At 50.2% G+C, this 57,671-nt stretch carries 45 protein-coding genes, 1 tRNA gene and 2 pseudogenes (2 of these 48 cut by a window edge); 31 read left to right on the forward strand and 17 right to left on the reverse strand.

What is annotated here, in order from left to right; translation table 11 throughout:
* Nucleotides 1-1,921, forward strand: partial view of a T9SS type A sorting domain-containing protein gene (locus MMG03_RS06265; protein WP_249505894.1) — the 3' portion only. It extends 2,285 nt beyond the left edge of the window; 1,921 of the gene's 4,206 nt are visible here — the last part of the coding sequence; its start codon lies off the left edge, out of view; the stop codon is at nt 1,919-1,921.
* Nucleotides 1,922-2,141: 220 nt separating this feature from the next.
* Nucleotides 2,142-3,581, forward strand: a pseudogene (locus MMG03_RS06270) (SLC13 family permease); the annotation flags it as partial.
* A gap of 511 nt (nt 3,582-4,092) precedes the next feature.
* On the opposite strand, the gene MMG03_RS06275 reads toward MMG03_RS06270, so the two are convergent.
* A tRNA-Val gene (locus MMG03_RS06275) sits at nt 4,093-4,166 on the reverse strand.
* A gap of 114 nt (nt 4,167-4,280) precedes the next feature.
* Entirely contained in the window at nt 4,281-4,832 is a 552-nt protein-coding gene (locus MMG03_RS06280) for a hypothetical protein (RefSeq protein WP_073160302.1), read from the reverse strand.
* 31 nt (nt 4,833-4,863) lie between these two features.
* Here MMG03_RS06280 and MMG03_RS06285 point away from each other — a divergent pair, with 31 nt between their 5' ends.
* Complete coding sequence (locus MMG03_RS06285) at nt 4,864-5,502, forward strand: 4'-phosphopantetheinyl transferase superfamily protein (RefSeq protein WP_073286033.1); 639 nt, start codon at nt 4,864-4,866, stop codon at nt 5,500-5,502.
* On the opposite strand, the gene MMG03_RS06290 is transcribed toward MMG03_RS06285, so the two are convergent.
* On the reverse strand, nt 5,499-5,945 hold the full coding sequence (locus MMG03_RS06290) for a DUF6941 family protein (protein ID WP_073160306.1): 447 nt from the start codon (nt 5,943-5,945) through the stop codon (nt 5,499-5,501). The two genes, MMG03_RS06285 and MMG03_RS06290, sit on opposite strands and share 4 nt — an antisense overlap.
* Nucleotides 5,946-5,948: 3 nt before the next feature.
* Nucleotides 5,949-11,300 (reverse strand): hypothetical protein, encoded by a 5,352-nt coding sequence (locus MMG03_RS06295; protein WP_139259202.1) that lies wholly within the window; start codon nt 11,298-11,300, stop codon nt 5,949-5,951.
* 112 nt (nt 11,301-11,412) lie between these two features.
* Between MMG03_RS06295 and MMG03_RS06300 the strand changes: the two genes are divergently transcribed.
* Nucleotides 11,413-12,294: an A24 family peptidase gene (locus tag MMG03_RS06300; protein ID WP_073286027.1), complete on the forward strand. Its 882-nt coding sequence runs from the start codon at nt 11,413-11,415 to the stop codon at nt 12,292-12,294.
* An 81-nt stretch (nt 12,295-12,375) separates the two neighbouring features.
* On the opposite strand, the gene MMG03_RS06305 is transcribed toward MMG03_RS06300, so the two are convergent.
* Nucleotides 12,376-14,718, reverse strand: a complete 2,343-nt coding sequence (locus MMG03_RS06305) for an Ig-like domain-containing protein (protein WP_249505895.1) — start codon at nt 14,716-14,718, stop codon at nt 12,376-12,378.
* A gap of 216 nt (nt 14,719-14,934) precedes the next feature.
* Here MMG03_RS06305 and MMG03_RS06310 point away from each other — a divergent pair, with 216 nt between their 5' ends.
* Nucleotides 14,935-15,792: a TIGR02147 family protein gene (locus MMG03_RS06310; protein ID WP_249505896.1), complete on the forward strand. Its 858-nt coding sequence runs from the start codon at nt 14,935-14,937 to the stop codon at nt 15,790-15,792.
* Nucleotide 15,793: 1 nt separating this feature from the next.
* Here the strand turns inward: MMG03_RS06310 and MMG03_RS06315 are convergent, their stop codons facing one another.
* Nucleotides 15,794-17,710: a snapalysin family zinc-dependent metalloprotease gene (locus MMG03_RS06315; protein ID WP_249505897.1), complete on the reverse strand. Its 1,917-nt coding sequence runs from the start codon at nt 17,708-17,710 to the stop codon at nt 15,794-15,796.
* 196 nt (nt 17,711-17,906) lie between these two features.
* On the opposite strand from MMG03_RS06315, the gene MMG03_RS06320 reads away from it, so the two are divergent.
* From MMG03_RS06320 to MMG03_RS06330, 3 genes are all read left to right on the forward strand, one after another.
* The gene (locus MMG03_RS06320; protein ID WP_249505898.1) at nt 17,907-19,175 is read left to right on the forward strand and encodes a hypothetical protein; all 1,269 of its coding nucleotides are present in this window, start codon (nt 17,907-17,909) and stop codon (nt 19,173-19,175) included.
* Entirely contained in the window at nt 19,175-21,682 is a 2,508-nt protein-coding gene (locus MMG03_RS06325; RefSeq protein ID WP_073236873.1) for a hypothetical protein, read from the forward strand. Before MMG03_RS06320 ends, MMG03_RS06325 begins: the two co-directional genes overlap by 1 nt.
* A gap of 90 nt (nt 21,683-21,772) precedes the next feature.
* Nucleotides 21,773-22,576: a hypothetical protein gene (locus MMG03_RS06330; protein WP_073286015.1), complete on the forward strand. Its 804-nt coding sequence runs from the start codon at nt 21,773-21,775 to the stop codon at nt 22,574-22,576.
* A 135-nt stretch (nt 22,577-22,711) separates the two neighbouring features.
* Here the strand turns inward: MMG03_RS06330 and MMG03_RS06335 are convergent, their stop codons facing one another.
* The gene (locus MMG03_RS06335) at nt 22,712-24,280 is read right to left on the reverse strand and encodes a biotin attachment protein (RefSeq protein ID WP_073160320.1); all 1,569 of its coding nucleotides are present in this window, start codon (nt 24,278-24,280) and stop codon (nt 22,712-22,714) included.
* 167 nt (nt 24,281-24,447) lie between these two features.
* Here MMG03_RS06335 and MMG03_RS06340 point away from each other — a divergent pair, with 167 nt between their 5' ends.
* The 3 genes from MMG03_RS06340 to MMG03_RS06350 all read left to right on the forward strand — a co-directional run bounded on the left by MMG03_RS06340 (nt 24,448) and on the right by MMG03_RS06350 (nt 27,250).
* Nucleotides 24,448-25,347 (forward strand): aspartoacylase, encoded by a 900-nt coding sequence (locus MMG03_RS06340; RefSeq protein ID WP_249505899.1) that lies wholly within the window; start codon nt 24,448-24,450, stop codon nt 25,345-25,347.
* A 125-nt stretch (nt 25,348-25,472) separates the two neighbouring features.
* On the forward strand, nt 25,473-26,117 hold the full coding sequence (locus MMG03_RS06345) for a hypothetical protein (RefSeq protein WP_073160322.1): 645 nt from the start codon (nt 25,473-25,475) through the stop codon (nt 26,115-26,117).
* 113 nt (nt 26,118-26,230) lie between these two features.
* Nucleotides 26,231-27,250, forward strand: a complete 1,020-nt coding sequence (locus MMG03_RS06350) for an HAD-IIA family hydrolase (RefSeq protein ID WP_249505900.1) — start codon at nt 26,231-26,233, stop codon at nt 27,248-27,250.
* Between the two features lie 10 nt (nt 27,251-27,260).
* On the opposite strand, the gene MMG03_RS06355 is transcribed toward MMG03_RS06350, so the two are convergent.
* Nucleotides 27,261-28,280, reverse strand: coding sequence for an ROK family protein (locus tag MMG03_RS06355; RefSeq protein WP_158535522.1), 1,020 nt, complete (start codon nt 28,278-28,280; stop codon nt 27,261-27,263).
* A 264-nt stretch (nt 28,281-28,544) separates the two neighbouring features.
* Here MMG03_RS06355 and MMG03_RS06360 point away from each other — a divergent pair, with 264 nt between their 5' ends.
* The 8 genes and pseudogenes from MMG03_RS06360 to uca all read left to right on the forward strand — a co-directional run bounded on the left by MMG03_RS06360 (nt 28,545) and on the right by uca (nt 38,370).
* Nucleotides 28,545-29,522, forward strand: a complete 978-nt coding sequence (locus MMG03_RS06360) for an ABC transporter substrate-binding protein (RefSeq protein ID WP_073160328.1) — start codon at nt 28,545-28,547, stop codon at nt 29,520-29,522.
* A gap of 137 nt (nt 29,523-29,659) precedes the next feature.
* A pseudogene (locus tag MMG03_RS06365) lies at nt 29,660-30,604 on the forward strand (ABC transporter permease subunit); the annotation flags it as partial.
* Nucleotides 30,605-30,707: 103 nt separating this feature from the next.
* The gene (locus tag MMG03_RS06370) at nt 30,708-31,559 is read left to right on the forward strand and encodes an ABC transporter ATP-binding protein (protein ID WP_249505901.1); all 852 of its coding nucleotides are present in this window, start codon (nt 30,708-30,710) and stop codon (nt 31,557-31,559) included.
* Nucleotides 31,560-31,593: 34 nt separating this feature from the next.
* Nucleotides 31,594-32,310: an urea amidolyase associated protein UAAP1 gene (locus MMG03_RS06375; RefSeq protein ID WP_073236858.1), complete on the forward strand. Its 717-nt coding sequence runs from the start codon at nt 31,594-31,596 to the stop codon at nt 32,308-32,310.
* An 85-nt stretch (nt 32,311-32,395) separates the two neighbouring features.
* Nucleotides 32,396-33,037 (forward strand): urea amidolyase associated protein UAAP2, encoded by a 642-nt coding sequence (locus tag MMG03_RS06380; RefSeq protein ID WP_073160336.1) that lies wholly within the window; start codon nt 32,396-32,398, stop codon nt 33,035-33,037.
* An 85-nt stretch (nt 33,038-33,122) separates the two neighbouring features.
* Nucleotides 33,123-33,764: a DUF1989 domain-containing protein gene (locus tag MMG03_RS06385; RefSeq protein ID WP_249505902.1), complete on the forward strand. Its 642-nt coding sequence runs from the start codon at nt 33,123-33,125 to the stop codon at nt 33,762-33,764.
* 19 nt (nt 33,765-33,783) lie between these two features.
* Nucleotides 33,784-34,617, forward strand: coding sequence for an alpha/beta hydrolase (locus MMG03_RS06390; protein WP_249505903.1), 834 nt, complete (start codon nt 33,784-33,786; stop codon nt 34,615-34,617).
* Nucleotides 34,618-34,776: 159 nt separating this feature from the next.
* Nucleotides 34,777-38,370, forward strand: a complete 3,594-nt coding sequence (gene uca, locus MMG03_RS06395) for an urea carboxylase (protein WP_249505904.1) — start codon at nt 34,777-34,779, stop codon at nt 38,368-38,370.
* A gap of 92 nt (nt 38,371-38,462) precedes the next feature.
* On the opposite strand, the gene MMG03_RS06400 is transcribed toward uca, so the two are convergent.
* Both MMG03_RS06400 and MMG03_RS06405 read right to left on the reverse strand, forming a co-directional pair.
* A complete protein-coding gene (locus MMG03_RS06400; protein ID WP_073160344.1) occupies nt 38,463-38,882 on the reverse strand; it encodes an HI0074 family nucleotidyltransferase substrate-binding subunit in 420 nt (139 codons plus the stop codon).
* Nucleotides 38,869-39,156: a nucleotidyltransferase family protein gene (locus MMG03_RS06405; protein WP_073236847.1), complete on the reverse strand. Its 288-nt coding sequence runs from the start codon at nt 39,154-39,156 to the stop codon at nt 38,869-38,871. The genes MMG03_RS06400 and MMG03_RS06405 overlap by 14 nt, the downstream gene beginning before the upstream one ends.
* 341 nt (nt 39,157-39,497) lie before the next feature.
* Between MMG03_RS06405 and MMG03_RS06410 the strand changes: the two genes are divergently transcribed.
* On the forward strand, nt 39,498-40,490 hold the full coding sequence (locus MMG03_RS06410; RefSeq protein ID WP_249505905.1) for a PD-(D/E)XK nuclease family transposase: 993 nt from the start codon (nt 39,498-39,500) through the stop codon (nt 40,488-40,490).
* Nucleotides 40,491-40,565: 75 nt separating this feature from the next.
* Here the strand turns inward: MMG03_RS06410 and atzF are convergent, their stop codons facing one another.
* Entirely contained in the window at nt 40,566-42,371 is a 1,806-nt protein-coding gene (gene atzF / locus MMG03_RS06415; protein WP_249505906.1) for an allophanate hydrolase, read from the reverse strand.
* A 437-nt stretch (nt 42,372-42,808) separates the two neighbouring features.
* Between atzF and MMG03_RS06420 the strand changes: the two genes are divergently transcribed.
* Nucleotides 42,809-43,027 carry a hypothetical protein gene (locus tag MMG03_RS06420; RefSeq protein WP_073160350.1) on the forward strand — a complete coding sequence of 73 codons (219 nt, stop codon included), beginning with the start codon at nt 42,809-42,811 and terminating at the stop codon, nt 43,025-43,027.
* A 219-nt stretch (nt 43,028-43,246) separates the two neighbouring features.
* On the opposite strand, the gene MMG03_RS06425 is transcribed toward MMG03_RS06420, so the two are convergent.
* Entirely contained in the window at nt 43,247-43,666 is a 420-nt protein-coding gene (locus MMG03_RS06425) for a hypothetical protein (protein ID WP_249505907.1), read from the reverse strand.
* Nucleotides 43,667-44,123: 457 nt separating this feature from the next.
* On the opposite strand from MMG03_RS06425, the gene MMG03_RS06430 reads away from it, so the two are divergent.
* The 4 genes from MMG03_RS06430 (at nt 44,124) to MMG03_RS06445 (ending at nt 46,257) form a co-directional block, all read left to right on the forward strand.
* On the forward strand, nt 44,124-45,059 hold the full coding sequence (locus MMG03_RS06430) for an Rpn family recombination-promoting nuclease/putative transposase (RefSeq protein ID WP_249505908.1): 936 nt from the start codon (nt 44,124-44,126) through the stop codon (nt 45,057-45,059).
* A 99-nt stretch (nt 45,060-45,158) separates the two neighbouring features.
* Nucleotides 45,159-45,359, forward strand: coding sequence for a hypothetical protein (locus MMG03_RS06435; protein ID WP_249505909.1), 201 nt, complete (start codon nt 45,159-45,161; stop codon nt 45,357-45,359).
* 212 nt (nt 45,360-45,571) lie between these two features.
* Entirely contained in the window at nt 45,572-45,934 is a 363-nt protein-coding gene (locus tag MMG03_RS06440; RefSeq protein WP_073161606.1) for a four helix bundle protein, read from the forward strand.
* Between the two features lie 164 nt (nt 45,935-46,098).
* The gene (locus MMG03_RS06445; protein ID WP_249505910.1) at nt 46,099-46,257 is read left to right on the forward strand and encodes a hypothetical protein; all 159 of its coding nucleotides are present in this window, start codon (nt 46,099-46,101) and stop codon (nt 46,255-46,257) included.
* Between the two features lie 48 nt (nt 46,258-46,305).
* Here MMG03_RS06445 and MMG03_RS06450 read toward each other — a convergent pair whose 3' ends face one another.
* The 3 genes from MMG03_RS06450 to MMG03_RS06460 all read right to left on the reverse strand — a co-directional run bounded on the left by MMG03_RS06450 (nt 46,306) and on the right by MMG03_RS06460 (nt 48,265).
* Nucleotides 46,306-46,518: a hypothetical protein gene (locus tag MMG03_RS06450; protein WP_249505911.1), complete on the reverse strand. Its 213-nt coding sequence runs from the start codon at nt 46,516-46,518 to the stop codon at nt 46,306-46,308.
* Between the two features lie 445 nt (nt 46,519-46,963).
* Nucleotides 46,964-47,905, reverse strand: coding sequence for an Rpn family recombination-promoting nuclease/putative transposase (locus tag MMG03_RS06455; protein ID WP_249505912.1), 942 nt, complete (start codon nt 47,903-47,905; stop codon nt 46,964-46,966).
* Nucleotides 47,906-48,052: 147 nt separating this feature from the next.
* Nucleotides 48,053-48,265: a hypothetical protein gene (locus tag MMG03_RS06460; RefSeq protein WP_249505913.1), complete on the reverse strand. Its 213-nt coding sequence runs from the start codon at nt 48,263-48,265 to the stop codon at nt 48,053-48,055.
* Nucleotides 48,266-48,398: 133 nt separating this feature from the next.
* Here MMG03_RS06460 and MMG03_RS06465 point away from each other — a divergent pair, with 133 nt between their 5' ends.
* Both MMG03_RS06465 and MMG03_RS06470 read left to right on the forward strand, forming a co-directional pair.
* A complete protein-coding gene (locus MMG03_RS06465; RefSeq protein ID WP_249505914.1) occupies nt 48,399-49,958 on the forward strand; it encodes a hypothetical protein in 1,560 nt (519 codons plus the stop codon).
* A 110-nt stretch (nt 49,959-50,068) separates the two neighbouring features.
* Nucleotides 50,069-50,893 (forward strand): hypothetical protein, encoded by an 825-nt coding sequence (locus MMG03_RS06470; RefSeq protein ID WP_073285970.1) that lies wholly within the window; start codon nt 50,069-50,071, stop codon nt 50,891-50,893.
* 89 nt (nt 50,894-50,982) lie between these two features.
* Here the strand turns inward: MMG03_RS06470 and MMG03_RS06475 are convergent, their stop codons facing one another.
* Both MMG03_RS06475 and MMG03_RS06480 read right to left on the reverse strand, forming a co-directional pair.
* The gene (locus tag MMG03_RS06475) at nt 50,983-51,357 is read right to left on the reverse strand and encodes an ASCH domain-containing protein (protein WP_249505915.1); all 375 of its coding nucleotides are present in this window, start codon (nt 51,355-51,357) and stop codon (nt 50,983-50,985) included.
* Nucleotides 51,358-51,421: 64 nt separating this feature from the next.
* Entirely contained in the window at nt 51,422-52,060 is a 639-nt protein-coding gene (locus MMG03_RS06480) for a hypothetical protein (protein ID WP_249505916.1), read from the reverse strand.
* A gap of 266 nt (nt 52,061-52,326) precedes the next feature.
* On the opposite strand from MMG03_RS06480, the gene MMG03_RS06485 reads away from it, so the two are divergent.
* The 4 genes from MMG03_RS06485 to MMG03_RS06500 form a co-directional block, all read left to right on the forward strand.
* Complete coding sequence (locus tag MMG03_RS06485; RefSeq protein ID WP_249505917.1) at nt 52,327-53,520, forward strand: DNA cytosine methyltransferase; 1,194 nt, start codon at nt 52,327-52,329, stop codon at nt 53,518-53,520.
* Nucleotides 53,513-55,936 (forward strand): ATP-binding protein, encoded by a 2,424-nt coding sequence (locus MMG03_RS06490; RefSeq protein WP_249505918.1) that lies wholly within the window; start codon nt 53,513-53,515, stop codon nt 55,934-55,936. The genes MMG03_RS06485 and MMG03_RS06490 overlap by 8 nt, the downstream gene beginning before the upstream one ends.
* 5 nt (nt 55,937-55,941) lie before the next feature.
* Entirely contained in the window at nt 55,942-56,883 is a 942-nt protein-coding gene (locus tag MMG03_RS06495; protein ID WP_249505919.1) for a hypothetical protein, read from the forward strand.
* 111 nt (nt 56,884-56,994) lie between these two features.
* Nucleotides 56,995-57,671, forward strand: the 5' portion of a protein-coding gene (locus MMG03_RS06500) for a restriction endonuclease (RefSeq protein ID WP_249505920.1). Its footprint extends 196 nt past the window's final position; only the first 677 of its 873 coding nucleotides appear in the window; its start codon is at nt 56,995-56,997; the stop codon falls past the right edge of the window.

The raw sequence follows: 57,671 nt of genomic DNA on the forward strand, positions 1-57,671 counted from the left end.
CTGGGTGTATACGGCCTTTGACTTGCATCTGGCGGAACGTTTTGCCGAATCCGGCAAGAATAAGCTTTATGCCGTGTGGGCCGACGCACAGGAATGTGGCAACTACAACCACCTGAAGGTCTCCTCCGAACATGGTGTGCTGGTGCTGCAGAATGTGTCCCTGGAAAATGATTCCGTTGCCAGTGAGTATCGCTTTGCTGCAGACGGTTCCACTTTGCTTCCGAAGCGGATGGATGGATTCCGTCTTGTGGCGAATGGAACGCCGGATGCGGGCTATGAGCTGGATTCCCTGGTGCTGCATGGTTCCGATAGCATCACCTATTATTTTGCGGAAGGTGTCGCTTTGCCTCTGGCCCGCATGGATGGCGAACTGAAGGCATACTTCGGCAAGGCCAACAAGACGCCTGTTGAAATTGTGTACGATACCTTGATGGGTTCCGGCAATGCGGTTGCGATGAAGTTCAAGACGAGCGATTTCGATGTGGCTCGTGGCGTGAAGGCTTATGCCTTCCTGATCGATGCCATGGGCGTGGTGGATACGCTTTTGACAAAGTCCGTGGAGAAAACTTCTGACACTTTGAGCTTCCGCAAGTTCCCTCTTCGACCGGGAAGCTACAAGTTTAGCGTGCGCCTGTCCGAAGGTGGCAAGTTTGTGGATTCCAGGGAATATCCCTACGTGGTGGAAGATCGGATTGTGGCTACCGGCGAGGATACCTGGCAGATGATTTCCATGGCGCTGGTGGATACGTCTAAGCTTTCCCGTGATGACGACCAGATTTTCTACTGGTGGGACGACATGGGTACTCCCGGTTTGTACTGGCAGTACAAGGAACTGGGCCGTGGCGAAGAATTTGACGACCGCCGTGGCTTCTGGTATAACACTCTGACCGGTCAGGACTTGCTGCTGAATTCCAAGAGGGAACCTCTTTACAAGGACGTGAAGTGGAACCTGGACAGTTCCTACAGCGGTTGGAACCTGGTGGCAAATCCCTATGGTTGTTACGTCAGCCTTTATGCGGGGCACGAAAATGAACGCAAGTCGGTCAACGAAAAGTCCCGCGTAAACTTCGTGCGTTACGATGTAAAGTCGGGCGACTATGTGGCTGCCGATACGTTGATGCCCTACGAAGCGGTATGGGCTGAAGTGTCTGGACCTGTGGAATGGCGTCTAAAGGCGGAACCGGTATACATCTCCGATTCCAAGGTTAGCGGTAATTCGCCTGCGGTCCTCAAAAAATCCCTGGCCAAGGCCGAAAATAACTCCAATTGGTACATCCAGGCCGTTCTTTCCGATAAGAATGGTCGCGAAGATTCCTGGAACATCATGGGTGTGAGCCCGGAACCCTTTGTGGGTTCTGAACCGCCTGCCGCCATGGGTGACCGTGTTTCGCTGTCTATCGTCGAAGGCAAGCGCGCCCTGGCCAAGTCCTTTAAGTCTGAATCCCAGAGCTATAAGTGGGATTTGAGCCTGAGTGCAAGTTCTGACCGAATGGGTGAACTGACCCTGGTGGGCGTGGCCGCCCTGAATGATATGGGTTACCGCGTATTTGTAACCGTAAACGGTGAAACAACGGAGATGAAGGAAGGTGCCGCCCTGAAGGTCGCCCTGAAGACCTCCGGTTCCAATGCCACGGTCCATGTGACCAGGGCGAACGCCGTGGTGGCTTCGGCTGTGGGTGGGCTTCGCTTTGTCCAGGCTGCAGGTTCTTTGGATGTGGGCTTTATCGTGGAAGAATCCCTGGCTGGCGCCCGTATGGTCGTAAATGTGCTGGATCTGCACGGCAAGGTGAAGGCTTCTTACAAGGGCCGTGCCGCTGCCGGAACGAACCGCGTGGCCCTCGAGGCTCCCAGAACCGGCTTGTACCTGCTCCATGTCCAGGTGGCAGGGGAGAAGGCTTCCCGGAAGATTATTGTAAAATAGGCCAAATTCGACCGTTTTGCCGATTTATGGCGAAGAAGACGCCCGGGAAACCGGACGTCTTTTATAATAAATAATGATTAATTCGTAAAGGAAAGTTGTTAATTGATGGAATTTGATTGATTTTAAAGATTTATTGATAAAAGCTATTGATATTCCGATTCTCAATTATGAATTAAAGACATTGCCATAGGTATCCTTTTATTCTAAATTTGGGCGCACTATGACAAAGGCTAAATTCATCAAATTCGTTATCGCAACAATTCTCGCAATTGTTGCTCTCTACTTGCCGTACGAATCCCTGGGATTCGATGCAGCAAGCCCCATGGGCATCCTGAACCCGCTGGAAATCCGCGTCATTGGCGTATTCGTCATGGCAGCTCTCTTCTGGATTCTCCAACCGTTCCCGATCTGGTCCACCTCCATGCTGGTGATCGTCCTCATGATCATCACCATGTCTGATTCCTCCCTGTCCATGTTCCGTGTTGATGGCGTTACCATGATTAGCCACAAGTCTGTGATGGCTACCTTCGCTAACCCCATCATCATGCTGTTCCTGGGAGGTTTCTTCCTGGCAGCTGCCGCTACCAAGTACAAGCTGGACTTGAACCTGGCTCGCGTGCTCCTGAAGCCTTTCGGAAAGAACCCGAAGTTCGTGCTCCTGGGCCTCATGCTCATCACCGCCGTGTTCTCTATGTTCATGAGCAACACCGCTACCGCCGCTATGATGCTGGCTATCCTCGCTCCGGTGCTGAAGCTGTTTGATGAAAACGACCGCGGTAAGGCTGCTTTCGCTCTCGCCATTCCTCTCGGTGCAAACATCGGTGGTATGGGTACCCCGATCGGTACTCCTCCTAACGCTATCGCTCTTGGCGCCCTGAACGACGCTATCGCCCGCGGCGACCTGGCTGCAAACCCGGTTTCCTTCGGTCAGTGGATGGCTTTCGGCGTTCCCTACGTTATTATTCTGATGGTTATCGCATGGGTTCTCTTGATGAAGATTTACCCCATCAAGATGAAGGAAATGATCCTGAACATCGAAGGCGCTGGCAAGTTCGACACCAGCCCCAAGGCCATCATCGTCTACATTACTTTCGTTCTCTGCGTTCTCCTGTGGGTTACCGGTAAGGGTGTCCATGGCATTAACGACAACGCTATCGCTATGATTCCTATGGCAGTGTTCGCCCTGACTGGTGTTATCACCAAGAAGGACCTGAACGAAATGAGCTGGGACGTTCTCTGGCTGGTTGCTGGTGGTTTCGCACTGGGTGTTGGCCTCAACGCTACCGGTCTTGCCGCTCACTTGATCAAGACCATTCCGTTTGCAAGCTGGTCTCCGGTTGCTCTCATGGTCGGTTGCGGTATCATCTGCCTGTTCATGGCTAACTTCATGAGCCATACCTCTACTGCAACTCTTCTCGTTCCTATTCTTTGCGCAGTTGGCATTGCTTGCCAGGACAACCTCACCGGTCTCGGTGGCGTTACCGCTCTCCTGGTTTCTGTTGCCTTCGCTTCTTCTCTCGGTATGTCCATGCCGATCTCCACTCCGCCTAACGCTCTTGCCCACGCTACCGGCTACACCGATACCAAGGGTATGGCAATCACTGGCGTTGTGATGGGTCTCGTTGGTCTCGTACTCTCCTGGGGTATGATGATTATCCTGGCTAAGGCTCAGTTCTTTGGCGCTCCCGTTGTGAAGCCCACCGAAGCTGCTCCGGTTGCTGCACCTGTGGCTGCCGAAGCTCCGGCTCCTGCCGCTGTTGCTGACACCGCCGCTGCAGTTGCTGCCGATAGCACTGTCGCCCTGCCGGCTGACTCTGCCGCCAAGGTTGAAGTGGTTGACTCCGCTGCTGCCGCTCCTGCTGCAGAAGCTGCTAAGGTTGAAGAAGTTAAGGCTGAAGCTGCTCCCGCCGCTGAAGCCCCGGCTGCTGCCGAAGCTAAGTAATTAAGGTGGCGGGTTCTTCCCGCTGCTATATCGCGGGCCTGGTCCCGCAAACATTCGCAAGTTTAGCGGAATAGAGGCGCTCTGGAAACAGGGCGTCTCGTTTTTTTATGCGGTCTGGGAACTTGACTTTCTGAATTCTACGCCAGTCCTTCAAAAAGGGATGACGGACTTTGTTTGACGTATTTTATATATACGAAAAAACCTCGCTTTTCAGCGAGGTTTCTTTCAGTGGTCGATACAGAACTCGAATCTGTGACCTCTACCATGTCAAGGTAGCGCTCTAACCAACTGAGCTAATCGACCATTTGCGACCATTTGGTTCTAACTTCCGTTAGGGTAGCCCAAATATAGAAAGCTTCTGTAATTTGTCAAGGGGATTTGGGCAAAAAAATTGAGTTTGTTTCTTTGTGCCGGAAATTATCGCTCGTCTTCGGGGACCCAGTAACGCAGGCGGCCCTTCACGTGGAGTGGTGGCAGGGCGTCCTTGCAGGAGCCGGAACGGCAATCCTTGAAATACAGGTTCAGGTCGGCTGTCCACAGGGAATCTCCGATGATCTCGTCGAAATGGATCGAGCTGCTGTCGGGAATTATGGGGGACTGGGACGAACCTTCCGCTTTCATCCAGGTGACATTCTGCATTCTTCCGTTGATGCTTGCCCGTGCCACAGGGGTCAGGTCCTTGCCTGTAGAGGGGTTGTTTACCAGCAGGGCAAACTGGTCCTTTCGGCTGCTTGCGGAGAGCTGCGTCTGGAAGTAGAAATAATGGTGCTGGTTGTTGACGTAGTAAGGGGGCTCCACATCGTTTTTATCCAGGTCGATGGTGTAGGGGCCCTCTCCGTTGACAGTGTACTTGAAATAGCCGCCGCCCTTGACTTCCCAACTGCTGTTGATGTCGCTGCACCCCATCAAGGTGGTGGCGAAAGTGGCGCCTGTAATTATGGCTGTAAAAATGCGGGTTGGGAACTTCATGGCCCTAAACTAGAAATTATCTTTGGCATTGATGACTGAATTTCCGGAGTTGGATCGGCTTGACGTAGAAACGCCCCTGGGTGTAGTTCACCTGGCGGGCTTTGTCATGGACGGTCCCCATCGGGAGGTAATCTTCAGAATTCTAAGGGAGGCGTCGGGGGAGTCCATCGCCGCCTCTGATCTGCAGGAGTCCGAGGAAGATCCTAGGCCCCGGTTCCCGAAGCTGGACTTTGACGTGAACTGGACCCATTCCAAGGGCTATTGCGTCGTGGCCTATGGAGACCCTGCGACCGGCAAGGATTTGCTGGTGGGGGTGGACCTGGAACGCCATTCCCCCAAGCATTTGCGCCTGGCAGAACGTTTTTATAATGCCCAGGAGATTACCGCACTCCGTGAACTTGAAAATCGCGGGATAGAAGCGCAGACGGTTGAGTTTTACCGCCTGTGGTCTCGGAAAGAGGCCCTCTACAAGTGCGTAGGAGGATCATTCTTCGAAGGCGCCATCGGTCGCTCTGTACTGGAGGATTCGGTGTGGGCAGGGCCCGAAGGCGGTGAGCGTCAGGTTCATTTTGTTGACCTGGACGGGCAATGTTTTTCAGAAAATAAAAAAGGCGCCGGTTTCCCGGCGGCCCTTTGTGTTGCGGTTTCCCGCAAGTCTAACCTTGATTAGTTGAGGTTCTGTTCGCCCTGTGCAGCGGGTGCGCCCGGCGGCAGGGGAGCGGTCAGTGCATAGAGGGGCAGGCTGACCAGTTCTTCGTTGTCGACGGAGAGGCGTACGATGTACTTGTCGGCGCGCTTAATGGGAAGGCGCTGCAGGTTCAGGACCATGTTCACGGCGGCGGTGTCGAAACCCTGTGCTACCGGTGCCAGAGGAATCTTGGACTGCATGGGGTTAACCACCGGGTTGCCGCATACGTCTTCGAAGACCAGGGACAGCTCATGTTCGCCGGCTTCTGCACGCTGGTAGCGGATACGGAAGGCTACAGCGCACTGGGGAATCTGCATGGGGAACTGCTGGGCAAAAACGCGGTCAAATGCGCCAAGAATGTTCAGACGGCCACCCATGTCGCTGGCAGTAGCGGCGTCACAAATTGCTGCAACTTCAATATTCATTATTTACTCCCAATTTTCGGCCACATACTTCATGACGAGCGGGCCGTTGTATTTGTTAGGTTTGCTAGATCCATTTTCGCGGGCCAGCATCGACAGGAACAGCTTTCCTGCACCGTCAAATGCCAGCAGCGGGCTTGAACCACGAAGGTAGTAATTGTTTTTCTTCTGGAAGACCGCATTGAAGTACGGAAGCTGGTTTTCGCCGTAGAAGTGCCATACCTGCTTGCCGTTGACGGTCTTCAGCTTGAATACGTGGACCTGGGAGTAGTCGGCCTTATGGTCGTCCATGGCCAGGTAGACGTCGTTGTTTCGGGTAACTACGCTCAGATGGTAGGCGATGAAGCCTTCGAAAATCGGCTTGCCGAAGACGTCGGACTTGTTCCAGCTGATGCTATTGGTGTTCAGGGTTCCCTTGTACACGTAGGGACCGTAGTTGTTGTAGTCTCTGTTGGCGAATGCCATGTAGAAGGTGGAACCGCTGGCAGACAGCGACATCTTGCTGACGTTCTTGGCAACGGAAGAGGTTCCCTGCTTTTCGTTGTAGGACGCATCGTAGATGGCACTGTAGAGGGTGTAGTCCGAAGTGTTGTCGACTGCGGTAACGACCAGGCTGCCGTTCACGAATACGCCGTTGATTTCGCGGAACGTGACATTCTGGTTGTTCTGGGTCTTTCTGGCGATATCCTTTGTGCTCCACTTGCTGCTGCTGTAGTAGGCCAGCTTGTTCAGCTTGCTGGAGTTGATGTACAGAACGACCGGCTGTTGCTTGGAGGCGTTGTACAGCAACTGGGGGCTGGTGGTGCTGGCGATATTTCCCAGAGAAGTGAAGTTCTTTGCCGTCTTGTCGCTGGAGTAGATGAAGAAGGTTCCCTTTTCATCCAGGAGGCCCACATACAGGCTGGTACCGTCGGTAGTCACCTTGATATCGACGATGGAGTCGGTCAGGGTGATGGTGCCGCCGCTGGTCCAGCTGTTACCGCTGAGGACGGAGGCCTTGACGGATTTTCCACTGGTCGGGTATACTTCGATAGGTACATCGTCTACGATAACGAAGGCGGGGGCGACAATCAGGGAGGCGTTGTTGTTGAGGACGGTATCCTTGCCCTGGGTCTGCCATGCCTTTTCGAAGTAGATGGTGTGCTTGGCTTCTTCAGCGCGGTGACGGCTGTAGAAGGAAAGGGACGGTGTGGTCGTGGAACTGTCGCGGAAGTCCAGATAGATAGTCATGGAGCCCACGGCGGTTCTGCGCTTGAAGGCGGAGTTGAACTGGGAAATGTTGGTGTCCAGGGTGCCGTCGGGGTTACCCAGGTAGTAGCCGTTGTCGGAACCGCTAAAGCGCCAGTAGAAGACGTAATTGTCCTTGTCGCCCAGTTCACCCTGCTTGGAATTCTGTCCGCCCCAGGAAGGATCGAAGAAGTACATGGCGTCGTCATCCACGTTGGCGTCGCCACTCCACAGGTATGCGGTATCGGGAGCGGTAATGACACCCATGGGATGCTGCTTCAGGATGTGAACCACGGTGGTATCGCTGAAGGTTGCCTGGGTACTGGTTTCCTGGGCCTTAACGATACAGTACATGTCCTTGCCCTGTTCGGAGTAGCTGGAATCCTTGGAGATGGTCATCTTCTTGCCGTTGGCGTTGTAGTCGTACAGGGTGGCCTTTCCGCCCTTTTCTAGACTCTTGCCGGTTTCGATGACCTTACATTCCCATGAGAACCAGTCGATGCCCTGCCAGACGTCGTTCACGGTGGCAGAGAGGGTGAATGCGTCACCTACGTTGATGTAGATCTTTTCATCCTGGACCTGGATCAGGGGCTGTTCTGTGGTAAACTGGATCTTGACTGTGTCGGTGGCGGTGTTGCCGTCGTTGTCGGTTGCCCTTGCGACGCAGTAGTAGGAAACCTGAGGTGCGGGAGCCTTCCATACGGTGTCGTAGGCGCTAACAGTCTTCCAGTTGCGGTCGATTTCGCTGGGAGTTCCGCAACTCCATTCACGCTTGGAAATTTCGCCCGGGTCAGATGCGACGCCTTCGTTATCGTCGGTTGCCACGGCGCTAAGGGCCATGTTGAAGCCTTCGCGAACGATGATTTCCTTGCTCTTGACGGTAATGGTGGGCGGTGCGGTAATGACCTTGGTATGAATGGTATCGCGTGCGGTGTTTCCGTCATCGTCGGTGACCTGCACGATGCAGGAGTACTTGTCTTGCTTGGTGGAAGGCATGGTGGCTTCGGCGCTGCCGTTGCTGCCGGCGACGATGTTCAGGCCGATGTCGTTATCCTTGGAAAGGACGCCGCAACCCCATTCGATCTTTACGATGGTGCCCAGTTCGTCGCGGGCGATGGCGTTCAGGGGGAGCTTGTCGTTGATGGTCACCATGTCGTAGCCGCTAGCTAGAACGGCCTTCACGGTGGGCGGGTCCAGAAGCACGGTGTAGGTTGCCGTATCGCGGGCGGTAAGGCCGTCGTCATCCTTGACCTGGACGACGCAGTAGTACTTTCCTTCGCGGTTGGGCATCTTCACTTCGGCCTTGTTGCTGGACATGATTTCCCAGTCGTTGGATGTCACGGTCTTGAGGTTGTCGCTACAGGCGTAGGAGTATTCGGCGATGTAACCCAGTTCGTCGTTTGCGATGGCGTTGATCGTCTGCACGGAATTGATCTTGACCGTGGCCTGACGTGTGCTGAGCTTGACGGTGGGCGGATCCAGCAGGACCTTGAAGGTCAGAGAGTCGTATCCGACTTCATCATCATCATCGGTAACCTTGAACTTGCAACGGAACTTGTCTGTTTCGGAGCCCGGCATGTTCAAGGTAATCTTGACATCGCTGACGCTCTTGGGAGTGTTGTCGAATTCCTTCTTGTTGTCGAAGATGATTGTTCCGTTACTGCAACCCCATTCAATCTGCTTGACGTAGCCGTACTTGTCGCTTGCGTCTACGGTCACATTTACAGAGGAGTTGATCTTGAGCTTGTCGCTGCCGCTGTAGGTGGCCTTGACAGAAGGAGGATCTGCGATGACGATCACCTTGACGGTGTCGGAGACGCTTCTGTTCTTGACATCCTTGACGGTTACGACCACGTTGTAGGAGCCGGTCTTGTTAAAGGCCAGGGTGCCCTGGGTGTTGTAACTTTCCTGTCCGTCGGTGAAGGTAGACGCTGTGGGGCAGGGGTACTTGGTATCGAGATTCTTGCTGTCGCCGCAGTTCCAGGAAACGGTCAGGTCGGAACTTCCGTTGCCGGGGAAGGCGGTCACCTTGAAGTCTATGGTGTCGTGCATGGTCACCGAGGTGGTAAAGCCAGGCTCGGTAAAGATGATGGCCGGGTTTTCGCCACGGACGCCGAACTTGACCTGGGCGCTGAGATTTACGTTGTTCTCTGTGTAGCGGACGGTCATGATGTAGTCGACGCCTTCTTCGGCCTTGGTAATATCGCTGTATTTCAGAACGAACTTGGCCTCACCGTCGTCGTTGACTGCAGAAGTCTTGGTGACGGTGTCCTTACCGATGATGTAGGTCCAGCTGACGGACTTGGGGGCGGGGTAGGCTCCGGTAATCTTTGCGTTGAAGGTCAGTTCCTTGCCTTCGCTAATGAGCTGCTTCTGTGCGCCATCCACATCCAGGGTCAAGGTCGTTGCGTCGACCACGAAGCTGGGCTTGATGACTCGCTTGTTGCCGGCATTGTCGATAGCGGTGAATTCAAAGCTGTGGAGGCCGTCTTCCATGTTGGCCAAGTTGAATTCGCAGTTGTAGATTGCGCCCTGGTCTGTGTTGTTGCAGGTAAGGGTCTGTTCCTGCTTGTTGTGGGTTGCAGAAACGCTCTTGACTCGAGATCCCAGGTCGCGAACATAGACGGTCTGCCTTAAGTTGCGGACGGTCAGGGTGTCGTAGTTCTTTACCAGGATGATCGGGGCGACCGTATCCTTGAGGGACATGGAATCTACGGTGACCATGGCGCCGGATTCCACATAGATCTTGGTCAGGGAGTCGCTGGTGTATTCGCCGATGCCGGACTTTGCCAAAATGGTGTAGTTGCCCGGATCGACGTTGACTGTGTAGTTACCCTTGGTGTCGGTAACGCCGACAAAGGTGTTGATGCCGTTGTTCAGTTCCAGGTTGATTCCTTCGTGGGAGGTTCTGCCCTGGTAGTGTACCTGACCGGAGATGGAACCCTGGTTAGAGGAAATGTCGCCGATATAGAAGTTCCAGGGGCGGCTGGTGCCTTCGCCTGTAGAAATGCTTTCGATGTGGACGATGTCGTAGCCGTCGGTGACGTACATATCCCAGTAGATACGTCCTTTCAGTTCCTTGGCAGGATTGTTGATGAGCGTAATGGAGTTGCGTTCCTTTTCCTGGTCCCAGAAGTCGCACTTGGTGGACATGTAGTTTTCGGCAATCAGGTCTTCGGAGTCGAAAGCCTTAACAGGGGGAAGTCCGTTCTTGCCGTTCTGGGCGTAGATGAAGTACTTCAGGTCCTTGGGATTGTCTTCGTCGGTACCTTCGTAATAGAAGTAGAAGGGCTTGGTAATGTCGTGGCGTTCACCATCCTTGGGGTACAGGATTTCCAGCTTGGGGATCCTGTTGAAGTGGAGGTTTACGCTATCCTTGGTCTCGTTGTTATCGTCGTCGATGGCGATAACGTAAATCTTCTGGTTGCCCTTGGAGTCGATCTTCTTGGGATCGTTCTTGATGGTCAGGTACAGGGAGTCGTTATTCTTGCGGGTCTCGTACTTCCATTCCTTGGGGTCTTCCTTGCCGCTGGCGTCCAGGTCCACCATGATCTTCTTGATGGTGCCGAAGGAATCGCTAACGGTAATGGGGAAGACGATGTTGCCCTTGTTGCTGGTCCACAAGGTATCCTTGGGAACGTTCAGGACAGGCTTGGTGTCGATGACGTTGATATAGGTGCGCTTGGTGTCGGTACCGGCGGTGTCGGTGGAGTTGTTACCGTCGAAGGCGATGAACAGCGGGTAGTACACGCCGGGCTTGGAGTAGGCCCAGGCCATGGGCGTTGCGTTGTTGCCCAGGATAACGGTGTCCTTGCCGTCGGCCTTGGTCAGGTTCCACTGGAATCGGTAGATCTTGTCGACGTTACGGGGCAGGATGCCCATCAGGTAGACCGTATCGTTTACGGTAACCGTCAATGTGTCTGCCAGGGAGTCCGAGGTGTTGAAGTTAGTGTTGGCCATGGAGTCGGCGAATGCCTTGGCGTCTTCGAAGGACTCGCGCTGGGCGAAAATTCGGGAATGGTTATTCTGGAGGCTCACGTCTTCCTTGACGGAGGGTTCCCTAGAGCAGTCCGAAAGGCCTGCTATGGCTAAAATACCAAAGAGCAATGTTAAATATCGTGACTTACGCATGACTTACCTATGTTGCACCTTTTGGGGTTAAACCTTGTATTGTAAACTTTTATAAAATGTATCTTTTTTGAAAGCATTTGGGTGTGGAATTTGCACCGATGGAGTAAGATTTATGGAATTAATACCCCTTTGGTATTGGTTGGCTGTTTTTTTTGTTTTTGGCGCCTGTGTCGGTAGCTTCTATAACGTTATCGTGTACCGCATGCCCCGCGGGATTTCGCTGATAAACCCGCCCTCCCACTGCCCGCTGTGCAAGAAGCAGATCCCCATCTACCTGAACCTGCCTGTAATCGGCTGGTTCATTCTGCGTGGCAAGACCGCCTGCTGCCATAAGCCCCTCAATATTATATATCCCATTGGCGAAGCCCTCTGCGGTTTGCTGGGGGCACTGGCCCTGTTCGCTGCCGTGGCGGTCAATTACGGTGCCGTTGTGCCGGAACTTTTTGTATCGCCCGTGATGCAGCCCAGCGTGTGGGCCGATGCCCTGGCCATGTTCTGGCTCCTGCTGGGAGCTTACCCCGTCTGTGCGGTGGATTTTAAGTATAAATTAATTCCCGATTCCATGAGCGTTGGCGGCATTGTGGCTGGCCTCCTGATTTCGCTTATTCCCGGGGGCATTACCCCGCTGCAGAGCCTGGTCGGCGCGGTTGCCGCCGGTGGCGGCCTCTATTTGCTTGGACTTGTGGCAAGCAAGGTCTTCAAGAAAGAAGCCATGGGCTTTGGCGACGTGAAGCTTTTGGCCGGCTACGGAGCCCTCATGGGTTGGCAGTCTGCGGCCATGATCCTGGTGGTTGCCGCCGTGGTGGGCCTGCTGGTGATGATCCCCTACGCCCGTATCCAGCGCAAGATTGCAGAAAAGGCCGTGGTGGATGATTCCGAAGATGTTTCTGGCCAGATTCCCTTTGGTCCGTTTCTGGCCCTGGCGGCCCCTATCGTGTACCTTTGGGGCGAAACCTTCCTTGAACTTTATATAAGGTTTGTAGTCGGAGAATAGAACGTCTAACTTTTAATAGAAAAACTGGCTCCCGGGTGGGGGCCAGTTTTTTTTGTTGGTTGGTATTGGAGGAGGAATTTCTTATTTCGTCTGGATGTAGCGTCTGATGGCGGTACCGGACTTGCTGTACTCTACGACGATGGCGCGGGTGGCGACCATCTTGTTCGGCTTGGTGTTGCCGGTGTAGAGGGGGCGGCCCTGCATATCGAAAACGCGGTAGTAGCTGGCTTCGGCCTCGGTAGCCGCATCTGCGATGGTTCGGATGGCAGATTCTTCGGAATCGCTGGATTCAATTTCTTCGGAAGAATTGCTGGATTCAATTTCTTCTTCGGAACCGCTAGACGCGATTTCTTCAGAGGAACTGCTGGCCGGGTCTTCGATTTCTTCTGCAGCCACTTCGAAAGTCACGAATTCAGACATCTGGGTCAATCCGGAATTGTCGGTAGCTACGGCCACGGCGGAGTAGGTTCCTGCAGCCAGGTCGTTTACGGTGACGCTATAGGGGGCAGAAGTTGCGGTTCCCACCAGCTCTGTTCCGATGTAGAAGCTTACGCTCTTTACGGAACCGTCGGCATCGCTTGCGGAGGCGGAAAGTGTTACGCTGGAGCCTGCATCAAAGGCCTTGTTGGCGGCGGGTGCCGTCATGGCGACGGTGGCTGCCTTGTTGCTTACGCCAAAGGCCTGGTCGTAGGCGGGCATGGATCCGTAGCGGCCTCCCACGCCTGAGAGAGAGGGCAGGTCGGTGGGAAGGCTGTTTACGTCTCGCTTTTCCCAGCTGTAGCTGGGGTTGAAAGTTTCTGCCTGAGGGGCACCCATGGTTACAGTACCATTGTAGCGGTGCTGCTGGGTGGTGTTGCTATAGGTGATGCCGCTAAAGTAGACATAGCCGTTGTCGCCCCATTCTGCCAGGTAGCCCTTGCCGTTCTTGATGTAGCTATTTTCGTAGTGGACATAGGCCTTGGCTGTGGCACTGTGGCCGCTGGCGCCTGCAATGAAGAAGCGGTTGCCGTCTACCAGCTGGTTGTAAAGGTGAACCTTGGAACCGTCGTTTTCGCCCGTTACCTTGGGAACGCGGCCGTAGGTATTATGCCAATAGGAGTTGGCGTAAGTCAGCTGGGCGTCTTCTACCAGTGCCATGTAAGGGTCGGTTCCCCAGCAGTTGAAATCGTTGGCGCCGTCAAAATCCAGGTAGCTGATGGTAGCGTTGTCTACGAATTCCATGTCGAAACCGTCGCTAATCCACTTGTAGCTAATATGGTCGGCCCAGAACTTGTCCACATGCTTCGAAGAGGTTCCTACCGTTTCGAGGCCGTCGCCACCTTCGATCAGGTGGGGGTTCACGTCGTAGATGGCCAGGTTGCGATAAATGTGGTTGCCGCTGCCTTCGTTACTGCGGACTGCAATAGAGGCTCCACGCAGATTGGCGCCGCGGCCCATGCCCACCAGGCTCTTGTTGGCCTTGGTGGTAATCCAGTTGGACCATGCCATCAGATTTTCGCTTTCCTGGACAATCTGCACGCCGGCTTCGGTCAGGTCGCTGCAGCTATTGGCCTTGAAGGTGATGCGGTAGAAAGTATTGGTCTTTCCGGTGACCGCATTCTTTTCGGAGCAGGTAGTCTTGCACCAGGTGCGTCCCTTGGCCTTGGCTTCGGTTACCGCATTGCGGAACTGGCGGAAATCGTAGGTTCCTTCGGGAACGAGAATAGTCAAGGCGTCAGAAGACTGCAGGTACTTGCGGACTTCTGCGGAATCCTTTGCGATAACGATTTTGCCTGCGTCGCCGCCTGTTGTAGAGGCACCGAAACCTTCTGCCCTTACATTCAGGGTAAACAGGAGGACTGCGACGGAATCGCTTTCGCTGCTGGTCCAGATCCACTTGGACTGGGTATTTGCGGCAAAGCCCTTCAGGTCGCCGCCGCTAGGCATCTTTGTGTTGGAATAGCTCAGGGCTGTAGCTCCGCCCCACATGCTCAAGTCGCGGCCCTTTTCCTTCCAGGAGGCGTTTCCTACAGACGGCTTGGATTTCCAGTCGCTGCCGCTGTAATAGGAACGGTCAAGATCGTCAATCTGGACCAATACGCCGGGGGCTCCCGCGCCGTTGATACCCACCACGGAGAATGCGTTCTCGCCGGGGAGCAAAGTCATAGGAATGAAGCGGACGCGACCGGCCTGATTGTCTTCGGCCAGCAGGGCGCCATTGTGGTAAAGGCGGTAGCCGCCATCTGCCACAATCCACACTCCCGGACCCTTTCCTGCGTTGTAGGTGGCGGCGATGAGCTGAGAGCCCACCTTGTCTCCACCTCCATAGTTTTTGTCTGCAGGAAGCGTCACCACTTCATTTGCAGGCGTGGCGGCCAGCGATACACCACACGTACCAGCCATAACCATGCCTGCGATAATTTTACCCAAAACACCTTTTTTCATAAAGTTAAACCTTTCTTTTTATGAAATCCCAAATATCCCTGGTTCCTAGACAACGGGCATCCCAACCTCGTCGGCTCTGAACCATTGATAAATCTACCCAAAAAGCGGGAATATTCCTACTTGTTTTATGACTGAACCTCATTTAGCGTTGTTTCTGGACAACGGCAATGCGCTGGCCGATACCCCCATTTGCCCCCTTTTTCTTACATTTTGGGCATGGTTGAACCGCAAAAACAGAAAAAAGTCTTCGAATACCTGGATTACCGGGAATTTTTGAGGGACTATTACAGTCAGAAGAAGGCTGCAAACCCGGCCTTCTCCCTGCGTGTATTTTCTGACAGGATCGGTTTCAAGGCCAAGGACTTTATTAGCCGCGTCATGAACGGCGAAAAGAACCTGAGCCAGCAAAGCATTCCCAAGGTGGCGTCTGGGCTGCGGTTGGGCAAGCACGAGACGGAATTTTTCGTGGCCCTGGTGGAATTCAACCAGGCCGAAACCACTGACGACCGCAATGTGGCTTTCGAAAAGATGCAGGCCGCCATGAAGGTGGTCCGCTTTGCCGAAAAGCAGCACATGCTGGGGCATGCCCAGTATATGATCTATTCCCACCCCCGTCATCTGTTTATCCGTAGCCTGATCGGCATGTTCGGATTCGACGGGGATTATGCCGCCCTGGCAAAACAGGTGAATCCAAAAATTACCGCCGACGAGGCGAAGCAATCCGTAAAGCTGCTGGAAGAATGCCAACTCATAAAGAAGGATGAGAACGGCAAGTACGTGCTTACAGAAAGCGCCATTACCACAGGGGATCGTACGTCAAAGCTGGCCCTTCGCGGTTACCATCAGAATTGCCTCAAGATGGGGGCGGAATCCATCGACCGTGACCCGCCGGGCAAGCGCCACATTTCTGGCCTGACCCTGGGCATCAGCAAGGAAGGCTACGACCGCATCGTAGAACGTATCAATGCCTTCCGTAAAGAAATTGCCCTCATCGCCGAAGAGGATGAGGGCAGTGATAAGGTGTTCCAGATGGAATTTGCGTTGTTCCAGGTGGGCGGAAAATCAGAAAGCTAGCTTAAAAGGCGAATGTCTTTTGTGTGAGGGACTTTCCGTTTTCGGTAACCCTGACCATATAGACCTTGTGATCCAGATTTCCAAGGTTCAAACTATAATCCATTCCTGCGAAACGTTCCGCAAGAATCTTGTTCCCCAGCATATCGAAAATGGCAACTTCCTTCGGGGAGGCGCTTGCTGTATTGATGTGCAGGGTAGAACCTTCTACGTGGAGCTTAAGCCCAGAGGCGACGGTGGGAGCGAATCCTGTTGTAGATGAAGTAGGCTCGGCCTGCTGACTGCTAGAAGAAACTTCACTGTCAGAAGGATTCTCACTGCTAGAAGAAATCCCGCTGCTGCTGGAAAGGGGCTCCGGCGTGGGGCACTTGGAAAGAGGCATGGCGGAGTTGGTGGTAAAGCAGGCCAGGGTGTCTCCTTCTAGAACGAAGTTGTATACGCCCGGAATGCCTGCCCTGCCGCTCTTGTTGACGAAGGTGAAGTCGGCATAGTAACCGCCCTTTTGAACGACCTTGTTCATGGCCACACGCTGGTGGCTCTTGTTGCTGTTGACCGCTGCGTTTTCGAAAGCGTATGCATCGTAATCGATGTACCACACATATACGCCGTTGTTTTGGATGTAGGCGTCGTACTTTACGGCGGGGCGGTATTCAACAATGTAATATTCGTCGTTCTGGTTTGGGTTGCTGACAGAAAAGGCTTCCATCTTTGAAATGTCCCTCATGACGTACGAGGAATTGGGAGACATTTCCTTGATGGTCATCCAACCCATGGCTTCGCGTTCGAAGGCGGAGAACGAGGGCGGCGTTTCCCAGTTGCCGTTGTACATGCCCTGGGTCATGACATCGTAGGGAGTGGGGCCCGATACAAAGCTCGTTCCGGAGCCGGAGTACATGTCGGGGAGACCCAGAACATGGCTAAACTCGTGGGCGAAAATTCCCATGGCGTTCAATTTCGAATTGTTGGAATTGTCGCGGTACTGGGCGATGAACAGGTAGGCGTCGAATGTATATCCGCCGGCGGTATAACCCTTGCTCCACTGGCTGGCGGCGCCGTTGTAGATCATCTGGTATTTGTGCCCCCAGAAGTAGTCGCTTTGCTTAAGGGCGTTTTGTTCTTCGCCGGGGAACAGGAAGAGGAACCCGTCGACGGTGGTGCCTTCGGCGCAGTACTTGTTTGCGTTGGCCTTGAAGTTCGGGTGCTTGACCAAAGCGTCAATACCTGCCTTGGTGTAATTCCCTTCGTTGAAATTACTGCCGCTGCCGAAACTGGTCTGTGCCACGTTTAGCGGTAGGGGGTAGATGTCAAAATGAATGTCCAGCTTACCGTTGGATGAATGGAGGTAGTAATCGCGGAGGCTGCCGATGTTGCCGTTCTTGTTGTAGCCTTCCTTGTTGAGCAGGTCATAGACGGCGGCGGAGTCGGCGTGGGGAATGTCTGTGGTTCCGACCAGGAGGGTTGGGATGTAACGTTCCCCCGAGACCCACTTTTGCGGGGTAGGGCGGTTTAGGGGCTGGGGGCTAGAAGAGCTCCTTAGTATCAATGCGCCGGGCTGTTCACTTTCGTCGGGAAATCGGCCCCCGTAAATGGCCTCATGCTTTTTTAGGATATTCTGCTTCTGGGATTCGTCTAACTGTTCCAGAAATTCATTTTCGGAGGGCAGCCTCAAATCCTTGTCGTGGGCGATAACGTTAGACGGTTTGCCGTTGGTGTCGGCGTAAACGTAAGTCCCGGATTGGTCGGGGAGCACCAGGTAGCCATCCTGGGTGGTGGCATAATGATAATGCTCGTCACCATGGTTGACAAGGGTGAGCTTGGAATCTCCGTTGTCTACAGTGTTGTAGACGTTAGGGGCTGCAGGGCGAGCCCAAAGTGCAGAAACGATGCCGCTGAATAAAATTAACCCGAAAGCACTCTTCATGTTAAACTCCTGCAGAGAAAGATAAATTTTTTTGGGGAGAGCCGGTTGCTTTTTCTGTGAATACAATCTCATCCTCTTTACAATTCCATCTTGTTTGTTTAACTTTGCACACAAGTTCACTCCGGGTGACTTTTTTTGGGCCTCATTTACTGACCCTTTATATCTACTAGATAAAAACTTCTCTTTTGGAGAAATCATGAAAAATAGGGTATCAAGGTGCGCAGCCTTGATTGGGACCGTATTGTCTCTTTCGAGCTTTGCGCAGGTTTGTAACGAGGTCATCTTGTACAAGGGTGGCGAATCTGGTGTGATGGAGGCCGGAAATACATTTCCGGAATCTCCGGAGTGGAATGCTAACTGGGGAAACATGGGAACTTTGGTCCCGCCGTATATCCGTATTTCTGGAGCGAAGGCTTCTGCGGGCGACTGGAGCGGAACCATGGTCCTGGATCGCATGCCGGTAAACGTTCCTGGAGGCAACCTGTCTTTGGACCTGTCGGCTTCCCGGTCGGGGAAGGTGGGCGTCTGGCTGGAGGGTGATTTCGGCGTTAGCGCGGTACATTATGTGAATGTGTCTGCCGGTGTGCCGGACCACCTGGAAATTCCCGTCGCCTCGATTGTGGGTTCTGCCGGTGGACTTGTCCAGAGGATTGGCGTTGGACTTTATGACGTTCCCGCCAACAGCTATGAGACTCTCTTTCTGGATAACATCGCCTTTAGCTGTGCCGTGGGTGTTGATGGTATGGTCGATGGCGACTCCGACGATGAATCCCGGGAATTGGTGGTGGCCTATTCCTTTAGCGATGTGGTTCCTGCAAGTCCCCGTCGCGAAACCCGGTTCAGGAGCGTTGCGGCTACAGAAACTTCTGCCGCCTACGATTCTGTATCCCGCGTAAAGATCGCCGACTCCACCAACGCCGACTTTGTATTGGCTGAACAGGAACATCTGCAAATCCAGAACTTTATGGAATCTGCGGAACTTACTCCCGAGGAATCTCGCCGAGGTTGGTTTAACAGTATGTATCTGATTGAACGGAACCGTTTGCGGGATAGCGCCATGGCGAATCCGAAGGCGCTGTTCTACGAGGCGGCGGAATTTACGGCGGGGTATGATAATCGCGTCATGCCTGTCCTCGTCGGTAATGTGGACTATGCCTACCGCGTCTGTGCCGATACTTCCTGCGAAGTTTCTGATTTTGAGTCGGGCAGGGCGCTGCTGGCAGGGTTGCCTTCGTCAGAGGTTTCTGGGTCTGTACTTGAAATTTACTATGACCCCTATTTTATTGCCACTAACCGCAGTTCTATTCCGACTCTAGAAATCCACGATGGCAAAAGATGGGTGAATGTTCCCCTGAAATCAAAGGTCCGCGTAGAATTCGATTCTGCCGGTAAAAACAGCGTGAGTGTCCGCCTTGCAGATGGTGATATGACGGTTACTCAGAATATTGCAGTGGAGGTGAAATAATGCGTTTCTTCTTGTTGATGGCGACACTTCTGTTTGCCGCGGCCTCTTCTTTTGCCTCGGTAAAGGACCTGTTCTTCTATAAAGACGGCAGCCGTACTTGCGTAAAGGATTCCTATGGCATGGCGCCTGTGGATGCCGACGGAAAAAGCTGCAGTAGTTCCTCTAGGCACGATGTTCGCATCCGTGTGATCAATGCCGAACAGAATTCGGGGCAGAAGCTGGGCTTTAATCTGGTTCGCCCCTTCCTGATTATCGACGGAATCAATCTGGACCCCGGTAACCAAAGGACCCTCTCCAGTTTTCAGGATGATGCCAGTCAGATGGGGCTTTCTAGCCTACTTTCTGATCTGGGATATACCCCTGTGCTGGTGCAGTTCTCGGAAACGGTTCTGCAGTCCCTGCAGAAAAATGCCGAACATTTTACGGACCTCATGAAATTCATGAACAGGAACAAGTTGTTCGGCTTTGCCAACCGTTCTGTCGACGGCTTTGTAGTTATGGGCATTAGCCAAGGGGGAATTATCGGCCGCTATGGTGCCTACAAGTATGATTCTGCCCGCTCTTCGTCTGATGCTCCTGTGCGCCTGTTTGCCTCGCTGGATTCGCCCCATCAAGGGGCCGTGATTCCTAAAAGCCTGCTTTACACGATTGACTTCTGGGCCGAAAGGGGCGGAAGCAGTGAAGCTGAAGCCTTCAGGGATTTAATTCAGGGGGATGGTGCCCAGGACTTGCTGTTGGCCAGGCTAGAGAAGCGAAGTCAGCACCTCTTTTTTACGCCTACGGTGGTAAAGGAGGATTTCTCTTCGAACCGATTCCTTTTCGGGGATTACCGCAAGGCTGCGGAATACAAGGGCTTCCCTTCTGTTCTTGTGGCCCAGGGGCTGCTGAAGGGTAAGGAAATTTCCCACTCCAAGACTTACTTCAAGTTGAATCGCAGGGCTAAGAAGGCGGGTACCGTAATGGGCCGTGCCGAAAGTTACCTGTATGCGCCGGGGAGCGATTCTTCGAGTCTTTCCTACAATCGAATTTATCGTAAGATTAGCGAAGATTTCAAAAGAGATGAAGTCCGCTATTCCAAATATGATTTCGTACAGGGGAGTACTTACCCTTTTTCTAAGGTGATGTATAATAACCTGAGAAAGGGAATGCTGAATGCCATGCCCAGCGGTATGAAGATGAAAATCCTTGGGGCTCATTTCTCCTTGAGCACAGGGTGGGATGCTGATACCCTATATCAGACCCAGAGTACTTTCATTCCTACGGCTAGTGCCATGGATTTAAAGTGTAATGGCAAGATGGCCATGAACCAGGGGTGTGCCTTTAGCCAGTCGTCTAGCGGATTGAATTTTGAAAAGCCGGGTAGTCATAGCACCGCGACAGCCTTTTACGGCGTCGATCCGACACATCCCCGCTATAAGGATTCAAAGGGACCCCATCATATTGAACTTCCTGTAAGTAAGGGCGAGTTGGATACGACGGTTCTCCGGGGTATTCAGACGGACATTTGGAGGGTTCTGTGTGAATTGGCCAAGGCGGATTATGATACGGCCCGCAAGGAATATCGTAATGCCTATCTGGCGGAACATTTTACTCCGAAGGCCAGCTGCATGGATAATGCCAATATCCCTGCAATCGTGAAGAATGCCGGCCTTACCCAGACGAAGAAATTCCCTTATGCCAGGTATGACTACAAGACTTCTGCCACCGAAAAGAGCGGTACCGTCAAGTTTGACTTGGCTGCAGGCTGGCATCGTGTGGCCTGGTTTGACTACGGCGAAAACATTCCGGAAGGGAGTTCCTTTGAAGTTGATGTAAAGGTGGAGAACGCAAAGAATGACTGGATGCGTGCAGAACTCCTTCTGCATAAGGGCAAGAACAATTCCAACCAGCTTCAGCTGACCGAAGTGAAGGTCCCTGTCGATGGCAAGAAACATACCTTGCGCTGGAAAATGCCCTTTAGCAGGAATGCCCCCAGCACCTACAGGTGGATTCGCCTTGTGCTGAATTCCGATGGAGGCCGTGTGGCGTTGTCGAATCCAAGGCTTGTGGTGACCGGTGTAGAAATGCCTGAACCGGATCAGATCAAGTCCAACATAATTTACCCCAACTCGTCTTACAAGGTGACACCGTGGCTGTCTTCTACCCGGGTGCGCTATATGCCGACGGCTCAAGGTCAAAAGGCTTTGCAGATTGATTTCGATGCTGCGGAAAGGGGAGTCCATATCATCTTTGACAGTGCAAAGTCCTTGAGGGGATTTTCAAACTTGCGGGTGTCCTTTAAGCAGGGTACTTGTAGTGAAACGGCCGTGTATTTCGATTCCTATCGAGGGGGCGCTCGTCGCCTTAGGGACTTTGCCCCGGCGGGTACAAGTGCGGCCCTGATTCCCCTGGATTTGATTGTGGATACCCGCGTTACGCCTAATTTTGGATTGTCTGCAAGCCGATTGTCCATTTTAGGTATGAAAACTTCGGAATCTTGCGTTATCCAGGATATTTTGTTAGAATAACTTGTGTGTTGCATATAAAATTATGTAAAATTTATATGCTTTTTTACAGGCAAGATTTTGATTGCGTAGGGATGTAAAAAGGAGATAAAAATGAATAAGAGTACCATCGCCATGGTTACCATGGCTGCACTGTCGTTGAACTTGACCGGCTGCCTTCTTCCCAAGGCTCGCTCTATGGGGGCTTCCCTGATGCCAGTCCCCCTGGATCATCGAGTCGATGGAAATGACGACTCCCAGAAGGTGACTTTGTCTGCTAGCGGTTTCTGGAACCGTAATTCAGAAGACCGCAACTTGGATAAGGTGATGTCTGGTGGTGGCGACCTGGGCCTGACTTATCGCTTTGGCGGTTCTTTGTCTCCGCTGTTTGTGAATGCCGCGGCAGGGGCCTTTGGCGGTTCCCTTTCCATGTCCTGCACGGAGAGTGATTGCAAGAATCACGGCGAAAACGAAAAGTACAGGCAGTGGCTCTCTACTAAGGAAGGCCAGAAGGACTACAGCTTCTGGAATGTTCAGGAACGAGTTCTTGTAGGTGCTGACTTTAACCCCGGTTCCTTGATGATCATGGGGCTTGGTGCCGGAATGCAGTTCTACCAGGGTAGCTCTGACTACGACGATCTCCGCGATAAGCTCAGTGAGAAAAAGATCATGGATGACGTCGATCGGAATGTGGGCTTTGGAGTTGTCTCTGCGGTCTGGCTTGGCGCCCACCTGGGCAAGCAGGGGCAGTACGGCAACGTGGTGGCCGAAGTGGATACCTATTTCAAGGGCGACCCGGAAGACTGGCTTGGTAGCGTTAAGCTGACCTACAGCCACCCCACTGGATTCTTTGGCGGCGCCGCCTACGAAGACCTGCTGGGCCTTACCCTGTATGCGGGTAAAACCTTCACGTTCTAGAATAATTAACAAGAACAAAAACAAGAATAAAAAACAAGAAACCCCGCGAGTTGAATCGCGGGGCTTCTTGTTAGAACTGCCGTAGCCAACTTGCGTCGGCTTGGCGAGCTGCAGTCTGCGGCTTTCGCCTTACGACTACTTGAGGGTGCTTACCTGAACGTCCCAGCTCTGGTTGCCGAGGGCGATACGGTAAGTGGAAGCCTGACCAGCCTTCATGTTCTTGGTGTCCACAGCCGGGGCAGCGTTGGGGTCCTTCTTGGGAACGCCGATGTGACGGTTACCCTTGAGGAATTCGATACCCTTGTTGCCAGCCTTAGTCTGGAGACAGCCAACGATGAAGATGTTTTCGTCGGTAACGGGCAGACCGTTTTCTTCGAGCTGCTTCTTTGCAGCCGGAATACCCGGTTCGAGGATTTCTTCTGCGCACTGAACGCCCGGATGAGCTTCAGCGAACGGCTTCATGCCGAACTGATCTGCAGCGATCTTCACCAGTTCCGGATCCGGTTCGCAAGGAGTCTTACCCTGGTAGCCAAGGAGCATCTTGCCGTAGCCTTCAGTCATCTTGAACCAACGATCACGACCAGCGTTTTCGTTGATGGTGTTCATGTAGGCCTGCTGGAAGTAGAACTGAGAAACCGGGGTCACGGAAGAAGCAAAGCCACCGCGAGCCACGCATTCGCTCATGTTCTTGATCACCTTGTCGTACAGGTGGAAGGTCTTGGTTTCGCGCATCATGAGGGTGTTGGCGGTAAGTGCGCCACCCGGCATGGGGGAGAAGATCACGTCCGGAGAGATCTGGCGAGCTTCGGGCGGGAAGTTGTAGTCCTTGAGGCATTCAACGGCGACGTTGTTTGCGTCCATGAGTTCCTTGATGTGATCGTCAACGATACCGTCTTCGCCGAGAGCCAGCTTGTAGTCGGTGCCCTTGAGAGCGTGGAACATGGAGAACAGGTCGGGCTGGGAAGTACCACCGGAAAGGGGCTTGCGAGCCAGGTCAACGCCGTCTGCGCCACCTTCGATAGCTGCCTTGTACTGAGCAACACCAGTACCGCAGGTATCATGGCTGTGGATGCGGAGTTCGACATCGTCGCCCAGGAGCTTACGAGCGCGCTTGAAGGTTTCGTAAACCTTGGTGGGGTTGGCGGTACCGGAAGCGTCCTTGAAGCAAACGGAAGCAAACGGAACGCCTGCGTCCAGGATGTTCTTGAGGATGCGTTCGTAGAAAGCGGCATCGTGTGCGCCTTCGCATCCCGGAGGAAGTTCCATCATGGTAACCACGACTTCGTGTTCCAGACCGGCTTCGGTAATGCACTTACCGGAGTAGATCAGGTTGTTCACGTCGTTCAGGGCGTCGAAGTTACGGATACGGGTCATGCCGTGCTTCTTGAACATGTCGGCATGGAGCTTGATCATGTCGCGGGGCTGGGGTGCCAGAGCCACAACGTTAATACCGCGGGCCAGGGTCTGCAGACGAGCCTTGGGGCCAACGACGCGGCGGAATTCGTCCATCATGTCGAATGCGTCTTCGCCGCAGTTCTGGTAGAGGGCCTGGAAACGGGCGCCGCCACCTGCTTCAAAGTGGGTGATACCTGCGTGGCATGCAGCTTCAACAGCCGGCATGAAGTCCTTTGCGAACACGCGGGCACCGAAAATAGACTGGAAACCATCACGGAAGGAGGTATCCTGGAACTTGATCTTTTTCATGTGTCTTCCTATGGGGCTTATAACCCCGTGTGTATTAATTCAATAAAATACGCCGATGAATATAATAAATGTGGTAGGCCCGTGTTGAACCTAAATTAGGTCTAACGATACTTTTTACAATCATAAACCTCAAAACGGACTAGGTAGAGAATATTTATATTTGAAATATGAGCTTGATAAATACGATTGTTGTTTCGGGGGGCACCCACGGTAACGAACGTACTGGTGTGCGTCTGGTTCAGAAGTGGATGGATAATCCTGAATGTTATAACAATTTATGTAAAAGTGCAAAGGTCGAACTGGTACTTGCCAATCCCGAAGCCATAAGGTTGAACCGCCGCTATCGGGACCACGACCTGAACCGCGCCTTCTCCCAGACCTGCCTGGATATGAATGGGACTCCCCAGCAGTATGAGTTCCGCCGGTCTAAGGAGCTGAACGAAATTTACGGACCCAAGGGCCCCGATACCAAAACCGACCTGATCCTGGATGTCCACAACACCGGATCCAACATGGGCATGTGCCTGATCCTTTCTGACAGGGATCCCTTCTGCATGAGAGCCTCTGCGGTTTTGACTCAGGAATTTTCTGACGCCTGGATTTATTACCAGCCCGAGGAACGCAGCGCCTCGCCCTACTTCGGTACGGTGGCCAAGGCGGACATCTGCGTAGAGATTGGCCCCCAGCAGCACGGGACTCTGGACGCCGCCATTTTTGAGCGCTCCGAAAAGCTGGTCCAGCGCTACCTGGAACTGGCCGAAGAATGGAACCGCGGCGAACTGCAGAAACGCCCGCCCATCAAGGTGGATGTGTACACCCAGTTCAAGGATATCGGCTACCCCAAGCCCCAGGGCGGCGGAGCGATCCAGGCCATGATCCACCCCAATCTCATGGGACACGACTATTGTGAATTGAAGGATGGGGATAAGCTGTTCAGAACGTTTGACGGTAAGGATATACTGTACCATGGTGAAAGCCCGGTGTACCCCATCTTTATCAGCGAACCCGCCTATTACGAAAAAGACATCGCCATGAGCCTCACCACAAAGACCGTGGAAGAGTGGTAAAAATTTGGAACATCTTGAAAGCGATGTCATCCTGCCCCCCCCTTCCGTGTCATCCTGAACCCCTTCCGCGTCATCCTGAGCGGAACGAAGGAACTAGAATTTATTTAGAACAAGAGAACGATTGTATGGCTGAAGAAAACGAAGAACTGAAAGAAGTGAATGGCGAAGAACGCCTTAAGAATTTCATGGAACTGGTGCAGAAGCAGAAGGGCGAACAGTGGAGTTCCCGCTTGTCCGACATCCTGGATGCTTTTGAAGATTTCTTGACGACCCGCCCCGAACCTCCCAAGGAATGGTCCGATACCTATGCCGCCAAGGGCAAGGAATTTGACTACTATCAGGTGGTGCTGCCCCAAGATTTCCAGGACCCTTACGAAGATGACCTGGGCAATATTCACCGTCTGCGCAACGAGTTCGAACGTACCCCCAGCACCATGGCCCTGGAACATGAGCTGATCAGCCGCAACTACTTCATTTTCGAGAACGGCCATGCCGACGCCATTCCCGCTCCCCAGCCCATGCTGATGCTTGAAAGCAAGGACCGCGATGACGACGAAGAGGAACAGGAAGGCGACATTACCTGGGATTGCTGCATTTCCATTTTCCCCGATGGCAGCTACATCGCCTACAACTTGGCCCACGACGACGAAGAAGTTCTGGGCGAAGATTTCAAGGCGGAATTCGACAAGCATATCGACGTGCTTTCCCGCCTGCAGCTGGTGATTCCCGTAGAAGGCCGCGACTACGGCATTCTGAGAAGCGACGCTTAATTTTTTAGGCGGCAAACTGCTGGGGGCAAATTGCTTCGGCAAACTGCTGCGGAAAACTCGTTGTTGAACTGCGTCGGCTTTGAAAGAACCGGCGCATTTTTTTTGAGCTTTAAATGGAAATTTTTGAGACTGAGATTTACAAGCGCTATCTGGAAATATTGAATCGGGATGGCTGTCTGCCCCAAAACCGCGATGGCCTTGGCGCTCAGGGCCTCGGTGCGGCTGAACCGCAGGCGGTATCCTTTGGCGAACTGCTGGAAAAGTATGACGCATTCTGCTTTGATGGCTATGGGACCTTGTATAACCGCGGTGCCTTTGTTTACCCGGGGGCCCGGGACTGGTTTGCGGCCTTGCGTTCTGCGGGCAAGCAGGTGCGCCTGATTACCAATGCGGCCAGCGATGTAGACCGCGTGCTGGCGGCGGATGCCGCAAAGCGTGGGTTTGACTTTTCTGAAGCGGAGACGATTTCGTCGGGAAGTTTGCTGAAGGACCTGGTGAAGGAATTGCGGGCCGGAACCGCCGCCAATGCAAATCAGGCCTGCGGCCCTCTGAAATTGCGTGAGGTTTACTACATCGGGCGGGAAACCGGTAAGAACGTCTTGGCGGAATGTGGCATGACGGCGGTTGCGCCCGACGAATTCCCCGAAGAACCCGTGGTGGCCATTTCTTCGGCGAAGGATACCGATGAAACTTATGCCCGCGCTGTAGAAATTCTAAGACGTCCCGGTGCTATTTTGCTGGTGCTGAATTCCGATGCCTGGGCTCCGAAAATTGACGGTTCCCGTGAGCCTGTCTCTGGGGCCCTTTGTGAACGCCTTCGTCGCGAATCCGTAGACGAATCTAACGGCGGCAATGGCGGTAACGGCGACAATGGCGGCAAGGGCTGTACCACTTACTATTTGGGAAAGCCCTTCCCGGCGATCTGGAAAAAGGTTAGCGCTTCTTTGCCCGAGTCCCTTTTTAATGGGCGCAAGCCCCGGGTGATCATGATTGGCGATACCCTGGGAACGGATGTTCTTGGGGCCCGCGTGGCTGGCTTTGACAGTGCCCTGGTTGTGGGCCGAAATGAACCTGCCGCGGAATTGCTGGTAGATGAACTCGAACTGGGAATCTATCCGGATTTTTATTTGTAACCTGTAAAATTTAACCGTCGATTATGTAGTCCACGGCGATGCTGTGGAGGCCGGTAAAGTAGTCTCTCTCGATGACGGGGCGGGCCTCAATTCTTGGAATCTGGGGGCGCTTCAGGTTGTCTTGCAGATACTTGGTCATGGCGTCGCAATCCACTTCTCTAGAGAGACCGCCGGTAATGACGACTACGGCCGGGTCCAGGAACACGGTGGTGGCCAGGATCATGCGGTTGATGGTGGGCTGGGCCTTTTCGATGGAACTGAAGACGACTCGCTGGTCTTCCTTTTTGAAGTTGTAGGGGAAGAAGGAGAGTTCCCCTGCCAGGTTGGAGGCTCCTCGCAGAATGTTTCCGTCTACGATGAATCCTCCTGCGGGAGTTTGCCCCTTGGGGAAGAACAGGATGGCCACGTTCCTGCCGGATTTTGAATCCAGCTTCTTTTCGCAGTTCTTGCGGTAGCCCACGGCGATGGTGTTCATGTCGTTTTCGACGCGGACGGGGAAGCCGGTGGCGTTTTCCAGTTCGGCGGCCACGTTAAGTCCGCTGAGTTCTGTAAGGTCTGAATATTCCAGGATGTTGTTGTTGATGCAGCCCTGGATTCCAAGGACTACGATTTTGACATTCTGTTCGGGCTTGCAAATTCTCTTGATGGCTTCGCTGAGGGTGGTGACGTTGATGACGGGCTCCTGAGTGAAGCCGGCGTCTTTTACGTTGCCGATCAGGTCGCGAACCTGGTAGCGAATGAATGATCCAGTGCTTTCGGTAAAGGCATAAAGGCAGAGGGTGTTGCCCACGCCTTCGCTGATGCGATAGCTCATGGCCCGGCGGCCGCCGCTAGACGAGCGGAGCCGTTCTTCTACGATGGAGCCTTCTGCGGTCATCTCGTTGAGGATGCTTCCGCAGGTGACTACGCTGAGGCCTGTCTTTTCGGCCACCTCGGGTTTTGTGACGGAACCCATCTCTAGAATGACTCGCTTGATGCTAGCCACGTTCTGCTTCTTGATCTCTGCTGCGGAGCGAATTTCTTTTGCCATGTTCATTCTCTTTTTCCGTGAGTAAAACTAACAATGAATGCAGCAAAAAATATGCCGTTTATAAAAATTTGTTGTTTTTACAGAAATTGAAAATAAACTGCCGACTTTATAAAGTCGTTTTACAAATGATGTACCTACCAAAATGCTACCGTGCTGCTACGGTTATGTAAAACCGGTAAAATTTGTAAAAATCGTGGGTTTCTGAAAAGTTGGCACGGCCTTTGCGTAAAAAGGGGCGTAAAACAATTTACCCACGAGGTGTTTATGAATATTTCCAAGTTTTTAATTGCTGGTGTGATGGCCCTTGCCGCAACCGTTTACGCACAAAAGCCGGTACTGAAGATCGCCTATAGCGATTGGCCGGGTTGGACTGCCTGGGAAATTGCCGAAAAGAAGGGCTTCTTCAAGAAGCACGATGTGGATGTAAAGCTGGAATGGTTTGATTACGGCCCGTCTATGGATGCCTTTGCCGCCAAGAAGGTGGATGCCGTAGGTGTCGCCAACGGTGATGCCATGGTGCTGAACGCTACCGGCGCCCGCAACGTGACCATCTTGATTAACGACTACAGCAACGGTAACGACAAGATTATCGGCGCTCCGGGAATTAACTCCATCAAGGATCTGAAGGGCAAGAAGGTGGGTGTCGAAATTGGCTGCCTTTCTCATGCACTCCTGATTAACGCTCTTACCAAGAATGGCCTGAAGCCTTCTGATGTGACTCTGGTGAACATGCCCACCCATCAGGCTGTACAGACTCTGGAATCCGGCGAAGTTTCCGCCGTGGTGGCCTGGGTTCCCCATTCCGTGAACGCACTTGAAAAGGTGAAGGGTTCCAAGGAACTTTACACCAGTGCTAACGAACCGGGTATCATTTACGATTTGCTGGTGGTGTCTCAGGAATCCCTGATGAAGAACAAGGCTGAATGGGCCAAGGTTGTTGCAGCCTGGGATGATGTGGTGGCTTATCTGAATGACCCCGCAAACAAGGATGAGGCCGTCAAGATTCTTGCCGCTCGCGTAGGCATTTCTGAATCCCAGTATGCAAAGTTCATGAACGGTACCAAGTTCCTGCGCCTGAGCGAATCGGTGAAGTACTTCAAGAAGGGCGAAGGTTATAACTCCGTCTTTGGTTCCAGCAAGATCGTCGACAAGTTCTTTGTAGAGAACAAGGTGTACGACAAGAACGTGGACGTAAACCGCTTCATCATGCCCAAGTTCACCGAAGACGCCTTGAAGAAGTAATCAGGTACGCTTCGCTTGAGGTATGAGGTCGGTGGCGTTGCCGCCTAGAGGAAAAAACTAAAAGGCCGATGGCCGACCTTAAAACCTCAAAGCACTCAAAGAGTGCGCCCTAAAACCTTAATTGTTGTGTGGAAAAAATGACTAATCCTATTGGAATTCAAAAGACTGTTGGAAAGAAGTGGACTATGGTCCTGGCTATTCTTTCCTTCGTAATTCCCCTGGCGACCTGGAGCGTGATCAGCTATGTGCCTTTTGTCTATCATCCGCTGATGCGCGTGGTAGATGCTGGCGACAGCATGTTCTGTATGCCGGGAGACGAAATCGATCGCGCCAACTTTGCAGAAGAAAACAAGAACCTTCTGGAATCTGGCGCAAAGCCCATGACCGGTGTGCGCGCCAATCCCGCTTACTTGCCCGCACCCCACGAAGTGGCCAAGGCCCTGGTTACCGCATTCACTACGGAACCCAAGCGCGATGGCGATGTATGGTTCTACCAGAGCATCCTTCACTCTGTAAAGATCGTGTTCCTGGCCTTCCTGCTTTCTAGCCTTGTGGGTGTTCCCATGGGTATGCTGTCCGGTGCTATTCCTTTTTTTGAAAAGCTGACTGGACCGTTTATCGAATTCTTCCGCTATTTCCCGGCTCCTGTTTTTGGTGCCCTGGCGGTTGCTGTTCTTGGCATTAACGATGCTCCGAAAATCGCCATCATTATCATCGGTACTTTCTTCCAGCAGGTGCCCATGATTAACGCCACCACCCGCCGTGCCGACGGTGCCCTGATTGAAGCCGCCCGCACTCTGGGGGCATCTCCCAAGCGCATCCTTTTCAAGGTGATCCTCCCTGAAATCGCTCCCAAGATGTACAAGGATATGCGAATCCTTTTGGGCTGGGCCTGGACTTACCTGATTGTGGCCGAAGTGGTGGGCACAAGTTCCGGCATTACCTGGTTCATTAATCAGCAGGCCAAGTACCGTAACTTCGATAATGTTTATGCTGCCATCGTGATTCTTGGAATTATCGGTCTCGGCTGCGACTTGATTCTCGCCTGGCTGGGCAAGAAGATCTTTGCCTGGGAAGATGGCCGCGTCGGTGTGGCCGCCAAGTTCAAGCAGGTCGTTGGTTCTAAGGATGATGTGTTTAGCTTCCGCCTGACTGCAGAAGAAAAAACTATGAGGGATCGTTACAATGGCAGACTCTAAGATTATTTCACCCGCCGAAGATATTATCCTGGAAGCCCGCCACATTGTAAAGGACTTCGAAGAGACTAACGGTTCCGGCACCCATCGCGTATTGGATGATGTTTCCTTTGGCGTTCGCCGTCGCGAGTTCCTTTCGATTATCGGCCCCTCTGGTTGCGGTAAGTCTACCTTGATCCGCATTGCCGCAGGCCTCGAAACCGCAACCTCCGGCGAATTCTACCTAGATGGAAAGAAGGTGAAGGGTACAAGTGCTGAACGTGGCATGGTGTTCCAGAAGTACACTTTGTTCCCTTGGATGTCCGTGAAGAAGAACGTGATGTTCGGACTGGAATCCATTGGCCACGGAAGTGAGGCTGAAGAAATTGCGGAACAGTGGCTGCAGATTGTGGGCTTGGAAAAGTATGGAAACTATTTCCCAAAGCAGCTTTCTGGCGGTATGCAGCAGCGCGTGGCCATTGCCCGCGCCCTGGCCCCGCAGCCCCGCGTACTCTTGATGGATGAACCCTTCGGCGCTTTGGATGCCCAGACCCGTTCCCAGATGCAGAAGTACCTGCTGGAAGTCTGGAAGAACATCGATATCACCATCATCTTCGTGACCCACGACCTTGACGAAGCGGTATTCCTTTCGGATCGAATCCTTACGCTGCAGGCCAACCCCGGCAAGGTCAAGGAAATGGTGGATGTCCATTCTGTGCCGCGCCCCCGCAACAAGGATAGCTTCTTGCTTCCGGAATTCATCGAAAAGCGCAAGCATATCGAAGGCCTGATTCACCCGCCCAAGCTGGTGGAAGAACCCGAAGAAGAATTCAAGATTGTAAACATGATCGCCAAGAAGTAGCGGTCGCAAAAAATTCAAAAAATGGAGTCCAAAAATGTCTGAATCTAAAGTACTGTGTGAACAAGTAATTGCTGGCGGCTGGAACTATTCCCGCATCGTAAAGAAGGGCCAGAAGATCCGCCTTACCGATATTGAAGGTGGCGCAAACGCTAGCATCATGTGCTACAACGCCAAGAACTTCACTGAACGTTTCAATCTCGGTGATACCCTGAAAATCCAGCACATCTGCCGCATCGCCAAGAACTGCTGCCTTTATAGCGATATGGGCCGCATCCTCCTCAGTGTTGTCGAAGATACCGTTGGCTGGCACGATCCTCTGTGCGGCTGCACCCACGCAAGCCTCATCAAGGAACGTTTCGGCGAAAAGTCCTATCAGGCTGCCCACAACGACTTCTTCCGCAACGGTTACGATTCCCTGCTGGTTGAAATCGGCAAGCATGGCATGACCAAGCGCGACTTTACCGAACTGGTAAACTTCTTCAGCAAGGTTGTGGTTACTTCCGACGGCAAGATGACTTTCGTCGAAAACAACTCCAAGGCCGGCGACTACGTGGAACTTCGTGCCGAAATGGACACTCTCGTTGTAATCGATACCGGTATGCATCCCCTGAATCCCACCAAGGAATATCTGCGCAAGCCCGTGAAGGTTGAACTCCTCACTTGCGACGAAGCTCCCGCAGACGATCCTTGCTTTACCTGGTGCCCGGAAAATGGCCGCGGCTACATCAACACTGCAAACTACAACTTGTAGGGCGCACCTGCGGTGCTTTGAGCTATGAGGTCGCTTCGCTCTGAGGTATGAGCGGAAAGTAAAAAAAGAAAAAAGGATTTATAAGATGTATACAAAATATGTTGAAAGTTCGCTGAAAGAAGAAGATGCCGTTTACTCTGAAGATGTGCAGGCTGGTGCTGGCTGGCTCCATCTGATTAAAAAAGGTCAGACCTTCCGCATTCTGGACCTGAAGGGGAACCAGGCTGTAGATACTCTGTTCATTAACGCAAACGATCCTTCTGAACGTTATAGCGTTCAGCAGACCGTGCAGCGTCAGGCTAACTGTCTCGTAGGCGTTGGCACCAAGCTTTACTCCAACGATGACAATCCCATGCTCACTGTTGTTGCCGACACTTGCGGTGACCATGACACTTTGGGTTCCGCCTGCTCCTGCGAAAGCAACACTTGCCGCTACGCTCTGGACAAGCGTTATATGCACGCCTGCCGCGAATCTTTTTTGAAGGTTCTTCTGGAAACTGAAAATCTGGATAAGCGCGACCAGGTCAACAACCTGAACTTCTTCATGTACGTGCCCTTCGATGAACAGGGCAACCTGAACTTTGCCGACGGTATTTCTAGCCCGGGCAAGTATGTGGAAATGCGTGCCGAAATGGATGTGCTTGCAGTCGTTAGCAACTGCCCGCAGCTCAACAACCCCTGCAACGCCTACGACCCCACCCCCGTCCGCATGCTCATCTGGGACTAGTTTAGACGAGAGAACGCTCGCAAGCGAGCTACAGACGAAAGACGAGAGATTAATAATGGCGACTTCGTCGCAAAGAGATGAAAAAATGAATTCCAAACTTCTTGAAAGTTCCCGTAGGGTTGAAGACGCGGTCTTCGATGTGACGGTGAATGCGGGCGACGGCTACATGCTGCCTCTGAAGAAGGGACAGATTCTTCGCATGATTGACGTTTGCGGAAACCAGTCCGGCGACGTGCAGATTTATAATCAGCACGACAAGACTGAACGCTATAATGCCAACAACACCATTACCGCCCAGGCCAACACCATGATTGAATTGGGTACGGTGATTCGCAGCAACCGCAACAACCCCATGCTGACGGTGATTGCCGATACCTGCGGCGAACACGATACTCTTGGCAGCGGCTGTTCTGCCGAAGGCAACTGTGTGCGTTATACCGACAAGACTCGTTACATGCACAGCTGCCGCGACACCTTCGTTCGCACCTTGCAGGATTTCGGCATGAGCAAGCGCGATCAGACTTGCAACCTGAATTTCTTTACCAAGGTCATTTTAGACGATACCGGTCGTCTGGAATTTGCCGATGGTATTTCGGGCCCGGGCAAGTATATCGACATGCGCGCCGATATGGATGTGCTGTTCTTGCTGAGTGATTGCTCCCAGTTGAACAACCCCTGTAACGATTACAACCCCACTCCCATTCGCATGGTGGTGTGGGACGAATAGGCTGAAATAGAGAATCAAGATGAAAGAGGAACTTGTTTATCGCGGATTTACCCAGGCTGAACTGGATGCCGGTTACGACAACACCAATGCCGTTGCCGACAGTGCCGTTCAGCTGAAGGGTTTCGACCTGCGTAGCGATGCCTTGGCCAGAAGATTCGCTTCTTCCCTAGACATGACCTACGATGTTCACCCTCGGAACAAGTTCGACTTTTTTAGCTGTGGTAATCGAAAGGCCCCTCTGTTTGTCTTTATTCATGGTGGCTATTGGCAGATGCGTTGCAAGGAAACTTTCCGCTTTCTTGCACAGGGCCCTTTGGCCAACGGATTTAACGTAGCGAACATAGGCTACACTTTGGCTCCCGAAATGCCCTTGACGGGAATCGTCTACGAAATCCGTTTGGCCATAAAGGTTCTACGCAGCCGTGCCGACGAACTGGGCTTTGATGCTGATCGTATTTATGTGTCTGGCTGGTCTGCCGGCGGTCACCTTTGCACTTCTGTTCTCGACGAAACGGGTGTGCAGGGAGCCTTGGCCATTAGCGGCATATATGATTTGGAGCCTATTTCCAAGAGCTACCTGAATAAAAAATTGCAGTTGACTGCCGAAGAGATTCTTCGCCTGAGTCCTGCTCGCGCCCCCCTTGTGAGAAAGCCTGTGATCGTTGTTTCTGGAAGCAAGGAACTTCCGGAACTGCGCCGTCAGAGTCTTGAATTTGCGGCTCTTCGAGCTGCGGAACGTATACCGGGAAGCTATTCCCTGCTAGATGGCCATGACCATTTTTCAATCCTTACGGAACTGGAAAATCCCAATGGCGCTCTTTCCCGGCTACTAAACATCATGGCAGGGAAGTAAGGCGTGAGGAACGCTTCGCTTGAGGTATGAGGTCGGTGGCTTTGCCACCTAGAGGTTGAATAATATGACCTGAGAGCGCGAAAGCGCGGCCTGATACCTAAAAGGCCGTAGGCCGTCCTCAAACCAAAAAATTGTTGTGTGGATAAAAAGGAACTAAAAATGTTTAAGAAAGTACTGATTGCGAACCGTGGCGAAATTGCCTGCCGTGTCATTCGTTCTCTAAAAGAAATGGGCGTGAAGTCCGTGGCGGTTTACTCCGACCCCGACGAAACTGCCGCTCACGTCTTGATGGCTGATGAAGCTGTTCGTGTAGGCCCTGCCGCCGCCAAGGATAGCTACCTGAATGTAGATGCCATCTTGGCTGCCATTAAGCAGACCGGTGCCGAAGCCGTGCATCCGGGTTATGGTTTCTTGAGCGAAAATGCTGAATTTGCAAAGACCCTCGAAGAAAACGGTGTGGCCTTCATTGGCCCCACTCCCAAGCAACTGATTGAATTCGGTCTGAAGCATCGCAGTAAGGAACTGGCCGAAGAATTTGGTGTGCCTCTGGTTCCGGGCACAGGTCTTTTGAACAGTGTAGATGAAGCCGCAGCCGGCGCTGGTAAAATCGGTTACCCGGTCATGCTCAAGAGCACTGCAGGCGGTGGCGGCATCGGTATGTCTATTTGCCACAGCGAAGAAGAACTTCGCGAAAGCTACGACCGTATCAAGCGCCTTAGCGAAAACAACTTCAAGAACGCAGGCCTCTTTGTAGAAAAGTATGTGGAACGCGGCCGCCACGTAGAAGTCCAGATTTTCGGTGACGGCGAAGGCAATGCCGTTGTCCTTGGCGAACGTGACTGCTCTGTGCAACGCCGTAACCAGAAGGTGGTGGAAGAAACTCCGGCTCCCTGCCTTCCCCAAAAGACTCGCGAGGCTCTGCATGCTTCTGCCCTCCGCTTGGCTCAAGGTGTGCAGTACCGTTCTGCAGGTACCGTGGAATTCATTTACGATGCCAACGACGATAAGTTCTATTTCCTGGAAGTAAATACCCGCTTGCAGGTGGAGCACGGTGTTACCGAAACGGTATTCGGTGTGGATCTGGTCCGCTGGATGATCGAACAGGCTGCAGGAATCCGCCCCTTCGAAATTGGCGCCCAGTTTACCCCCAAGGGCCACGCCATGGAATTCCGCGTTTACGCCGAAGATCCGGGCAAGAACTATCGCCCCTCCAGCGGCCTCCTGACCGAAGTTTCCTTCCCCGAAGGAATCCGCGTTGATACTTGGGTTTCCCGCGGTACTGAAGTCAGCGCCTTCTACGATCCCCTGCTGGCAAAGGTCATTGTGGCCGGCGACGATCGCGAAGACAACATTGCCAAGGCCCGCGAAGTCCTGAAGCAGGTCAAGCTCTGCGGTTTCGAGACCAACATCAAGCTCTTGCAAGATGTCCTTGAAATGGATGCCTTTATTACGGGCAAGGTTTCTACCTGGATCCTGAACGATTACAAGTACGAAAATAAGATTTTTGAAGTGCTGGCTCCGGGTCTCCAGACCACGATCCAGGATTATCCGGGTCGCTTGAACCTTTGGGACGTAGGTATTCCTCCTAGCGGCCCCATGGATAACTACAGCTTCCGCTTGGCCAACAAGATTGTGGGTAATGCCGATGACGCTGCCGGTATCGAAATGACTCTTTCCGGCTGCTCTCTCGCCTTCCACACCGACACGGTGATTGCATGGGTGGGCGGTGATTTTCCGGCAAAGCTGAATGGTGCCGCATGCCCCAAGAACACTCCTGTTGAAGTTCACGACGGTGACGTTCTGAAGTTCGGCATTACCAAGATGGGTCAGCGCGCTTACCTGGCAATTCGCGGTGGTGTTGACGTTCCCGATTATCTGGGAAGTAAGTCTACCTTTACCCTGGGCGGTTTTGGTGGCCATGGTGGCCGCGCCCTGGCTGCAGGCGATATCCTCCACATCGGTAACGCCATTGCCACGGAACCCATGGTCCCTGCAGAGGCTGCTCTTCCGCAGATCAGTACCCAATGGGAAATCGGCGTGATGTACGGCCCTCACGGCGCTCCCGACTATTTGACCAAGGAAGACATCGATGAATTCTTCGCTGCCAACTGGGAAGTCCATTACAACTCCTCTAGAACCGGTATCCGCCTGATTGGACCTCAGCCGAAGTGGGCTCGCCCCGATGGTGGTGAAGCTGGTCTTCATCCGTCTAACTTGCATGACAACGCCTACGCTGTAGGTACTGTAGACTTTACTGGTGACATGCCCATTATCTTGGGCGTGGATGGCCCCAGCCTTGGTGGTTTTGCTTGCCCCGTCACCATCGTTTCTTCTGAACTCTGGAAGATGGGTCAGCTCCGTAGCGGTGACCATGTAAAGTTCATCCCGCTGACTGCAGAAAAGGCCGAAGAAATTCGCCTGGCTCGAGAAGCAAACCTCGCTAACGTGGCTTCTGCATCCGCTGCAATTCCTGCTCTCGTTGCTGCTCCCGTGGTAACTCCCATTATTGCAGAATTCCACAAGGAAAGCGAAATGGAACATATCGTTGTTCGTGCTGATGGCGACAACTATGTGCTGGTGGAATTTGGCCCTGCCATCATTGACCTTCGCCTCCGCTTTACTGCACACGCCTGGATGCTGGCTGTAAAGGAACAGATGGCTGACCTGGTCATTGATGTGACTCCGGGTATTCGCTCTATCCAGATTCATTTTGACGTAACCAAGATCCGTCAGGGTGAAATGCTGGCAAAGCTTGCTGACCTTGCAGAACACCTGAAGAAGAATAAGGTTACCAAGGTTCCCACCCGTACCGTTTACCTGCCCCTTTCCTGGGATGACCCCCAGACTCGCGTGGCTATCGAAAAGTACGTCACCACCGTTCGCCCCGGTGCTCCCTGGTGCTGCCCCAACAACATTGAATTCATCCGCCGCGTAAACGGCCTGGATTCCATCGCCGATGTAAAGAACATCGTGATGAACGCCGACTACCTGGTCATGGGCCTTGGCGACGTTTACCTGGGCGCCCCTGTGGCAACTCCGCTGGATCCCCGCCACCGCCTGGTGACTACCAAGTACAACCCCGCCCGTACCTGGACTCCCGAAAACGCAGTGGGTATCGGTGGCGCATACATGTGCGTCTACGGCATGGAAGGCCCTGGCGGTTACCAGTTTGTCGGACGTACCGTTCAGATGTGGAACCGTTTCAAGAAGACAAGCGACTTTACCTTGCCTTACCTGCTCCGCTTCTTTGACGTGGTCAAGTATTACGAAGTGGGTGCCGATGAACTCCTGCAAATGCGCAAGGACTTTATTGCCGGAAAGTTCCATGTGAAGATCGTCGAAAGTTCCTTCGACATCACCGAATACGAAAAGTTCCTGGCCGAAAATGCAGAAACCATCAATGCTTTCGAAACCAAGCGCAAGAACGCCTTCGAAGAAGAAAAGCAGCGCTGGATTGCAAACGGACAGTTTACTTTCGAAAGCCATAGCGCCGACGCAGCCCCCGCTGCCGAAGTGACTCTGGCCGATGGTGAAGAAGGCGTGTACAGCCCTGTGGCAGGCTCCCTCTGGAAACTGGTGGTTTCTGAAGTGGGTGCCAAGTTCAAGGCCGGCGACACCCTTGCCATCCTCGAAAGTATGAAGACCGAAATCCCGGTGGTTGCCGACGAAGACGGCGTCATCACTCAGGTCTTTGGCAAGCAAGGCGGCGAAATCCGCTCCGGCCAATGCCTCTTCGCTGTAAAAGCTAACTAACAAAAATCCCCGACTCCGTCGGGGACTCCCTTTGAACTCCACATAACAAGAAGCCCGCCCCGGTGAAAGCCGAGACGGGTTTTTGTTATAAACTAAAGCTTATTCTCTTCGTTGTTTTCTAACAATGAAATTTTCGATTCCATTGTCATTTTAAAGTTGTTGAATAAATCTATATAGCTGGAGTAAATTCGGTCAAGAACTAAATTAAATGCATCTTCATCATAAATATGAGTTGCTGAGTTTCGGTCTTTCAACATTTGGAGCCAAATAGATTCATCGTTCAGAAAACCAAACTTAAATCCTGCGCGTAAAATTTCTCTAGGGGAACCATTTTCTGCTTCTTCAATGCCGTGATCTCTCATCAATTCTTGAAGAGTTTTCCAAGCTAGTTCAAATGTCAAACCGAATTGACCTATAACTCCTGTCCTGTAAATTTCATCGGCTAGAGCCTTTGCCTTTTCGGATTTCCTTAGTATTTCAAAACAGTTTTTGAAATTTTCAAACTTCTGCATAAAGGCAAACTCCTTCTCGCTCTATATTCTGCTTCAGTTTCTGAGAGACAACGGTTCCCATGTCGACAACGTCGAATGATAAAAGGGAATCTGCTTCATCTTCGAGCATAAACTGAAATTCAGCGACATTCTTTCCGAAAACGGCCAAATCCACATCGCTACGATCTCTATGAGAGCCTCGGGCTCGAGATCCAAACAACACAACACGATTCAACTTGCATACCTTTGCAAATTGAATTATCTGCTGCAGCAATGTTTCAGGAATATTCACCATACTCTCAATATAATAACAAAAAACTGCGCCGTAACGGTGCAGTTTTTTTATAGAGAGGTTTAAAGTTCTTATTTATGAAGTGGGTGCCAAGTTCAATGTTTGGGGTGTTGCCTGTTAAACTATATGTTTTTATATTCTAAGCATTCTCATCCGGCATTCGTGCGCGGCCATTCACTCTCTGCTTGCTGCTCGCGGCACTTGGCTTTCGACTTTACTGAAGCAAGATCGCTGCAGGTTACCTGGGAAAGCGCTTCCTGAGTATGTAACGTAGGGCTCCCGATTTCAATGGATTTTTTGAAATCGGCTCCACAACGTCAACTTTTATACTCAAGAGGAATCCCATGGTCAGAACGGTATCTCACGCCGATTTTGGCGTTATTTTGAACCAGGACCTTCCGGAACAGGAAATTCCGGAACTTCTGCGCCACTCCACCTTCCTTTCTGCAAAAGAAAATACAGCCTTCATCAGGCTTTTTGAATCCAAGGAAATCCTGATTGATTTTCTGAATGCCGTACTCCGTCTTGATGAGAAGGACTCCATCACGGACGTAGAACACATGAACCGCGACTTGGCTGTCATCTACCCCAGCGACGATATCGTAGGAGTAGACGTTCGCGCCAGGACAAAGAACGGTGAATACATCGATGTTGAAATGCAGAGATTCGGGCACACTCATTTCAAGGACCGTGTAGTTTTGTACGGCGCTGTCATGGCCGCCGAAGCCCACCGCGAAGAGCTGCTTTCCCTGAAGAAGCGCCGCAGGGAGCTCTCCCTCAAGGAACGCTACCGCATGCCTAAGATTTATAGCATCTGGATTTGCGAGAATGCCTCCGACGGCAACAAGGACTATCGCGACTCCTGGGGAATCTACCGCAAGAGCGACCTGGGAAACAAGGACGCCTTGCCCGTAAGCCATGTTTTGAATTATATTTTCATCAAGCTGCCGAAGCTGAAAGGAGCGAAGGACGTGCCCGAAAGGGAACGCGAATGGATGGACTTCATCGACAACTGCGGCAGTCGCGACGAAATTCCCAGCACCGCCCAGGGCGCCATCCGCGACGCTTATGAACGGCTGCGCATCCGCAGGACTCCAAAAGAGATTCTTGAAAGGCAGGCTTTTTCTATGATGACTCAATATGATATCGATTGCTGCATTGACGATGCCATCAATGAAGGCTTGAAAAAAGGCATTGAGCAAGGCATTGAACAAGGCATTGAACAAGGGTTAGAAAAAGGTCATGCTGATGGCATTCAAGTTATGCGTTCTCTTGGGGTTTCTGAAGATAAAATAGAGGAAGCTAAAAAAATGTTGGAAATGCTCGCGGACAAATAATTCTGTTTGGCATATTATTGCAAAAAAAACTGCGCCGTAACGGTGCAGTTTTTTTTGTAGAGATGAATAAAGTTCTTATTTATGAACGTACTTGCGCCAGTCGCCGTATTCGGAGATGTCGGTGGCGGTTCCTTCGAAGGCCATTACCGAGATGCTTCCGTCGCCGATAAATCCGGGGACCATGCGGCCGTCAGAAAGCTTGATCTTTCCGATGCCGAGAGGGGCGGGGATGGCGGCGACGAACTTGCCGAATTCTTCGGGAGTAAGGGCGTAAAGCTCCACATAGAAGCTGCTGTTGCCGGCGATCATGGCAGGCTTCTGGATAGTGCCATCCTTGAAGGCGTACATCTTGTATTCGGCAGCAGTCTCTGCAGCACCTAAAAAGTCTGCGGTTTCCAATTGATAATGCAAAGGTTCACCCTTCAGGTGGGCTCCGCACACCGCCAGAGGAATCTTTTCGCTAAGGAAGGGCGTTACCTTTTCGGCGACATCCAGCAACTTGAAATCATCAAAAGCGTGGCCTACGATGGTTACGCCAAAGGGGAGCTTGGGTGCGTTGGGGTCGGTGCTGTCGGCCACGCCTGCGGGGATAGCCAATGCAGAATAATCCAGCAAGTTCATGTAGTTGGTATAATAACCCAAGTTACTGTTCAGCCTGATGGGGTCGGCGTTCACTTCGGCTGTCTTGTAGATGGTGCCGGCCGTAGGCGTAAGCAGGACATCTACCTTGGCGAATTCACGGTCGGCGATTTTCTTCTTGGCTTGCAAGGCGTGGAACCCGGCGAAAACTTCGGAGGGGTGGGGCGTTACCTTGGGGCTAATGATCTGCTTGGTAACGGGGAAGATTTCATCGGGATGTTCCTCGATGAACTTGCCCACGGCATCGTAGCGTTCGAAAACCCAGGGGCCTTCATAAAGCAGGCGGGCTGCTTCCAGGAAGGGGGTAAAATGAATCGTCACCTTGGTACCGCCAGCCTTTTCGAATGCCTCGACGGCGCGGTAGAAGGCCGCCTTGTAACCCTCATTCCCAAAGAAGTTCAGCTCGCTTTCTTCGGGAACACCGAAAGTCCAATTTTCGGGGAGCCTCGGCGCAGCCCCCCTTGCGTTCACGGCATCCTCGTTCCAGGGGGCCACTCGTGAGTAGGCATCTTCGCTATCTTCGGCCCCGGCGATGTTCAATACATAGCGGGCGTCGCTGTTATCCAATGCAAAAATGCTGACGCAATCCAGACTGCGGCAAGCGGGAATCACGCCGCTGGTGCTAAGCAAGCCGCGGGTAGGCTTTACTCCCACAAGCTTGTTGAATGCGGCGGGAACTCGTCCAGAGCCTGCCGTATCTGTACCCAGTGAAAAACTGCAAAGACCGTAGGCCAATGCGGCGGCAGAACCGCTGCTGCTTCCGCCCGAAACATATTCCGGCGCATGCCTGTTGGGGATGCATCCGTAAGGGGAACGCACGCCCACAAGCCCCGTGGCAAACTGATCCATGTTGGTCTTGCCCATGGGAATTGCTCCCGCCTCGATCAAACGTTCCACCACGAACGCGGACTTCTTGGGCATATAGGCGTAGGCGGGGCAGGCCGAAGTACTTTCCATGCCTTCGCAGTCGATGTTATCCTTGATGGCAAAGGGAATACCGAACAAAGGCTTATCTGCAGGAATCTTGAAACCGTTGCCGCTGCCGGCGAAACTTTCCAATGCGGTTAGATATTTTTCCAGCTGTTCCTTGCTGGTCTTTGCAATCCAGATTTCCTTGGGGGCCGCCTCCATGGCGTCGCGCAATTTTTGGACAACTTCTCGCGGCGATGTTTCGCCCTTTTCGTAGGCGGAGCGGAGACTTGAAATTCTGAGATCTAGAACACTAAAACTTTTTTGGGCCATGGCGGCCTCCTTGTAGGATGCGGCCGGCTGCAGTTTTGACTGGCGTCTCGACTCGAATTAGACTTATTAAATTACCTTCATAAAGTAGCTCAAGCCCTATGATTTGGCAATAGAAAACTTCATGTTTTTTATAAAAAGTGCAGAAATCAAAAACACAAAATGTAAAGAATTACATAGGGTGGAAAATGCTTTTTTTAGTGTAGATATAGAGATTATATGAGATACTTCACAAAATCAGCTTTTAAAGAAGCACTTCTTTGCCCCGCTAGGTTAAACTATTACCACAATGATGAATACGCTAACCAGGCCGTGTTTATGGTGTTGGATCCATTTCAGGAAAGGCTGATGTAGGTGGAATCTATGGTTATAATAAAGAGGGCGTAACTAGTTCCGCATATAGTACAGGAAAAGTTGATGGCGATACCCTCGTGGGTCTCATGATCGGTTATAACTATAACTCCACTATGGCCGACTGCTACTATCTGGAACAAGGTGAACAGGAACCCTTTGGCCATAACGATGGCGGTGGCGTAGCCACCCCCAAGACCTCAAAAGAAATGAAAACCAAGAAGTTCGCGGAACTCCTTGGTGACGATTTTACATACGATTCCGACTTGAATGACGGATATCCCGTGTTGAGCTGGGAGAAGGATTAGTCTTTTAATAGCAACACTGCATCTACAATCTGCTCCCCATACGCCTGCTCCAAAACGTCCTGTAGCCATCCCGCTATCCACACACTCCATATCCAACTCCCCGTCAATATCGAGGCAAGCCGGCTTAAAAGTATTCCACAGCACATAATCGGTATACCCCGCCTCGATATCCTCGCGAAGTAAGTTGTCGCCGCTCCCCGGTAATGCTGTGGCCGTTCCCTAAAGCTGTGCTAAAGTTTTTTGATGGATCTCGTTCGGGGATCGACAGTAAAGGTTTTCGGGGCTTCCAAACCAATAATCAGCAACAGTGTTGGCAATTGATTGTACATGGGGGCAAGATGCTGAATCCCGCAGAAGTTTGTATGGCCTTTTCGACATGATTAAGCTCGGACGCCAGGCATCGCCTTTGTAGGCTTCGTCTTTGAAGATGGGGCAGTCTGTATTCCATTGCAAGGATGTCAAACGTTCTTTTAAAAGCTCAAAAATGGACTCGGAAAGGCTATTTTTGAAATTTTGGATTAAATCTTCATCCTGTATTGAATCAATGGCTGTTAATACCTCTCTGTAGAGAGACGAGTATTTTTCAGTTTTCTTGAAGATCGTTTCTGCGTTTCTGTGGCTATATTTTTTTAATAACATAAGGTGGAAGCCCTCCTAAAAATATTATGGAAATGAGAGTCGCTAGTCCCCTAGAAGAAAAACAGTATCCAGGCTCCTGTCGCCATACGCCTGCTCTAGAACACTCTTCAGAATGTCCTGCGTGTTATCCCGGCCTTGAACCGTATAGAATTGTTGGCAACTTGTTGCCTTACAATTCTTAGGTTCGAAGGAGCAGGGCCTAGCATTCTGTAGAATCTCCCGCGCGAGTCCGAACCGCTTCGCGGCTTCACGCCCTAACGCGTCGCAGAATAAATTCGTTTTTCCGCAAATAAAAATGCAATGTCAGAAATGAATGACAAGTACCTCGTGCTGGGATGAGAAAAGTAATTTTTACAAAGAATTCCTGTGCAAATGAGACGTTTGCTGCGTGTATATAAGCAGGTAGGAACTGTTCTACCTGCGAACCGGCCGCGTCGCCGGAATAAAAGAACAATACATGAACAAACGGAAACACGACGGATTCCTGAAATACGTCTACTCGAGACCCGTGAACACGAAGGCACTTTTTGAGATTGCGTCAAAGACAAACCGGAACCTGGCAGACATCCTTGCGGAAGTGGACCTAGACACATTGGAGGAAATCCCTGAGGCCTTCGACGAAGTTGGCGAGCGTGGCGAAGCAGATCTTGCCTTCAAGGTAAAGGCTCTTGACGGCAGCGAAATGCGCTTTGGTCTGCTGCTGGAGCACAAGTCTTCGCCCAGCGACGGGATTATGTCGCAGATAGGCAAGTATGCTATCAACGTGATGGTTGACAAGAGCAATTCCGAATACGGCTGGCTGCCAACAAAGGCGGTTGTCGTTTATAACGGAATCGCCCCTTGGGATCCGCTGGCGCAGTACAAGAACATCCATGCCATGTACAACGGACGCATTCCGCATTTCGAGTTCGCATTCGTGAACCTGGCGGAAATTGACGATGAAATTTGCCTTGCCCACAGCAACGCCGAGGCTGCCATTGGTGCCATCACCATGAAGTACGCTTTCGACATGATAAAGTACGAGTCGCTGCTGCCTGAGATGGAGAAAAAGTTGCGGACGTTGCCCAGCAGCGAAAGCGCTTGCCTTGTTGGCAAGATTGAGTTATATTTGAGGGAGTACATTAGCCCTGAGGCATTGGAGGTTCTGAAAATGGCATTCCAGAGTATTGGACAAAGGCTTGGCTTTGTAAGCGCCGGAGACGCATACCGTGCCCTTGAACGCAAGGTTCGCAGGATGGAGTCGGCAAGCAAGGCGAAGGATGCCAAACTGGCCGAGAAGGACAACGCCCTCGCCGAGAAGGACAACGCCCTGGCCGAGAAGGACAATGCCCTCGCTGAGAAGGACGCGCTGATCGCCGCTCTTCAGGCAAAGCTGGCAGAAATGAGCAAATAACCACAAGGACCCCGCGGGGGTCCTTTTGTTTGCCTTGTCAGCAAGATTGAGTTATATTTGGATGAGTATGTCAGCCGCAAGGCGTTGGAGGTTCTGAAAATGGCATTCCAGAGTATCGGACAAAGGCTTGGCTTTGTGAGCGCCGGAGACGCATACCGTGCCCTTGAACGCAAGGTTCGCAGGATGGAGTCGGCAAGCAAGGCGAAAGATGCGGAAATCGCCGAAAAGGACAATGCCCTGGCCGAAAAGGATCGCAGAATTGCGGAACTTGAAGCCAAGCTCGCTGAAATGCAGAAATAGAACGAAAGGACCCTTGCGGGTCCTTTTTTGCAAATGGCGGCGCATCCTCACCACAGAAGCGGGATTCAAACTTTTTCCCGCGAGAGGGGAAAAGTTTTTTACAAAGATTTCTTGTGTAAAAGGGAAGTTTGCTGCGTGTATATAAGCAGGTAGAAACAGTCCTACCCGCGAACCGGCCGCGTTGTTTAATTACGAATTATGAAGTATGAATTATGAGAAATAGAGTGCTAGAGAACAAGTGTTTGGCTTTTGCCATTCGAATAGTGAACCTTCATCAGTTTCTACAGCAAACTTCAAAAGAGTTTGTATTGTCAAAACAAATTCTTCGAAGTGGAACTAGCATTGGAGCCAATGTTGCCGAAGCAATCTACGCACAAAGTAGGGCAGATTTCTTTTCGAAAATTGGTATTGCGAAGAAGGAAGCTGCAGAAACCGTTTATTGGCTAAAACTTTTGCAAAAGACAAACTATATTGATTCAAGACAATTTGATTCAATGAATGCCGATAACCAGGAATTACTCAAGATTTTAACTGCGATATCAAAAAGTTGCCGTTGCGAAAAACCGTCCTCTTGACTAGCGTTGTGGATTTTCTTATCATATAAGATTGATGATCGGTTTTTCCAACCTTTGGTCAACCTCACTGCTTATAATGGGGTTAATCGGCTGTAATCACCGGAAAATCTCGTAATTCATAATTCGTAACTAGTAATTGAGGCGAAGCCTCCATGGAGCGCTATATGACATGGGAACAGGAAATCCAGCTCGCCAGGGAAGATGAACGCGAAAAAGAGCGCGAGCGAAACCAGAAGATTATCGCCGCAAAGGACGAAACCATCGAAAAGCAAGAACGCGAGATTGCCGAACTCAAGGCGAAGCTTGCTGAAATGCAGAAATAGAACATAAGGACCCCTTGTGGGTCCTTTTTTGCAATTGGCGGCGCATCCTCACCATAGAAGCGGTATGGCGCCTGGGGCGTTCTCCCCGTAGGCGAAGCGCATCACCGTTCCCAGGACATCGAAAGAATCTTCCTTCAGCAAAATCATCCCGCTGTCGATACATTCCATGGGCATGTCCCCGTTGATATCCAGACTCTCCGGCGCGAGCCTGTTCCAGATGACATAATCCGTGTAGCCGTCGGCAATATCGTCGCGCGTCAAGTTGTCACCCGTGCCCGGCTGAATCTTGAGAAATTCCCCGCCACATGTCATCCCGGGCTTTGACCCGGAATCCCCCTTTCTCGGGATAAAGTCGGGAGGTCGTTCTTTAGATCGTCAAGGGGAAAATTTTGAGGGCGTTCCCCGGCTCCCCGGAACCGCGCTAAAGAAAGGCCGCCGGGGTCGGGCATTTGCGTTATCGGCTCGCACTGCTCGCCGTCCGTTCAGCCTCGCGCTCCCATCCTGTGTGTCACCCTGAGCGTAGCGAAGCGAAGGCAATATAGAATTGTCGGCAACTTGTTGCCTTACAATTCTTAGGTTCGAAGGAGCAGGGCCTAGCATTCTGTAGAATCTCCCGCGCGAGTCCGAACCGCTTCGCGGCTTCACGCCCTAACGCGAAAGCAGGGTGAAAACAGCACTTGATGCAGATGCGGGACTGCGCCTCTTTTTACAGAGCCTGTATTTCTTCGGGAGTGAGGCCGGTTTGTTTTGAAATGACCTCTACGGAAACGCCTGCATCGCGGAACGCCTTGGCAAGTTCTTTGTTGGCCTCGGCGCGGCCTTCTTCCTTGCCTTCGGCTTTCCCCTGTAGGTAGGAGCCTTGCTTTTCGTAAAGCATGTCTGTCATGTTGTCTACCTCCAGGAGTAAAAGTTCATCGGTGTACCCCACAAAAGATACATCTTTTGCGAAGTCTTCGTCAAGGAGATTTCCCGCTTTTTCCTCGTCGATGGTCTTGTCTTCCAACACATCACGAAAGAGCCGCAGCATTTCTGCGCGGGGCGACATGTCCCGAGCGGCAATGCGATTTTCTTCTTGCAGACGGTCGTCCATGCGGAAAAACTTCGACATTTCCACAAGGAACACATCAATCTTCTTGAATGGATATTTACGGTTCCGCATTACCTGGCACTGATGAAAATAAGTGTCAGGCTCCAGCGGGAACTGGTCATCCACAAGCAGAGAAAGCACATAGATATGCGGCAGCTCGTAACTCTTGTTTTTCTTCACCTGGTTATTCACGATGCGAGATGTGTAATAAACCAGACGGTCCATGAACAGGGTGTTGAAATTCTGCTGCACTTCGATGACCACGGGTTCGTTCGCCTGATTGTATCCGTAAATGTCAAAAATGTTGGTCTTGTTGTCCAGTACGCCAGGCTGTTCCTGAACGCCCAGGGTGAACTTCGTAATCGCCTTGCTCCCAGTGAGCCCGAGCATGGCGTTCAAGAACTTAATCGTGCGCTCGGGCTTGCCTTCGCTCGCCATCAGCATCTTGAAGATGCCATCGCTGAACGGATAGACATTCCTATAGATTGCACGGTACTTGGGGAGATTCTCGGGATGTTCCTTGAGATCGCGGGCCATGGCCCAGAATTGACTTCTATTCATTCTTCCTCCAGTCGCTACAGGCATGAAAAAGCGACGACTTGATTAGTGTTCTTTTGTTCACTACAAAATCTATGCAAAAAATTGAGCCCCGTCAAGACCCCGCGAAAAATTTTTTTCTCTTTGCAAACTATAGGCGACAGCGCATCCTCACCATAGAAGCGGGATGGCGCCTGGGGCGTTCTGCCCGTAGGCGTAGCGCATCACCATTCCTAGGACATCGAAAGAATCTTCCTTCAGCAAAATCATCCCGCTGTCGATACATTCCATGGGCATGTCCCCGTCGATATCCAGACTCTCCGGCGCGAGCCTGTTCCAGATGACATAATCCGTGTAGCCGTCGGCAATATCGTCGCGCGTCAAGTTGTCACCCGTGCCCGGCTGTACTCGCTTCGCTCTTCTTAAAGTGTTTTCCCTCACTTTTGCGACTCCCTTTTGGTTACATCTTCCCGTAGGCACAAATAAAAGATTATTTTCTCATTGAAAGGAGAATTTTATGCGTTGTTTGCCGCTTTTTGTGTCTGCGATTTTTGGCTGTTCCCTTCTGGGAGCTTGTTCCTCTAGTACAGTCCCCGCCACGGAGGACGACGATGATGAGTTTTCTTCTAGCAGCAAAACGAAAAATTCCAGTAGTTCCGTGAAGGGTGAAGGATCCGGCAGCGAGTCCGGCGGCATTGACAATGAATGCGTGGGCGAAACAGGTAATCCCTGGGATGGAACCACCGCCAAGAAATTCGCATGCGGCACCGGCACGAAACTCAGCCCCTATATGATCCTTACCGCTGAACAGCTGGCCCACCTCTCATTTATCGTAGGCGCGAAGGATAAGGATTACGACGGCAAGTATTTCAAGCTGGGTGCCGACATCATCTTGAACGAAGGCGACATCATTGACGAAAATGGCGCCTTGGTGGCCGATTCCACCAAGTTGCACAAGTGGACCCCCATTGGTAATTCCAATGTCGCCTTTACCGGAAACTTCGATGGAGATGGCCATTCCGTGAGCGGAATGTTCATTAACACCACCAGTACACACAACGGATTGTTTGGAAATTCCAGTGGGACAATTCAAAATTTTATTGTTGAAAATTCTTGGGTTCAGGGTGGAAATTATACAGCTGCAATCGTTGGTGCAGTTTCTGGATCAGTATCTAAGGTTGAAAACTATGCTTCTGTTACGAGTACTTCCGACTATGTAGGTGGAATTGCTGGTTTAGCAAAGTGTGCACCGTCTAAGACTGTGTATGTCAAAAATTCTAAGAATCATGGTGAAGTGAAGGGACGGGATGAAGTTGGTGGGGTAATGGGAAATTCGCATTGCGCTTATATCGATTCCCTGTACAATTATGGTAGTGTTGAAGGCCGAAATATAGTCGGCGGAATTTCGGGTCGTGCGGGATATACTTATGTGAGTTCTTATTTGTTGACTTGTAAGTATGCAGAAAATTATGCTGAAGTTGTGGGCGTTAATAATGTTGGCGGCATTTTTGGAGTGGCTGGTTATGCAAGTCCAAACATATCTGGAAATAGTGTAATAACAACATTGGAGTCTGCAAAGAATGGTGGAAATATTGTTGGTGAAAAAAGTGTTGGGGGAATAATTGGGTCGGGTAACCAAATAAAAATTATTCGTGCAGCAAATCTAGCTTCAGTAGAAGGTATTGAGTTCGTTGCAGGAATTGTGGGCAGCTTGATTTCGTCCTCTACAACATCATTGTATAATACGGGTGATATTTCTGGAACGCTGCGTGTCGGCGGTGTATTCGGTTCTAATTCTGAAGGTGTAATCAGCTCCGCATATTCTACCGGCAAGGTTGATGGCGATTCTCTGGTGGGCCTGATGATTGGCTACAACTACAATACCACCATGGCTGACTACTATTACTTAAAGCAGGGCGACCAGGAACCCTTCGGCCTGAACAATGGCGGTGGTGTTGCCACCCCCAAGACTGAAGAAGAAATGAAGTCCCAGGAATTTGCAGAACTCCTTGGCGATGACTTTGTGTATGATTCAAAAATGAATGACGGATATCCAGTGCTAGAATGGGAAAAGTAATTTTTACAAAGATTTCTTGTGCAAAAGGGAAGTTTGCTGCGTGTATATAAGCAGGTAGAAACAGTCCTACCCGCGAACCGGCCGCGTCGCCGGATGTACAGGAACTTTTCATGAGCGAAAGCAAGACTTCGGAGGACTTTGGCACTGGAGCCGGAGGCATCTCAAAATTCACCATCACCAACAGTTTCGTGTTCCCGCTGGTCATGAGCCACAAGGAAATCGCCAAGCCCTTCATCGAGGCCGCCCTCGGCATCAAGATCTACGACCTGAAGGAGCCCGAGCAGGAAAAGACGGAACAGGTGGGCGTCTTCAACAAGAGCGTCCGCTACGACGTGTTCACCCAGCAGATCGACGAGAAAGGCAAGACCATCCGTTCTTTTGATTTGGAGATGCAGGTGAAGGACACAAAGGAACTTCCCAAGCGCGCCCGCTACTACCAGTCCATTCGCGACACTCACGAGCTGCACAGGGGCACCATGTACAAGAGTCTCAAAGACCAGTACGTGCTTTTCATCTGCCCAGATGACATCTTTGGGAAGGACCAGCCCATCTACAGTTTCCAGAATTTCGCGGTGGAGAATAAAGATGTCGCTTTGAACGACCGCACCTTCAAGAATTTTTATATCTTTAACGAGTATAAGAAACTTCCGGACGAGCATCCCCTCAAGCCGTACCTGAAGTATTTCGCAACCAACACTGCTGACTCCACGGAGACCGAGGAAATCGACACCAAGGTAAAGTGGTACCAGACCGACAACCAGACGCAGGAGCGTTACATGACATGGGAACAGGAAATCCAGCTCGCCAGGGAAGATGAACGCGAAAAAGAGCGCGAGCGAAACCAGAAGATTATCGCCGCAAAGGACGAAACCATCGAAAAGCAAGAACGCGAGATTGCCGAACTCAAGGCGAAGCTAGCTGAAATGCAGAAATAGAACATAAGGACCCCACGCGGGTCCTTTTTTGCAAATGTCGGCGCTTCCTCACCATAGAAGCGGTATGACGCATGGGAGTTCCCCGGCCCCTACGTATCAATGTATACGAACGACTGTGGTGCTGCTGTGATTCCGTATTCAGAAAGATCCTTGGCCTTCTTGAATTTTTTCACCTCGCCCAGCTGATAAGCGTAAGCAAATTCCTTCTGCGAAAAATATGCTGAATACTTTTCGTGGGATATTCCAGAGAATTCCTTGGTCTTTTGCCAAAGCTTGGATGGTGTCTCCTTGAGCACCCCAAGCACCGCGACGGAGGCCACGACCTTCATTTCAGGAAATGTGGAATAAATCAGAATTTGATCCACTTGGCGCTTTGCCACCTGGCGACGAAACTCGAACTTCTTGGTTCCTGCAAGAATCCTGTTGGAATACTCGGGCTTGATTGATAAAAGAATCGTACACATATATCACTCTCTGCAAAATTTAACAACTGTTTTGGAATCCTGCAGAATCTTGTCGAAATGGATTTTACAACTCCGCGGTAATGATATGCTTCTTGAAATAGACGTCAAAATTTTCGAAGGAAAGATCTTCTTTTTTGAAGGCCTCTATCTCCTTTTCCCATCGGGCGGATTGCTCCGTGGTATTTAGCTCGTTGAAATAGTCTGCAACCTCTTTGTTGTTTAGAATATTGGTGAGCGGCAAGAACTGAAAATCAGGGAACTTTTCGTAGACTTTTTGAAGATTCTTTACATATTTAGATTGATTTGCTGCAATTATGTCGATGTATTCATTTACCAGGCGGCTGTATTTGTGAGCTATGTTTTCTAGAACCTGGAGTAACTTTTCATCGTCAAACAATAGGCGAGCTTCATCTAGCGATCTGTAAAGTTTGTCCGCGTGGTCCAGCATGATGACGGGAAAATTTTCTGGCTGTCCCATTTTCATTTTCTGCAGCACGGCATTGATGTTCAACTTGTTTAGACACGACGCAAAGACATTGTATATCTCCAGCAATTTTTCTTGACGCACCAGCATACAGTCTCTGTTGTGTATCCGCTTTTGTAGTTTATTTTGCGAAAGACCAAGATAGAGCGTGACGATTAGTGTTGCGATCGGCGCGAGTATAGTCGCGATGGGTGCGAGATCATTTGGATCAAATGGCATGTTTCCTCCTTGAAGAATCTATACAACTTAATATGGAAAAATCTTTGAGAAGCGGCAAGATGCATTTGGGGGACAAATAGGGACGGAAAGGTATAGAAGGGTATTGAAAGGTGTTAAGGAGGACAGAGGAGTATAGAGGGGAAAAAAGGTGTATTTTAGTGTTTTTTTTAAAATAAAAAACGGAATAATTCTATATTACATCTTGGTGAGTTGTACGCTTGCTGTAATTGGTTTTTTTGTATCGTTGAAAAGGGAATGGCTCAATAGTGCGTTACATTGATATTTTTGCAGGATGTGGTGGCTTATCTGTCGGTTTGCAAAATGCTGGCTGGCAGGGGTTGTTTGCTATTGAGAAAAATCGAGATGCTTTTTCAACATTGAAATACAATTTGATTGATTCGCAAAATCATTTTAATTGGCCGGAATGGCTAGATGTTTGTTCGCACGATATTAAAGAGGTCCTAAAAAAGAATAAGGATGATTTAGAGGCTCTTCAAGGTTCTGTGGACTTGGTTGCAGGAGGTCCGCCGTGTCAGGGATTCTCGTTAGCGGGGAAACGAGATACGAAAGATGAACGTAATAAGCTGGTTAAGTCATATTTGGAATTTATTGAGTATGTAAAGCCAAAAGCGTTAATCTTAGAAAACGTTCATGGATTCACTGTGAACTTTAAAGGTAATCGAGGATCTATAAAGAAGTATTCCACCTATGTCGTAGAAAAGTTGGAAGAACTTGAATATAAAGTAGCTTCTTATATAGTAGATGTTTCTGAATTTGGGGTGCCTCAAAAACGCAAGCGTTTTATTTTAATTGCAATGCGAGATAAAGATCCTGAATTAGTTTTTCAAAGACTAAGACAAAACAGAGCTTCGTTTTGTACGGAACATGGCATAGGTATGAAGACGACTATTAGGGAAGCTTTGAGCGATCTCGAAAAAAAGAACGGAGAATGCCCCTCGCCAGATTCGAAAAATTTTAAGGCTGGTTTATACGGGGAGGCTGAGTCCGGTTATCAAAGATTGATGAGAAAATCCTTGAGTGATTTATCAACTGCTGTTGATAGTCATCGTTTCGTGAACCATTCCAAAACAATTGTGAAGCTGCATGAAGATCTATTGGCGAAAGCTCCTGCGGGGAAAAGAATTATTCCTTCGGATGGTTACGTTGAAAATTTAAAGAGACGAGGTGTTACTGTTTTAGACGCAAACGCCCAAGCGCCAACAATTACATCTATTCCCGATGAATTGGTTCATTACAAAGAACCCCGCATATTGACAGTAAGAGAACAAGCACGAATTCAAAGTTTTCCCGATTGGTTTGAATTTAAGGGGAAGTATACATCTGGTGGCAAGCTGAGAAAAAAAGAAGTTCCTCGTTATACTCAGGTCGGAAATGCCGTACCCCCGTTGTTCGCCGAACAAGTTGGTAAAGCCGTAATGGAGGTTTTACAAAATGGATAAGGTTCAGTTTAAAGTTAGCTCTGCTCTAAAAAATCTTGTTGGTCAGGATTTAATACGAAACAACAATATAGCCATATTTGAATTGGTCAAGAATTCTTACGATGCCTTCGCCTCGAAGGTCGTTATTGACTTTGAACCGGATAAAATTACCATTAGCGATGATGGTAAGGGAATGTCTATTGATGATTTAAAAAACAAATGGTTGTTTCTTGCTTATTCTGCAAAAAAAGATGGCACTGAAGATATTGAAGAAGAAAAAAAGAAATCGTATCGAGATAGGATAAATCGCCATTATGCTGGCGCGAAAGGAGTTGGTCGTTTTTCTTGCGATCGCTTAGGCGCAAAGTTGGATTTGTTTACAAAAACAAAAGCGCAAAATTCTGTTGAACACCTTGCTGTTAATTGGTCCGATTTTGAAGAAGACCAGAAAAAAGAATTCATCAGTATTAATGTAAATCATGAAGTTTTAAACAAAGACTTGTTTTCTTCAAAAAAACAAAAATCTGGTACGATTCTTGAAATAACAAATTTGAGAGACACATGGAACCGAGAAACTATATTAGAGTTGAAGCGATCTCTCGAAAAACTTATAAACCCTTTTTCTGAAAAAATCAGTTTTAATATTGAGATAAAATGCGAGTCAGAAAAGAAACGTGATCTTGATGAACAAAGAAATGGAGCTTTAGATTCAAAGATCGTAAATGGTGTTATAAAAAATAGTATCGCTCAAGTTATCAACTTGAAGACTACGCGAATTGATGTGGCCTTGAATAAGGATTTTGTTGAAACTTCAATTGTGGACAGAGGCACTGAAATATATCGAATTCGCGAAAAAAACAACTTTAAAAAATTAGAAAATGTAAAAATAAACCTCTATTTTTTAAATAAGGCTGCGAAACAAGCGTTTTCTACTCAGATGGGTGTTCAGCCCGTCAATTATGGATCTGTATTTTTGTTCCGAAATGGTTTTAGAATTTTGCCATTTGGTAATCCAGGTGATGATAGTTGGAAGTTGGATTATCGTGCTCAGCAGGGGTATAATCGTTTTCTAGGAACACGCGATCTATTTGGTAGAGTTGATGTTGTAACGGATCTAATTGATGAGTTTAAGGAAGTTTCTAGTCGAGATGGAGGACTGATTCAGTCTGAAACGACTTTGCAGCTGTATCGTTTTTTTGAGATTGTTCATCATCGTTTAGAACGATACGTTGTTGGCGTTCTTTGGGGAGAAGGATTCTTAAAAAGGCAATATTTTAAGAATGTTTTGGAAGTTCAAAAGAATAGAGAGGTCCTTGGCAAGGATAAGGATCAAGATTCTGCAGATTATGTGATTAATTCTAGCTTGGGCAGTAAGATTGATTTCGTTCAATTAGTTAAAACTTTGATAAGTGATAAAAATATTCAGGTCCTATATTACAATAGAGATCTTGCGAATATTTTTTCGCAGCCAACTTTATTTGATAATGCTAATCCGCAAGTGATTAGTGATTTGGAACGAATAGCTGAGCAGACAAATGATAGCTCGTTGATGGCTTCCGTAGAGGATGCAAAAAGACAGCTTGCGGAAATGCAGAAAGAAAAAGACGCTGCAGTACGTAGAGCAGAAGAAGCTGAAATCCGGGCTCAAAAAGCTTCATCGGAACGAGATGAAGCTAAATATGAAGCGAATGTTGCAAAATCACTGCAGAAAAAAGCTGAATCAGAAAAGCAAGAACTTCAAGGCCACTATGATCGAGTTGCATCAGAAAATCTTTTCTTGTCCTCTGATGTAAATAAGGATGTGAAACAGCTGAGCGCTTTGCAACACCATATTACCCATACATCGAGCTTTATTCATGAATTAGCTATGAAAGCTCTAGATGCGGTATCTATAGGAGATAAAGACAAGGCATCTAGCTTTATTCAACGAATTCTTTTTGAAAATACAAAAATTGCGACGTTGTCAAATTTTGTAAGTAAAGCGAATTTTGATTTAATGTCAAAAAGAATTACAAAGGATATTGTTTCGTTTATTAACGAATACATGGAAAATGTGTATTCTCTAGCTAACAATGATATGAACATTCAGGTTGAGAAAACAGATGTTTCTCTTAGCATGCTGTTTGCTCCGATAGACATAATCGTTGTTCTTGATTGTTTATTGGATAACTCGCGTAAAGCCGAAGCAAAAAATATCATAGTTCGCTGGATAGAAGATTCGGAAAACGTTAAATTGATATTTGCAGATGATGGAAAAGGAATCTCCGATGCAGTCAAACCGTACATATTTGATTATCGTTATTCCACGACAGGAGGGGGTGGGCTGGGCTTATTCCACGTCCATCAAATAAGTGAAAAAATGGGTATAAACATAAAAGTGGATAATAGAGTTTCTGGTGCTAAGTTTATTTTTGAATTTAAGAAAGAAGGGGAATAGAGAGTATGCAATATAGTATCCTTTGGGTTGATGATCGAAAAGACGAATTTTTGTCTGTAGAGATGGATCAAGAAATTGAAGAGTATGTCAGGGAACATTTTTTTGAGCCTCATCTAGATTTTTGTGAAAATGTGGAAGATGCGGAAAAATGTGTTTCGTCAAAGAAATATGATGTGATTTTCTCTGACTATAACATTGGCGAGAATAAAGATGGCCAAGATTTCATTACAGATATTCGAAAAAGTAATGTGAATGCAGAAGTTTTATTTTATTCTGCACTTCATAATCCTCCTGCTTTAGGCTTAGATAGAATATCTTTTTTAAGATTGAACTCAAGTTCTGCCTATGACGACTTAAAAGCTAAAATGAAATCTATGATTGATTTGACGCTTGAAAAATTAAATGATCTCACGAATCTTCGAGGCCTTGTTATGGCAGAAGTTAGTGAACTTGACATAATGATGAAGCAAATTGTTTATCATTATTGTGATGATTCAGAAAAAGAAAAAAAATTGCATTCTTATATAGTTGAAAAAATTGAAAAGAGAAGTAAAGATGTTTTAGAGAGTGTTGCTTGTGACAAGAATTGTACGCATGTATGGAAAAATAAGAATCTTAAAGAAATCGTCTTTGATCCAGGCTTTGAATCGTTTACAACTGCAAGAACGTTGTATCAAATTATCCGAGAAATAAAATCCGGGAATTCTTCTGTTTTAGATCAAAGTTGTTTAAGCTTTACTCTTGAGGAATATAAATCTCAAATCATTGATAATCGAAATATGTTGGCTCATTGCCAAGCGTTTATAGGCAATGATGGGAAAGAGACTTTGAAGACTGCTGAAGGTGAAAAAACTTTTAATTCCGCTGACATTGATGAAATTCGAAGAAATATTTTAAGATATCACACAATGTTTGAAGCTTTATTAACTTATTTTAATTTAGAATGAAAGGATAGTGTCTAATATTGTCATTTTATATTTCTACTTTTAGGTTGAAGTTGAAATTTTTCTGGAGCTTAGATGTCTGTACCGAAATTTGAAGAGTTTCTTTACCCTTTCTTGTCTTTCATTAAAGACAAGGATCTTTCTACCAAGGAAATGAAAAAGGCTTTGGTGGAATATTTCAAGTTGACGGAAGAAGACTGTGCCCTCATGACAAAAAATGGTACGAGTACGCAGGTTAGCGACCGTATTAACTGGGTTCGTCAGTATCTGCGTCGCGCTCTTTTTGTGGATCAGCCTCATAAGGGCGTGTATCGCATTACCGAACGCGGCAAAGAATATTTGAAAAGCCATACCACATTGGTAAAAAAAGATTTGATGGTATATCCAGAATTTTCCAACTATGCCAATGGAACGACCGCAGACACTTCTGCTGCTCCTGCTTCTGTAATCGAGGATGCTCAGGTTCTTACACCAACGGAGCAATTGGAACAGGCTTTTGACAACATTAATCGGGACTTGGCAGAAGATCTTTTGCAGAAGGTGATGGAACAAACTCCTCGATTCTTTGAGTTTCTTGTTGTTGACCTGCTCAAAAAAATGGGCTATGGCGGATCATTTGATGATTCTGCGAAGGTTACACCTTATGTTCATGATGATGGCATAGACGGCATTATTTACGAAGACAAACTTGGTTTGGATAAGATTTATATCCAAGCGAAAAAATATAGTGCCGATAACATTGTTGGTAAGCCCCAAATTCAGCAATTTGCTGGAGCGCTTGACGAACAGAA

The organism is Fibrobacter sp. HC4, assembly GCF_023373925.1.
Classification (GTDB): domain Bacteria; phylum Fibrobacterota; class Fibrobacteria; order Fibrobacterales; family Fibrobacteraceae; genus Fibrobacter.

Bases quoted from the DNA above. Each gene is read 5' to 3' on its own strand.
- MMG03_RS06280 (WP_073160302.1), bottom strand. From the start codon at position 4,832: ATGAAGTTCCCAACCCGCATTTTTACAGCCATAATTACAGGCGCCACT.
- MMG03_RS06285 (WP_073286033.1), top strand. From the start codon at position 4,864: ATGACTGAATTTCCGGAGTTGGATCGGCTTGACGTAGAAACGCCCCTG.
- MMG03_RS06290 (WP_073160306.1), bottom strand. From the start codon at position 5,945: ATGAATATTGAAGTTGCAGCAATTTGTGACGCCGCTACTGCCAGCGAC.
- MMG03_RS06295 (WP_139259202.1), bottom strand. From the start codon at position 11,300: ATGCGTAAGTCACGATATTTAACATTGCTCTTTGGTATTTTAGCCATA.
- MMG03_RS06300 (WP_073286027.1), top strand. From the start codon at position 11,413: ATGGAATTAATACCCCTTTGGTATTGGTTGGCTGTTTTTTTTGTTTTT.
- MMG03_RS06305 (WP_249505895.1), bottom strand. From the start codon at position 14,718: ATGAAAAAAGGTGTTTTGGGTAAAATTATCGCAGGCATGGTTATGGCT.
- MMG03_RS06310 (WP_249505896.1), top strand. From the start codon at position 14,935: ATGGTTGAACCGCAAAAACAGAAAAAAGTCTTCGAATACCTGGATTAC.
- MMG03_RS06315 (WP_249505897.1), bottom strand. From the start codon at position 17,710: ATGAAGAGTGCTTTCGGGTTAATTTTATTCAGCGGCATCGTTTCTGCA.
- MMG03_RS06320 (WP_249505898.1), top strand. From the start codon at position 17,907: ATGAAAAATAGGGTATCAAGGTGCGCAGCCTTGATTGGGACCGTATTG.
- MMG03_RS06325 (WP_073236873.1), top strand. From the start codon at position 19,175: ATGCGTTTCTTCTTGTTGATGGCGACACTTCTGTTTGCCGCGGCCTCT.
- MMG03_RS06330 (WP_073286015.1), top strand. From the start codon at position 21,773: ATGAATAAGAGTACCATCGCCATGGTTACCATGGCTGCACTGTCGTTG.
- MMG03_RS06335 (WP_073160320.1), bottom strand. From the start codon at position 24,280: ATGAAAAAGATCAAGTTCCAGGATACCTCCTTCCGTGATGGTTTCCAG.
- MMG03_RS06340 (WP_249505899.1), top strand. From the start codon at position 24,448: ATGAGCTTGATAAATACGATTGTTGTTTCGGGGGGCACCCACGGTAAC.
- MMG03_RS06345 (WP_073160322.1), top strand. From the start codon at position 25,473: ATGGCTGAAGAAAACGAAGAACTGAAAGAAGTGAATGGCGAAGAACGC.
- MMG03_RS06350 (WP_249505900.1), top strand. From the start codon at position 26,231: ATGGAAATTTTTGAGACTGAGATTTACAAGCGCTATCTGGAAATATTG.
- MMG03_RS06355 (WP_158535522.1), bottom strand. From the start codon at position 28,280: ATGGCAAAAGAAATTCGCTCCGCAGCAGAGATCAAGAAGCAGAACGTG.
- MMG03_RS06360 (WP_073160328.1), top strand. From the start codon at position 28,545: ATGAATATTTCCAAGTTTTTAATTGCTGGTGTGATGGCCCTTGCCGCA.
- MMG03_RS06370 (WP_249505901.1), top strand. From the start codon at position 30,708: ATGGCAGACTCTAAGATTATTTCACCCGCCGAAGATATTATCCTGGAA.
- MMG03_RS06375 (WP_073236858.1), top strand. From the start codon at position 31,594: ATGTCTGAATCTAAAGTACTGTGTGAACAAGTAATTGCTGGCGGCTGG.
- MMG03_RS06380 (WP_073160336.1), top strand. From the start codon at position 32,396: ATGTATACAAAATATGTTGAAAGTTCGCTGAAAGAAGAAGATGCCGTT.
- MMG03_RS06385 (WP_249505902.1), top strand. From the start codon at position 33,123: ATGAATTCCAAACTTCTTGAAAGTTCCCGTAGGGTTGAAGACGCGGTC.
- MMG03_RS06390 (WP_249505903.1), top strand. From the start codon at position 33,784: ATGAAAGAGGAACTTGTTTATCGCGGATTTACCCAGGCTGAACTGGAT.
- uca (WP_249505904.1), top strand. From the start codon at position 34,777: ATGTTTAAGAAAGTACTGATTGCGAACCGTGGCGAAATTGCCTGCCGT.
- MMG03_RS06400 (WP_073160344.1), bottom strand. From the start codon at position 38,882: ATGCAGAAGTTTGAAAATTTCAAAAACTGTTTTGAAATACTAAGGAAA.
- MMG03_RS06405 (WP_073236847.1), bottom strand. From the start codon at position 39,156: ATGGTGAATATTCCTGAAACATTGCTGCAGCAGATAATTCAATTTGCA.
- MMG03_RS06410 (WP_249505905.1), top strand. From the start codon at position 39,498: ATGGTCAGAACGGTATCTCACGCCGATTTTGGCGTTATTTTGAACCAG.
- atzF (WP_249505906.1), bottom strand. From the start codon at position 42,371: ATGGCCCAAAAAAGTTTTAGTGTTCTAGATCTCAGAATTTCAAGTCTC.
- MMG03_RS06420 (WP_073160350.1), top strand. From the start codon at position 42,809: ATGATCGGTTATAACTATAACTCCACTATGGCCGACTGCTACTATCTG.
- MMG03_RS06425 (WP_249505907.1), bottom strand. From the start codon at position 43,666: ATGTTATTAAAAAAATATAGCCACAGAAACGCAGAAACGATCTTCAAG.
- MMG03_RS06430 (WP_249505908.1), top strand. From the start codon at position 44,124: ATGAACAAACGGAAACACGACGGATTCCTGAAATACGTCTACTCGAGA.
- MMG03_RS06435 (WP_249505909.1), top strand. From the start codon at position 45,159: ATGGCATTCCAGAGTATCGGACAAAGGCTTGGCTTTGTGAGCGCCGGA.
- MMG03_RS06440 (WP_073161606.1), top strand. From the start codon at position 45,572: ATGAGAAATAGAGTGCTAGAGAACAAGTGTTTGGCTTTTGCCATTCGA.
- MMG03_RS06445 (WP_249505910.1), top strand. From the start codon at position 46,099: ATGACATGGGAACAGGAAATCCAGCTCGCCAGGGAAGATGAACGCGAA.
- MMG03_RS06455 (WP_249505912.1), bottom strand. From the start codon at position 47,905: ATGAATAGAAGTCAATTCTGGGCCATGGCCCGCGATCTCAAGGAACAT.
- MMG03_RS06465 (WP_249505914.1), top strand. From the start codon at position 48,399: ATGCGTTGTTTGCCGCTTTTTGTGTCTGCGATTTTTGGCTGTTCCCTT.
- MMG03_RS06470 (WP_073285970.1), top strand. From the start codon at position 50,069: ATGAGCGAAAGCAAGACTTCGGAGGACTTTGGCACTGGAGCCGGAGGC.
- MMG03_RS06475 (WP_249505915.1), bottom strand. From the start codon at position 51,357: ATGTGTACGATTCTTTTATCAATCAAGCCCGAGTATTCCAACAGGATT.
- MMG03_RS06480 (WP_249505916.1), bottom strand. From the start codon at position 52,060: ATGCCATTTGATCCAAATGATCTCGCACCCATCGCGACTATACTCGCG.
- MMG03_RS06490 (WP_249505918.1), top strand. From the start codon at position 53,513: ATGGATAAGGTTCAGTTTAAAGTTAGCTCTGCTCTAAAAAATCTTGTT.
- MMG03_RS06495 (WP_249505919.1), top strand. From the start codon at position 55,942: ATGCAATATAGTATCCTTTGGGTTGATGATCGAAAAGACGAATTTTTG.